50 protein-coding genes and 3 tRNA genes (2 of these 53 running past the window's edge) are annotated in these 57,671 nt (G+C 32.9%); 31 read left to right on the top strand and 22 right to left on the bottom strand.

Features of this window, described 5'->3' with window-relative positions:
• The 4 genes from QGM60_RS07355 to bshA all read left to right on the top strand — a co-directional run.
• Positions 1-126 carry the 3' portion of a DUF4266 domain-containing protein gene (locus tag QGM60_RS07355; RefSeq protein WP_281139593.1) on the top strand. It extends 84 nt beyond the left edge of the window, so the window shows 126 of its 210 coding nt (coding positions 85-210); its start codon lies off the left edge, out of view; the stop codon is at positions 124-126.
• Positions 89-1,537 carry a DUF3570 domain-containing protein gene (locus QGM60_RS07350; RefSeq protein WP_281139592.1) on the top strand — a complete coding sequence of 483 codons (1,449 nt, stop codon included), beginning with the start codon at positions 89-91 and terminating at the stop codon, positions 1,535-1,537. Before QGM60_RS07355 ends, QGM60_RS07350 begins: the two co-directional genes overlap by 38 nt.
• Before the next feature lie 102 nt (positions 1,538-1,639).
• On the top strand, positions 1,640-4,597 hold the full coding sequence (locus QGM60_RS07345) for a glycoside hydrolase family 3 N-terminal domain-containing protein (protein ID WP_281139591.1): 2,958 nt from the start codon (positions 1,640-1,642) through the stop codon (positions 4,595-4,597).
• A gap of 136 nt (positions 4,598-4,733) precedes the next feature.
• A complete protein-coding gene (bshA, locus tag QGM60_RS07340) occupies positions 4,734-5,870 on the top strand; it encodes an N-acetyl-alpha-D-glucosaminyl L-malate synthase BshA (protein WP_281139590.1) in 1,137 nt (378 codons plus the stop codon).
• Here bshA and QGM60_RS07335 read toward each other — a convergent pair.
• The 6 genes from QGM60_RS07335 to thrA all read right to left on the bottom strand — a co-directional run bounded on the left by QGM60_RS07335 (position 5,867) and on the right by thrA (position 12,176).
• Positions 5,867-6,217, bottom strand: coding sequence for a ribose-5-phosphate isomerase (locus tag QGM60_RS07335; protein WP_281139589.1), 351 nt, complete (start codon positions 6,215-6,217; stop codon positions 5,867-5,869). The genes bshA and QGM60_RS07335 overlap by 4 nt on opposite strands.
• Positions 6,218-6,610 (bottom strand): DUF1801 domain-containing protein, encoded by a 393-nt coding sequence (locus QGM60_RS07330; RefSeq protein ID WP_281139588.1) that lies wholly within the window; start codon positions 6,608-6,610, stop codon positions 6,218-6,220.
• 48 nt (positions 6,611-6,658) lie between these two features.
• The gene (locus tag QGM60_RS07325) at positions 6,659-7,381 is read right to left on the bottom strand and encodes a phosphatase PAP2 family protein (protein WP_281139587.1); all 723 of its coding nucleotides are present in this window, start codon (positions 7,379-7,381) and stop codon (positions 6,659-6,661) included.
• Positions 7,382-7,479: 98 nt separating this feature from the next.
• Positions 7,480-8,769, bottom strand: coding sequence for a threonine synthase (gene thrC / locus QGM60_RS07320; protein WP_281139586.1), 1,290 nt, complete (start codon positions 8,767-8,769; stop codon positions 7,480-7,482).
• Positions 8,766-9,695, bottom strand: coding sequence for a homoserine kinase (locus QGM60_RS07315; protein ID WP_281139585.1), 930 nt, complete (start codon positions 9,693-9,695; stop codon positions 8,766-8,768). The genes thrC and QGM60_RS07315 overlap by 4 nt, the downstream gene beginning before the upstream one ends.
• A gap of 15 nt (positions 9,696-9,710) precedes the next feature.
• Complete coding sequence (gene thrA, locus QGM60_RS07310; protein WP_281139584.1) at positions 9,711-12,176, bottom strand: bifunctional aspartate kinase/homoserine dehydrogenase I; 2,466 nt, start codon at positions 12,174-12,176, stop codon at positions 9,711-9,713.
• 306 nt (positions 12,177-12,482) lie between these two features.
• Here thrA and QGM60_RS07305 point away from each other — a divergent pair, with 306 nt between their 5' ends.
• On the top strand, positions 12,483-14,036 hold the full coding sequence (locus tag QGM60_RS07305) for an NAD(P)H-hydrate dehydratase (RefSeq protein WP_281139583.1): 1,554 nt from the start codon (positions 12,483-12,485) through the stop codon (positions 14,034-14,036).
• Between the two features lie 60 nt (positions 14,037-14,096).
• On the opposite strand, the gene QGM60_RS07300 is transcribed toward QGM60_RS07305, so the two are convergent.
• Complete coding sequence (locus tag QGM60_RS07300) at positions 14,097-15,137, bottom strand: TlpA disulfide reductase family protein (protein WP_281139582.1); 1,041 nt, start codon at positions 15,135-15,137, stop codon at positions 14,097-14,099.
• Between the two features lie 128 nt (positions 15,138-15,265).
• Between QGM60_RS07300 and hutH the strand changes: the two genes are divergently transcribed.
• Entirely contained in the window at positions 15,266-16,795 is a 1,530-nt protein-coding gene (hutH, locus tag QGM60_RS07295) for a histidine ammonia-lyase (RefSeq protein ID WP_281139581.1), read from the top strand.
• A 6-nt stretch (positions 16,796-16,801) separates the two neighbouring features.
• On the opposite strand, the gene QGM60_RS07290 is transcribed toward hutH, so the two are convergent.
• Together QGM60_RS07290 and QGM60_RS07285 are read right to left on the bottom strand one after the other, a co-directional pair.
• The gene (locus QGM60_RS07290; RefSeq protein WP_281139580.1) at positions 16,802-17,173 is read right to left on the bottom strand and encodes a hypothetical protein; all 372 of its coding nucleotides are present in this window, start codon (positions 17,171-17,173) and stop codon (positions 16,802-16,804) included.
• An 82-nt stretch (positions 17,174-17,255) separates the two neighbouring features.
• On the bottom strand, positions 17,256-19,808 hold the full coding sequence (locus QGM60_RS07285) for an ATP-dependent Clp protease ATP-binding subunit (protein ID WP_281139579.1): 2,553 nt from the start codon (positions 19,806-19,808) through the stop codon (positions 17,256-17,258).
• A gap of 281 nt (positions 19,809-20,089) precedes the next feature.
• Here QGM60_RS07285 and QGM60_RS07280 point away from each other — a divergent pair, with 281 nt between their 5' ends.
• From QGM60_RS07280 to QGM60_RS07270, 3 genes are all read left to right on the top strand, one after another.
• Positions 20,090-20,620: a DUF4352 domain-containing protein gene (locus QGM60_RS07280; protein ID WP_281139578.1), complete on the top strand. Its 531-nt coding sequence runs from the start codon at positions 20,090-20,092 to the stop codon at positions 20,618-20,620.
• A gap of 74 nt (positions 20,621-20,694) precedes the next feature.
• Positions 20,695-23,211: a DNA gyrase subunit A gene (gene gyrA, locus QGM60_RS07275; RefSeq protein ID WP_281139577.1), complete on the top strand. Its 2,517-nt coding sequence runs from the start codon at positions 20,695-20,697 to the stop codon at positions 23,209-23,211.
• A 28-nt stretch (positions 23,212-23,239) separates the two neighbouring features.
• Complete coding sequence (locus QGM60_RS07270; protein WP_281139576.1) at positions 23,240-24,526, top strand: tetratricopeptide repeat protein; 1,287 nt, start codon at positions 23,240-23,242, stop codon at positions 24,524-24,526.
• A 55-nt stretch (positions 24,527-24,581) separates the two neighbouring features.
• Here QGM60_RS07270 and QGM60_RS07265 read toward each other — a convergent pair whose 3' ends face one another.
• Positions 24,582-25,334: a C40 family peptidase gene (locus QGM60_RS07265; protein ID WP_281139575.1), complete on the bottom strand. Its 753-nt coding sequence runs from the start codon at positions 25,332-25,334 to the stop codon at positions 24,582-24,584.
• 9 nt (positions 25,335-25,343) lie between these two features.
• On the bottom strand, positions 25,344-26,522 hold the full coding sequence (locus tag QGM60_RS07260; RefSeq protein ID WP_281139574.1) for an acetyl-CoA C-acyltransferase: 1,179 nt from the start codon (positions 26,520-26,522) through the stop codon (positions 25,344-25,346).
• Positions 26,523-26,635: 113 nt separating this feature from the next.
• Here QGM60_RS07260 and QGM60_RS07255 point away from each other — a divergent pair, with 113 nt between their 5' ends.
• The 11 genes from QGM60_RS07255 to QGM60_RS07205 all read left to right on the top strand — a co-directional run bounded on the left by QGM60_RS07255 (position 26,636) and on the right by QGM60_RS07205 (position 36,724).
• The gene (locus tag QGM60_RS07255; protein WP_281139573.1) at positions 26,636-28,687 is read left to right on the top strand and encodes an HDIG domain-containing metalloprotein; all 2,052 of its coding nucleotides are present in this window, start codon (positions 26,636-26,638) and stop codon (positions 28,685-28,687) included.
• A 129-nt stretch (positions 28,688-28,816) separates the two neighbouring features.
• A tRNA-Ser gene (locus tag QGM60_RS07250) sits at positions 28,817-28,900 on the top strand.
• Positions 28,901-28,917: 17 nt separating this feature from the next.
• Positions 28,918-28,992 (top strand) — tRNA-Pro (locus QGM60_RS07245).
• 34 nt (positions 28,993-29,026) lie between these two features.
• Positions 29,027-29,100 (top strand) — tRNA-Arg (locus QGM60_RS07240).
• A 137-nt stretch (positions 29,101-29,237) separates the two neighbouring features.
• A complete protein-coding gene (locus QGM60_RS07235) occupies positions 29,238-29,684 on the top strand; it encodes a hypothetical protein (RefSeq protein WP_281139572.1) in 447 nt (148 codons plus the stop codon).
• A gap of 119 nt (positions 29,685-29,803) precedes the next feature.
• Complete coding sequence (locus tag QGM60_RS07230) at positions 29,804-30,397, top strand: hypothetical protein (protein ID WP_281139571.1); 594 nt, start codon at positions 29,804-29,806, stop codon at positions 30,395-30,397.
• Positions 30,398-30,472: 75 nt separating this feature from the next.
• On the top strand, positions 30,473-31,498 hold the full coding sequence (locus QGM60_RS07225) for a ligase-associated DNA damage response exonuclease (protein WP_281139570.1): 1,026 nt from the start codon (positions 30,473-30,475) through the stop codon (positions 31,496-31,498).
• On the top strand, positions 31,495-33,084 hold the full coding sequence (locus QGM60_RS07220) for an ATP-dependent DNA ligase (protein WP_281139569.1): 1,590 nt from the start codon (positions 31,495-31,497) through the stop codon (positions 33,082-33,084). The genes QGM60_RS07225 and QGM60_RS07220 overlap by 4 nt, the downstream gene beginning before the upstream one ends.
• Complete coding sequence (locus QGM60_RS07215; protein ID WP_348634892.1) at positions 33,012-35,534, top strand: ligase-associated DNA damage response DEXH box helicase; 2,523 nt, start codon at positions 33,012-33,014, stop codon at positions 35,532-35,534. The genes QGM60_RS07220 and QGM60_RS07215 overlap by 73 nt, the downstream gene beginning before the upstream one ends.
• On the top strand, positions 35,535-36,173 hold the full coding sequence (gene pdeM, locus QGM60_RS07210) for a ligase-associated DNA damage response endonuclease PdeM (protein WP_281139568.1): 639 nt from the start codon (positions 35,535-35,537) through the stop codon (positions 36,171-36,173). It begins immediately after the preceding gene.
• 137 nt (positions 36,174-36,310) lie between these two features.
• Entirely contained in the window at positions 36,311-36,724 is a 414-nt protein-coding gene (locus QGM60_RS07205; RefSeq protein ID WP_281139567.1) for a hypothetical protein, read from the top strand.
• On the opposite strand, the gene QGM60_RS07200 is transcribed toward QGM60_RS07205, so the two are convergent.
• From QGM60_RS07200 to tsaD, 8 genes are all read right to left on the bottom strand, one after another.
• On the bottom strand, positions 36,711-37,892 hold the full coding sequence (locus QGM60_RS07200) for a class I SAM-dependent methyltransferase (RefSeq protein WP_281139566.1): 1,182 nt from the start codon (positions 37,890-37,892) through the stop codon (positions 36,711-36,713). The genes QGM60_RS07205 and QGM60_RS07200 overlap by 14 nt on opposite strands.
• Before the next feature lie 7 nt (positions 37,893-37,899).
• Complete coding sequence (locus QGM60_RS07195) at positions 37,900-38,988, bottom strand: AI-2E family transporter (protein ID WP_281139565.1); 1,089 nt, start codon at positions 38,986-38,988, stop codon at positions 37,900-37,902.
• A 61-nt stretch (positions 38,989-39,049) separates the two neighbouring features.
• Entirely contained in the window at positions 39,050-39,556 is a 507-nt protein-coding gene (locus QGM60_RS07190) for a TrmH family RNA methyltransferase (protein ID WP_281139564.1), read from the bottom strand.
• Positions 39,557-39,558: 2 nt separating this feature from the next.
• The gene (locus tag QGM60_RS07185) at positions 39,559-39,891 is read right to left on the bottom strand and encodes a hypothetical protein (protein WP_281139563.1); all 333 of its coding nucleotides are present in this window, start codon (positions 39,889-39,891) and stop codon (positions 39,559-39,561) included.
• 15 nt (positions 39,892-39,906) lie between these two features.
• On the bottom strand, positions 39,907-40,548 hold the full coding sequence (locus QGM60_RS07180) for a DUF4159 domain-containing protein (protein ID WP_281139562.1): 642 nt from the start codon (positions 40,546-40,548) through the stop codon (positions 39,907-39,909).
• Positions 40,549-40,551: 3 nt separating this feature from the next.
• Positions 40,552-41,256, bottom strand: a complete 705-nt coding sequence (locus QGM60_RS07175; RefSeq protein WP_281139561.1) for a 16S rRNA (uracil(1498)-N(3))-methyltransferase — start codon at positions 41,254-41,256, stop codon at positions 40,552-40,554.
• A 6-nt stretch (positions 41,257-41,262) separates the two neighbouring features.
• The gene (locus QGM60_RS07170; RefSeq protein WP_281139560.1) at positions 41,263-41,892 is read right to left on the bottom strand and encodes a peptidylprolyl isomerase; all 630 of its coding nucleotides are present in this window, start codon (positions 41,890-41,892) and stop codon (positions 41,263-41,265) included.
• Between the two features lie 97 nt (positions 41,893-41,989).
• Positions 41,990-43,012: a tRNA (adenosine(37)-N6)-threonylcarbamoyltransferase complex transferase subunit TsaD gene (tsaD, locus tag QGM60_RS07165; RefSeq protein WP_281139559.1), complete on the bottom strand. Its 1,023-nt coding sequence runs from the start codon at positions 43,010-43,012 to the stop codon at positions 41,990-41,992.
• A gap of 180 nt (positions 43,013-43,192) precedes the next feature.
• Here tsaD and QGM60_RS07160 point away from each other — a divergent pair, with 180 nt between their 5' ends.
• The 6 genes from QGM60_RS07160 (at position 43,193) to QGM60_RS07135 (ending at position 51,328) form a co-directional block, all read left to right on the top strand.
• A complete protein-coding gene (locus QGM60_RS07160; protein WP_281139558.1) occupies positions 43,193-47,584 on the top strand; it encodes a translocation/assembly module TamB in 4,392 nt (1,463 codons plus the stop codon).
• A gap of 133 nt (positions 47,585-47,717) precedes the next feature.
• On the top strand, positions 47,718-48,704 hold the full coding sequence (pfkA, locus tag QGM60_RS07155) for a 6-phosphofructokinase (protein WP_281139557.1): 987 nt from the start codon (positions 47,718-47,720) through the stop codon (positions 48,702-48,704).
• Positions 48,705-48,736: 32 nt separating this feature from the next.
• Complete coding sequence (gene gap, locus QGM60_RS07150) at positions 48,737-49,738, top strand: type I glyceraldehyde-3-phosphate dehydrogenase (RefSeq protein ID WP_281139556.1); 1,002 nt, start codon at positions 48,737-48,739, stop codon at positions 49,736-49,738.
• A gap of 81 nt (positions 49,739-49,819) precedes the next feature.
• Positions 49,820-50,680, top strand: coding sequence for an N-acetylglucosamine kinase (locus QGM60_RS07145; RefSeq protein ID WP_281139555.1), 861 nt, complete (start codon positions 49,820-49,822; stop codon positions 50,678-50,680).
• A 1-nt stretch (position 50,681) separates the two neighbouring features.
• Positions 50,682-51,044, top strand: a complete 363-nt coding sequence (locus tag QGM60_RS07140) for a methylglyoxal synthase (protein ID WP_281139554.1) — start codon at positions 50,682-50,684, stop codon at positions 51,042-51,044.
• 101 nt (positions 51,045-51,145) lie between these two features.
• The gene (locus QGM60_RS07135) at positions 51,146-51,328 is read left to right on the top strand and encodes a hypothetical protein (RefSeq protein ID WP_281139553.1); all 183 of its coding nucleotides are present in this window, start codon (positions 51,146-51,148) and stop codon (positions 51,326-51,328) included.
• A 71-nt stretch (positions 51,329-51,399) separates the two neighbouring features.
• Here the strand turns inward: QGM60_RS07135 and QGM60_RS07130 are convergent, their stop codons facing one another.
• Positions 51,400-53,043, bottom strand: a complete 1,644-nt coding sequence (locus QGM60_RS07130; RefSeq protein WP_281139552.1) for a carboxyl transferase domain-containing protein — start codon at positions 53,041-53,043, stop codon at positions 51,400-51,402.
• Between the two features lie 153 nt (positions 53,044-53,196).
• On the opposite strand from QGM60_RS07130, the gene QGM60_RS07125 reads away from it, so the two are divergent.
• The 5 genes from QGM60_RS07125 (at position 53,197) to ettA (ending at position 56,957) form a co-directional block, all read left to right on the top strand.
• Positions 53,197-53,730, top strand: a complete 534-nt coding sequence (locus tag QGM60_RS07125) for an NAD(P)H-dependent oxidoreductase (protein WP_281139551.1) — start codon at positions 53,197-53,199, stop codon at positions 53,728-53,730.
• A gap of 1 nt (position 53,731) precedes the next feature.
• Positions 53,732-54,169, top strand: coding sequence for a MarR family transcriptional regulator (locus QGM60_RS07120; protein ID WP_281139550.1), 438 nt, complete (start codon positions 53,732-53,734; stop codon positions 54,167-54,169).
• Positions 54,170-54,187: 18 nt separating this feature from the next.
• Entirely contained in the window at positions 54,188-54,913 is a 726-nt protein-coding gene (locus tag QGM60_RS07115) for a pirin family protein (protein WP_281139549.1), read from the top strand.
• A gap of 126 nt (positions 54,914-55,039) precedes the next feature.
• Positions 55,040-55,216 carry a CAL67264 family membrane protein gene (locus QGM60_RS07110; protein ID WP_281139854.1) on the top strand — a complete coding sequence of 59 codons (177 nt, stop codon included), beginning with the start codon at positions 55,040-55,042 and terminating at the stop codon, positions 55,214-55,216.
• Positions 55,217-55,265: 49 nt separating this feature from the next.
• The gene (gene ettA, locus QGM60_RS07105; protein WP_281139548.1) at positions 55,266-56,957 is read left to right on the top strand and encodes an energy-dependent translational throttle protein EttA; all 1,692 of its coding nucleotides are present in this window, start codon (positions 55,266-55,268) and stop codon (positions 56,955-56,957) included.
• Between the two features lie 66 nt (positions 56,958-57,023).
• On the opposite strand, the gene QGM60_RS07100 is transcribed toward ettA, so the two are convergent.
• Both QGM60_RS07100 and QGM60_RS07095 read right to left on the bottom strand, forming a co-directional pair.
• On the bottom strand, positions 57,024-57,248 hold the full coding sequence (locus QGM60_RS07100; RefSeq protein WP_281139547.1) for a hypothetical protein: 225 nt from the start codon (positions 57,246-57,248) through the stop codon (positions 57,024-57,026).
• A gap of 196 nt (positions 57,249-57,444) precedes the next feature.
• A protein-coding gene (locus QGM60_RS07095; RefSeq protein WP_281139546.1) for an MBL fold metallo-hydrolase crosses the window boundary here: on the bottom strand, positions 57,445-57,671 show its end. Its footprint extends 556 nt past the window's final position; 227 of the gene's 783 nt are visible here — the last part of the coding sequence; its start codon lies off the right edge, out of view; the stop codon is at positions 57,445-57,447.

Below are 57,671 nucleotides of genomic sequence, written 5' to 3'. Positions count from 1 at the left end.
AATGATCCTGATATGACTTTAGCTCAAAAAAAATTGAAGCGTTTTTCTACAAGCTATCAAGTTTATAGAGAAGGAGCCTCAGGAGCTAATGGAGGAAAGTCTGGTGGTGGATGTGGTTGTAATTAATAAGTTATTACAGGTGAAAAAGCTCTCTTTAATACTATTGTTTTTTGTTGTGGCAATTACCAATGCGCAACAAGATTCTACTAAAGTCTATAAAAAGAAAGTGTTAGAAACTACTGAGGTAGATTTTCTAAGTACGTATTATTCTCAAGATGGTAATAATGCCTCGGTTACTGGAGGTGTAGGGACTGAAGAACTAACGGATTTAACAGGAACCATAGTAGTAAGCATACCTTTGAATGCAGATGATGTGTTAACTGTAGATGCTGGTTTTTCTGCGTATACCTCTGCGTCTTCTAGCAATACTAATCCTTTTGATTTATCTAATGGAAATAATTCTGGTAATAAAATAGGAAGTCCTTGGGTAGCTTCTTCCGGAGCTTCAGGTTCAGATGTTTGGTCTAATATTAATATAGATTATTCGCATAGTTCAGATGATAGAAATACTATTTGGAATGCTGACGCTTCCTTTGCTAATGAGTATGACTATAGTTCAATTGGTTTTGGTGGAGGTTTAACAAAATTATATAATGACAAAAATACCACTTTGGGCTTAAGTGCTAATGTATATTTAGATACCTGGAACCCTGTTTACCCAATAGAATTAAGATCGTATAGAGATACAAACGGAAATCTCAATCAGGGATTTTTTCAAGGTATAACTATTATGGATGAATCTGGTAACACATCAACAAATTGGAGTCCTCTTAATGGTTTCGAATCAATAGATAATAAATCCAGAAATTCTTATTCCGTATCGTTTAGTTTCTCACAAATTTTAAGCAAGAATTCACAATTCTCAATCTTTTTAGATGTAGTACAGCAACAAGGTTGGCTAGCTAACCCTTTACAAAGAGTTTATTTCTCTGACATTGACAACTATTATGTAGGAAATGCAGCAAGTATTCCTAATTATATGTCTGCGTCTAATAAAGATGTATTCATGTTGGCTGACGATATAGAAAGACTTCCTGATAGTAGATTAAAGTTACCATTTGGTTTTCGCTTCAATTATTACTTGAATGAAATGTTTGTCATTAGAACATATTACAGATACTATTTTGATGATTGGGGAATAAAATCCAACACATTTAATATTGAAGTTCCTATCAAAATTTCAGAGAAATTTACATTGTATCCTTCATATCGATTTTATAATCAAACAGCAGCAGACTATTTTGCACCATTTGATTCACACTTGTCAACGGAAGATTATTACACTTCTGACTATGACTTATCTAAATTTAACGCCAACCAATTTGGTTTTGGAATCAATTACACAGACATATTTACAAAAGCACATGTTTGGAAGTTTGGTTTGAAGAGTATAGATTTTCAATACAATAATTACAAGAGAAATACAGGCTTGTCCGCTAATTACTTTGGTATAGGGTTTAAATTCATAAAAGACTAGTTTTAGCTTCTATATAAATCTGTCTTAAAGCTTTTCTATTTTCTATTAAATATGCTATTTTGGCATAATATTCGTTGACCTATAAACGATAAAAGATTATACATGCGATATTTTGCCCTCATTCTTATATGTTCATTTTTTCAATTTAATTTCTCTCAAGAAATTATCAATAACCCTTTGCTTTCTGAAGATCCAATTCAACAGAAAAAATGGGTAGATAGCCTATATGGTTCAATGACCATTGAAGAGAAAATAGGTCAGTTGTTCATGGTTCAAGTGTTTTCTAATAAAGACAAAGCACATGAAGCTGAAATAGCAAAACTTATACAAAATCAACATATTGGTGGTTTAATTTACTCTAATGGTGGACCTGTAAGACAGGCTAAATTGAATAACGAATTGCAAGCAGCTTCAAAAATCCCACTTTTAATAGGTATGGATGCAGAATGGGGTTTAAGTATGCGCTTAGATTCTACCTATGCTTTTCCATGGAATATGACTTTAGGCGCAATTTCCAACGACAGTCTTGTGGAAGAAACAGGGCGTTTTATTGGTGAGCACTGTAAGCGATTAGGTGTGCATTTTAATTTTGCACCAGTTGTGGATATTAACACCAATCCTAAAAACCCAATTATTGGAAATCGCTCTTTTGGTGAAGATAGAGACAATGTTACAGCTAAAGCTTTAGCGTTTATGAAAGGTATGCAAAGTGCTGGTGTACTTGCCAATGCTAAGCATTTTCCAGGTCATGGAGATACAGAACAAGATTCTCATAAAACATTACCATCTGTATCTTTTAGTGAAAGTAGAATTGATTCTGTAGAACTTTATCCATACAGAGAACTTATAAAACAAGGCTTGTCTAGTGTAATGGTAGCACATCTTAGTGTACCAAGTTTAGAGTCGCGCAGAGATTTTCCATCGTCACTTTCTAAGCATATCGTCACTGATATTTTAAAAAACAGATTACAATTTAATGGTTTGATTTTTACTGATGCGCTCACAATGAAAGGAGCTGCAGATTATGTGGCAAAAGATGTTGATGGCTTAAGTAAAAAGACCTTGTCTGAAGGTGGTGAGATAGATTTAATGGCCTTTTTGGCAGGAAACGATGTGATGCTCATGTCTGAAGATCCTGAAAAAGGAGTTGCTAAATTTATAGAAGCATACAACAACGGTGTCATTACAGAAGAACGTTTGTCACATTCAGTGAAGAAAATTTTAATGGCAAAATATAAGGTAGGCTTAAATGATTATTCACCTGTTGGAATTTATAATTTAGAAAGCGATTTAAATCGTTTAAAAGATGATTTGCTTTACGAAAACCTAATGGAAAATGCCATTACTGTAGTTAAAAACAATGAAACATTACTTCCGCTAAGGGATTTAGAAACCAAGAAGATTGCCTATGTTACACTTGGTGACGATGACGGATCTGTGTTTTTAGAAGAATTAAAAAAGTACACTAAAGTTCACGAAATAAAGGCTGAGAAATTAGATGATTTAATCGAAAAATTACAAAACTATAATACTGTAGTTGTAGGCTTTCATAAGTCTAATGTCAATCCTTGGAAGTCTTATGAATTTTCACAAAAAGAAATGGCTTGGTTGTACGAGATTGCACGAACTAATACAGTTGTTTTAGATGTTTTTGCAAGACCTTATGCTTTAAATGATTTATTGACTATAGAAAATATAGAAAGTATTGTTGTTAGCTATCAGAATAGTAAAATATCTCAAGAAAAATCGGCTCAAATCATTTTTGGAGCCGTTGGTTCAAAAGGACATTTACCTGTAAGTGCTGGTCAATTTTTTCCTGTAGGTACAGGTGAAACATTTAATTCAATTTTGAATTTAAGTTACGGACTGCCTGAGCGTGTTGGTATGGATTCCGAATTACTTAAAAAGTTAGATTCTATTTCCAACTATGCCATCGATAATAAAATGACACCAGGTATTCAATTGTTGGTTGCCAGAAAGGGTAAAGTCATTTACAATAAAAATTTTGGTTATCATACTTATGAAAAAAAGAATAAAGTTGATTTTGATGATCTCTATGACGTAGCATCCTTAACTAAAATATTAGCAACATTACCTGTGGTAATGGAATTAGAGCAACAAGGATCTATTTCTTTAGATTCTAAGTTGGGTGACTTAATACCTGAGTATAAGAATTCTAACAAACGAAATGTTACTCTAAAAAAAATGTTGTCGCATTATGCGCAGTTAAAACCATGGATACCGTTTTATTATGCAACTTTAGATTCGGTTACAAAAAAACCTGATCCTAAATATTATAGGTCTAAAAAATCAAAAGAGTTTAGTGTAGAAGTAACTAACACACTTTTTATGAGAAATGATTATGTAGATTCTATCCAAAAAATAATTCGTGATACAGATTTGCTACCGTCATTACGTTACCGTTATAGTGATTTACCGTATTACATTCTTAAAAGTTATTTAGAGGGTTTTTATGATAAATCGTTGCAAGAAATTACTCAAGATAGGTTTTACAGATCATTGGGTGCCAACAACACAACCTACAATCCAAGAAAGAAATTCAGTTTAAAAGATATTGTTCCAACAGAAGAGGATGACTATTATCGTTACAAAAAAGTTCACGGTTATGTTCATGATATGGGAGCGGCTATGCAAGGTGGAATTGGTGGACATGCAGGTATTTTTAGCAATGCCAATGATGTTGCCAAGATTATGCAGATGTATTTACAAAGAGGGTTTTATGGTGGCAAACGTTATTTTAAAAGTGAAACCATAGACAAATTTAACACTTGTTACTTCTGTGAAAGTGATAACAGAAGAGGTATAGGTTTTGATAAGCCACAATTAGGTGAAGAAGGCCCAACTTGTGGTTGCATTTCTATGACAAGTTTTGGACATTCTGGATTTACAGGAACCTATGCTTGGGCAGATCCTGAAGAAGAAATAGTCTACGTCTTTTTAGCAAATAGAACTTATCCTCAAGCAGGAAAAAATCTTTTGTTACGCGAAAATATCAGAACTGAAATACAACGATTGATATACGAAGCTATAATAGAATAAACTTTTAAACTGTAAGGATTCTAAATTTCTACAGACTACTCTTGTCATACGTTAAAAAGTACTTAAAATTTTGAAGTGAGCTTAGTAGAAGCAGTAACTTTAAAATCTCAAAAAAGTAAGACACTTATATTTTATAATGAAAATAGGAATTGTTTGTTACCCAACATTTGGTGGTAGTGGAGTAGTAGCTACGGAATTAGGCTTAGAGTTATCAAAACGAGGTCATGAGATTCATTTTATAACCTATAAACAGCCAGTAAGATTAGAGTTGTTGAGTAACAATGTTCATTTTCATGAGGTTCACGTTCCAGAGTATCCTTTATTTCACTATCAACCCTATGAGCTTGCTTTGTCTAGTAAATTAGTAGATATGGTGAAGCTTCATGGCATTCAACTTTTACATGTACATTATGCTATTCCCCATGCTTATGCCGCTTATATGGCGCAGCAAATGTTGAAAGATGAAGGTATTCTTGTGCCTATAGTTACAACACTTCACGGAACGGATATTACTCTTGTGGGTAGTCACCCTTTTTATAAACCAGCGGTAACATTTAGTATCAATAAATCAGATGCAGTAACTTCGGTTTCAGAGAGTTTGAAATACGATACCAATCGTCTTTTCAATATTAAAAAAGATATTTACGTTGTGCCAAATTTTATTGATTTAGAAAAGCACAGAAATAATTTTACAGATTGCCAAAGAGGTATGATGGCAAGCGACCATGAGCGTATTGTGACGCACATTAGTAACTTTAGAAAGGTAAAACAAATTCCAGATGTTATAAAAATCTTTAATAACATTCAGAAGGAAGTGCCAGCTAAACTGATGATGGTTGGTGAAGGACCAGAAAGGGAAGCTGCAGAAAACCTAGTTGAAGAATTGGGGATTGAGGATAAGGTCATTTTCTTAGGAAATAGTAACGAGATTGATCGTATTCTGTGTTTTAGTGATTTGTTTTTATTACCATCTCAAACCGAAAGTTTTGGTTTAGCAGCTTTAGAGGCTATGGCAAGTGGTGTTCCTGTAATATCTACAAATACTGGTGGTTTACCAGAAGTTAATATAGATGGTTTTTCAGGTTATACTAGCGATGTTAGCGATGTTGAAGAAATGAGTGCCAATGCTATAAAGATTCTTTCAGATTTGAATGTTTTAGAAGCCTTTAAAGCGAATGCTAAAGAGCAGTCTAATAAGTTTGATCTTCATAACATAGTACCAATGTATGAAGCCATTTATGAGAAAACCTTGAATAAGTTTTTAGTGTCTTAATTATACCAAACAGCATAACGCTGTCTTCTCAATTCTAATGCGAGTTTTTCTTCAGCTTTTAGGGCTTCGGCTCTAGATGATATAGGTAAAATATGATTGTAAAGACTTGGGCGTAAATATGAACCATATTTTTCTACAATGTTAGAAGAAATTTTATAGCCTTTTTTGTTTCTGCGACCTGTTTTGTGTTGTAAAAATCGTTCTTTGGGAGTTTTACTGGTCATGCCTACATACAAACATTCTAAAACACCATTAAACTGAGGGTTGGCTGCTCTAAACTTTCCATTTTCTGTAAACACACGTTTTGAAAGTTCAACTACATATATGCGATATTCAACTTTAGGCATTTATTTTAGTCTTTCCAGTTTTCCTTTTCGCTTAACGATGTTTTTGTAATCCCATTGTATGATAATGGATTGTTCTAACCAATGTTTTAGTTTATTCTCATCAATCTCATTAACTGAATTGTAAAAGATAGAAGCATCCTTAAACTTTTCTCCTCTGACATTTAAATCATCGGCTCCAAAATCAGATCCACTCCAAAACATGAGTCTAATTCCTGCTTTTTGTTTGCTATAACCAACAATAGGATTGCCATCTAAAAACCAAACAGGATGCGCATGCCATATTTTAGATTCAGCATTTTTAAGAACATTATTGATAGAAAGCGCTAACAAATCACAAATAGTCTTATCACTTTGGGAAAGTTCGTTATAGTAATCTTGAATACTCTTAGACATTTATTTTACTAATTAATGGATCAAAATTTTGATATATTTATAACAATTTTAAAACGTCATAGACATACCTAAGCCAAAATTTTCGCCATTGTAATAAGGCATAACTACACCGTTGAGTTTTTCTTTCTCATTAAAGATAGTCTTTTTCAAAATGGGGTGTAACCAATAAGCAATTTTAGTGCTCAAAATACCTATACCAGCACCAGCAGCTACATCAGTTAACCAATGACGATCATTATACATTCTGAAAAAACCTGTTCCTGTGGCTATTAAATATCCAGAAATGCCATACCAAACAGAAACATCTCTATATTCTTGATAAAGAAATTCTGCTCCCATAAATGCTGTTGCTGTATGACCTGAAGGAAAAGAATTGGTAGATGAACCATCTGGTCTTTCTACATTACCAGTTGATTTTAAAATATTTACTGTAGAACCCATAATTAAATATGCTGTTCCAAGAATTATAGTTCTGTCTTTAAAATTATTTTTGCCTTTTATTCCGAAAGCATTGAGGCCATAAACCGTTAAAAATGGTGTGTATTGTGAAATATCATCAATTGTAAATTGATTGTCTATGTGCTCTCTTAATTCACTACTTGTACTATTATTTATGTTTTTTAAGGTATGACTTTCAAGTCCGATTACTCCATAACCGATTAATACGGTTGGTATTATTAACGATTTAGGTTTAAACTGTATCTGCTTTTTTTGTGTAGCTAATGTATCTTGTTCTTTTTTTTGTGCAGCAAGGTTTAAGCTTAAAAGCAATGTAAGGATTAAGAGAGCGAGATTCCTGATAAATGATTTCAAAATAAGCTTGAATGTATAGAAATAATAAGTGATGCTAACTTACAAAATTTGAAAAATTAAGAAAGCAAAAAGTTTTTTAATTCTTCATAATCACTAATAGATATAGCCTTCTTTTTCTTGTCCATAACAGCTTCAATTTGAGGTGGTAAATCAATGTTTTCTCTAATAGTATCCTCAACGATGTCTAAAAATTTGGTAGGATGAGCCGTTTCCAAAAACACCACATGTGCTTTATTGTTTTTTAAATAATCCTTTGCCCCTAAATAACCAACAGCTCCATGAGGGTCTGCAACGTAACTGTACTCATTGTAAAGCTCTAGCAATGCTTCTTTGGTCTCATCGTCGGTGTAACTATATGACGATAAATTGGATTTTAAACGTTCAAAATCATTATGATGTAACTCTTGAATTCTAATAAAATTGCTTGGATTACCCACATCCATGGCATTACTTATGGTTTGTACCGAAGCTTTAGGTGTATATGATTGGGTGTTCATGTAATTAACAACTGTATCGTTAGCGTTGTTAGAAGCTATAAAATGTTTTACTGGAAGTCCTAATTTCTGAGCAACCATACCAGCGCAAACATTCCCAAAATTGCCACTTGGTACTGAAAAAGCAATGTCTTTATATTTTGATTTTAACTGCTTATAAGCAAACATATAATAGAATAATTGCGGTAACCAGCGTGCTACGTTAATAGAGTTTGCTGATGTTAACTGCATTTTACTTGTCAATTCTTCATCTAAGAAAGCACGTTTTACCATGTCTTGGCAATCATCAAAAACACCATTTACTTCTAAAGCCGTTATATTTTTGCCTAGAGTAGTTAATTGCTTCTCTTGAATATCGCTTACTTTTCCACTTGGATAAAGAATAACAACATTAACGCCTTTTACTTTTAAAAAACCATTAGCTACAGCTCCACCAGTATCTCCAGAAGTTGCCACCAAAACGGTTACATCATTAGTGTTAGATGTATTAAAATAACCTAAACACCTTGCCATAAAACGGGCACCAACGTCTTTAAACGCCATGGTTGGTCCATGAAAAAGCTCTAATGTAGATATGTTTTCATTAATTTCTACTACAGGAAAATCAAAACTCAGCGTTTCTTCTATAATTTGTTTTAATTCTTCTTCAGGAATTTCTGGAAGGATAAATTGTTTAATAGCTTCAAAAGCAATCTCAGTATTGGATTTACTTTCAATAGTCTCAAAAAATGAAGACTCTAAAGGTATTATAGACTCAGGAAAATATAAACCTTTATCAGGAGCAAGACTTCTCACAACAGCGTCTGCAAATGTTGTGTTAGGGGCTTTTTTATTTAAAGAATAGTAGTTCATTTACTTAGCGTTTTTATGCCTTGAGTATTGATTTTTGAAACATAGGTTTCGAATTTTATAGCTGTTTTAGAGTAAATAGCTTTCATAGCATTTTCGACAGTTTTAGCTGTGGCTTCATTTTTACTCAAAGCGAAAATAGATGGTCCAGAGCCAGAAATAGCACAACCCAAAGCTCCAGCCTCTAAAACGGAATTCTTTACAGCGTCAAAATGAGGAATAAGTTGTTTTCTATAAGGTTCTATAACCACATCATTTAGTGCATTTTTGATTAGTTCATAATCAGAAGTGTGAAGCGCATGTACCAAACTACCAACATTAGCCCATTGCGTTATAGCATTTGCTAACGGCACTTCTTTTGGTAGAATGGCTCTCGCCTCAGAGGTTTTTATTTCGATTTGCGGATGAATTAGCGTTGCATATAAATCTGATGGAGTAGGGAGCTCTAAAATTTGAATGGGATTTACGCTTTTTACTAAAGTAAAACCACCAAAGATAGCTGGAGCCAAATTATCTGCATGTTCACACTGGCTTGCTAAAGCTTCCCCTTTCATAGCATAATAGGTAAGTTTAGCTTTATCTAAAGGTTGCCCGAGAAGTTCATTCATTCCGAAAACACTTCCAGCTGCACTAGCCGAACTACTACCAATACCACTTCCTGGTTTTATGTTTTTATAAATTTCAATTTCAAATCCGCAGTCTGGTTGTAGGTCGTTATACATGGCTAAAGCAGATACTCCAGCGACGTTCTTTTCGGCTTCAAAGGGTAAATCGTAACCCTCAATTTTTGTGATTTTAATACCTTTTTCATCTGTTTTTCTAATGACCATTTCGTCACCAATAGTATCGAGACAAAACCCTAGTACATCAAATCCACAGGCTACATTGGCTACAGTTGCAGGTGAGAAAATTTTAATTTCGTTGTTCATTTTCTATTCTGACCTTTAATTATTGGCAACTCTAATGATATCTGCAAATAAACCAGAAGCTGTAACATCAGCACCAGCACCAGCTCCTTTAATAATCATTGGTTGTTCCGGATAACGTTGTGTGTAAAACATTACAATATTGTCCTTTCCTTTAAGGTTATAAAATGGATGACCTTCAGGAATTTCCTTTAAGCCAACTTTAGCTTTGCCATTATCAAATTCGGCAACAAATTTTAGCTGACAATTTTTATCATTTGCTGATTTATATAAGTTTTGGTAGTAGGCTTCGTCATCCTTCAACGTATTGAAAAAATCATCTACAGTCTTAGCTTTCATAGCATTTTCTGTTAGGAAATTATCACTTTCTAAATCAGATAATTCAATAGAATGGCCACTTTCCCTAGCAAGAATCAGAACTTTTCTTGCAACATCAATACCACTTAAATCTATTCTTGGATCTGGTTCTGTGTAGCCTTCTTCTTGTGCTTGTTTTACAACATCATAGAAGGTTGTTTTGTCATTGAAATTATTGAAGATAAAATTCAAACTACCAGAAAGCACCGCCTGTATGGTATTGATTTTGTCACCAGAGGCAACTAAATGATTTAAAGTATCAATAACTGGTAAACCTGCACCAACATTGGTTTCAAATAAGAATGATGAGTTATATTTTCTTGACAATTCTTTCAACTCATTGTAATAGGCAATATCACCAGAACAAGCAATTTTGTTACAAGCTACAACAGAAATACTTTCTCTTAAATAGCCACCATAAACCTTTGCTACATCTTCATTTGCTGTGATATCTACAAAAACAGAATTCCTAAGATTGAGTCGTTTGGCATATTGAAAAAAGGTATACAAACTAGCTTCTTCTCCTTTTGCTAAATCCTCTTTCCAGTTTTTTAAGTTAATACCATCATCATTGATAAGCATAGTTCTAGAGTTAGAAAGCCCTATAATTCTAAGGTTTATTTTAAGGTTTTCTTTAACGTAGGATTTTTGCTGTTTTATCTGTTCGATAAGGCGTTCTCCAACATTTCCTACACCAGTAATAAATAAATTAACTTGTTTGGTTTTAATTTCAAAGAACTGTTCGTGTAAGCTGTTCAGTGCTTTTTTTACATCATTTTTATGAATAACTGCAGATATATTTCGTTCAGAAGCACCTTGCGCTATAGCTCTAATATTCACATTATTTTTACCAAGTGTACTGAACATTTTTCCACTAATACCTTGGTGACTCTTCATTTTGTCACCTATAACCGCGATAATAGATAAATCAGTTTCTACAACTATAGGATCTAATTTTTGAAGTGCAATTTCATATTCAAAAACAGTATCAATAACTTCTTTAGCGCGTTTGGCATCAACATCTGAAATACCAAAACAAATAGAATGTTCTGAAGACGATTGCGTGATAAGAATAATGTTTATTTTCTCCTGAGCTAAGGTTTCGAATAGTCGTTTGCTAAAGCCTGGAACACCGACCATTCCATTGCCTTGCAACGTAAGTAAGGCAATGTTGTCTATATTACTAATACCTTTTACAGGTGAGCCATTGGCTTTGATGTCTTCTGTAATTGTTGTTCCAGAAGCATCAGGATCCATAGTGTTTTTTATAACTATTGGAATTTTCCTTTTAAGTACAGGCATTACAGTTGGTGGATATAAAACTTTCGCCCCAAAATGAGATAATTCTACAGCTTCCTGATAAGAAAGTTCAACAATAGGCGCAGCTTGTTTTACAATTTTTGGATTGGTGGTAAACATACCACTAACATCGGTCCATATTTGTAATTCTTTCGCATTGATAGCAGCGGCAACTATTGCTGCCGTGTAATCTGAGCCACCACGACCTAAAGTCGTAATCTCATCGGTTATAGATTTTGAAATAAAACCTGGTAATAAAACAATGGAGTTGGTATTGTGACTGAAAAACGATTTGATGTTTGAATTGGTAATTTCAAAATTTACCGTAGCATTGTTGAAATTATTATCTGTAATAATTAATTCTTGAGAATTTTTTAAGAAAACATCAGAATTTCTAGATTTCAGTGTGTGAAATATTATAGAGGAAGATAAAGATTCACCAAAGCTCAGAAGTTTGTCTTTAGTTTTTGGAGATAACTCATTGATAAGATAAACACCATCTAAAAGGTTTCTAAGGTTATTAAGTTTTTCAGTGATGAGTTCTTGTAATTCCTCTTGCGCTTCTTTTAATTCTTTAGAAGTATTTAAAAAAAGACCTTCAATAACCTTATTGTGAATAGACCAGATTTTATTGTATTTCTCAATGTAATCTTTATTACTGCTACAGGCTAAATTTGCAGCTTCTAATAATTTATCTGTTACAACACCAACAGCAGAAACTACCACGGCAATGTTTGAGTCTTTAGATTGTTGATCTAAAATTGAAATAACTTTATTTATATTTTCGGCTGAACCTACAGATGTTCCACCAAATTTGAGAACTTTCATGTTTTTTGAATATGTAAATTAACTTAGGATAAAATGTCAATGCAGACAAATGGGAACGGAAGAATATATTATAAATTACCCCAAGGGGTAATCATCGTAGAAAAAATAGACATAGAAATAGCAGCACACATAATGCACATTGTATTTTCTGATATGTTGATTTTTTTCTTCATTACTATTCAAATGTATTATTTTTACAACAATAAAAAAACAATTCATTCCTTTTTAGGGAATTAGTAAAATAGAGCTATTTATTTTATTGAAAATTAAACAGAAATAGCCATTTACAAAAATTTTAAGAGTTAAATGAAATTATTTTCAAAAGAACAAATTTACGAAGGTGATAAACTCACCACAGAGCGTCAAAATATATCCTCGACCGACTTGATGGAACGTGCAGGAACGCAAATTTTTAATTGGATTCATATGCGTATGCAGGGAGCTCAAGTTCCGGTTCATGTGTTCTGTGGTATTGGTAATAATGGTGGAGATGGCTTGGTTTTAGCCAGACACTTAATTCAGCATGGTTATAATGTGTTTACATACATTGTAAATTATAGTGATAAGCGCTCAAAGGATTTTCTCATAAATTACGACCGTATCAAAGAGGTTACAAAGGAATGGCCAGTAATGCTTACAAGTGATAACGATTTTCCTGAAATTCATCCAGATGATATTATTGTTGATGCTGTATTTGGTATTGGTTTAAACAGACCTCCTGCAGATTGGGTACAAGGAATTTTTCAAAAATTTAAAGCTTCTAAAGCGTTTACGTTAGCCATAGATATTCCTTCTGGACTTTATACTGATAAACCTGTTGAAAATGAGGGTGCTGTTGTGTATGCAGGTTTTACTTTGAGTTTTCAATCACCAAAATTGGTTTTCTTTTTACCAGAGACTGCAAAATATACAATTCAGTGGGAAGTTTTAGATATTGGGATTGACAGAGAATATTTAGCTAAAACAGAAACAGAAGCAGAATTAATTTCAAAGTTTGAAGTATTACCACTATATAAGCCAAGAGACAAATTTGCGCATAAAGGAGATTTTGGACATGCTCTAATTTTAGGTGGTAGTTATGGAAAGATAGGTGCTGTAAACTTAGCGAGTAGGGCAGCTTTATCGTCTGGATCAGGTTTGGTAACAGCTTACATTCCAAAATGTGGTTACCATAGTATTCAAGCTTCAATTCCAGAAGTTATGGTGATAACGGATGCTGAGGAAGAAAACATCTCAAAAATAGAATTTGATATTACACCTACCGTTATAGGAATTGGCGTTGGATTAGGTACAACGAAAACTACTGCAACTGCTTTTGAAGCTTTCCTAAAGACAAACAAAACACCTTTAGTAATAGATGCTGATGGCATAAATTTATTATCTAAAAATAAAGATTTATTGAGTTTATTACCAGAGATGACAGTATTGACACCGCATCCTAAGGAATTGGAACGATTAATAGGAGAATGGTCAGACGATTTTGACAAGTTGAATAAAGTAAAAGCTTTTTCTAAGCAATATAATCTTATCGTTTTAATAAAAGGTGCTAATTCAATTACTGTTTTTCAAGATAAATTATATATCAACACAACAGGAAACCCAGGAATGGCGACTGCTGGAAGCGGTGATGTGCTCACTGGAATTATTACAGGTTTAATATCGCAAGGTTACGAGGCCTTGACTGCTACTATCTTTGGTGTTTATCTTCATGGGAAATCTGCAGATATTTCTTTAGAAGATTATGGGTATCAAAGTCTAATAGCAAGTCATATTATCGAAACTATTGGTGAAGCTTATATAGACTTATTTAAAAAGCCTGAGCAACCAAGTGAACAATCCCAAGATGAGGGAAATAAGTAAATAAAGACAATAAAAAAGCCTTCAAATGAAGGCTTTTTTATTTCTATGTGTTTCGAAATCTTAAATTCCTAATTCATCAAATAACTTAACTAATGCAGGACTTGATGGTCTTGGTGCATCAGAGCTCACGATATTTCCATCCGGATCTATTAAAATAAATCTTGGTATACCATTGATTTTATAATCTTGAACAAATTGAGATTGAAAGCCATTATCCGCATAAAGTTGAATACCACCTAAATCTTTGTCTACAACCATTTTTTTCCAGCCTTCATGAGCTGCTTCAGGATCATTTTTATAACCTCTACCGTTATCTACAGAAATACTTACAAATGCAATGTTTTTGTCATGATATTGCTCTTCAACTTTTTTAAGTGAAGGAATTTCTCTTATACAAGGTCCACACCAAGTTGCCCAAACATCAATGTATACATATTTTCCTTTAAAATCTGACAGAGACATATTTCCACCTGCATGATTTTCGTAGTTAACAAAATCAGGCGATTTAGCCCCTTTCGGAAGCGCAGCTTTAGTAGCTAACCTTCTAGACATATAGCTTTGTACTTGGCCTTCTGTTCTTTTTACGTTTTGATCTATAATAGCAACATGTGTTGAATCGACATCACTATATTTATTTTTTAAATCACTGTAAGCATCTTGATAATTCTTTATAGCAGAATCTAAATCTTCCTTAGTTCCACTTGTCATAAGGTCTCTAGTGAAATAATCGTTAGCAATTAAAAACGACTGAACAGAAAAGTTATTAGTGTCAGAATCATCACCTTTGAATTCAATAGTCTTTACTAGAGAATCATATTCAGCAGTGAAAGACGACTCATTATCATTCTTTAAGTATATTTGACCGTATTGATTACCTACTTGAAAAGTATAATCTCCTTCTTCAACTTTTAAGGTATCTTTAAAAGTGCCATCATCATTTATAGTAATGGTTTTCTCATATTTACTTTGTCTATTAAAGACTTTTAAAGTTTTATTCTCCTTAATATTTTCAATTTTCCCAGAAAGGGTAGCGTAGTCTTTAGGTTCACCTTTACATGCTAGTAAAGTTCCAGCAATGCAAAGCGTTAGTAATCGTTTCATAAATAGTTTTTTGTTCATCTTCAAAAATAAAAATTTAATAGGAAATTTAAAGCTTTAATGAATTATTAACAAAATATTGTCAACTCCATAATAATTCGCAATTTTGGGCAACAACAAATCTATATATAATGAGTCAATACCATATAATTTCTTCTGAACCGTTAGATATCGTTACGATTTATAATATTTTTCATGAAGATAAAAAACTAAAATTATCAGAGGATGCCATAACAAAAATTACAAACTGTAAAGCTTATCTAGATGCTAAGCTAGCGGATAATAAAAATCCAATGTATGGTATTAACACAGGTTTTGGTTCATTATATAATGTGAAAATTTCGGATGAGGATTTAACTAAGCTTCAGGAAAATTTAGTGATGTCTCATGCTTGTGGAACAGGTGAACGTGTACCGGAATCTGTTGTAAAAGTGATGCTACTGCTAAAAATACAGTCATTAAGTTATGGCCATAGTGGTGTGCAACTTCAAACTGTAAACCGACTTATAGAGTTTTTTAATCATGATATTTTTCCATTTGTATATACTCAAGGTTCACTGGGTGCTTCGGGTGATTTGGCTCCATTAGCCCATTTGGCTTTACCATTATTGGGTGAAGGAAAAGTGGTGCATGAAGGTAAAGAGTTTGAGGCGTCAGAGCTTTTAGAAAAATTCAATTGGGAACCTATAAAGCTAGAAGCTAAAGAAGGTTTGGCTTTGCTTAACGGAACACAGTTTATGAGCGCTTATGGTGTTTATTTGCTTTTAATGTCTCATAAAACTTCTTATCTAGCAGATATTATAGCAAGTATTTCTTTGGATGCTTTTGATGGAAGGTTGGATCCTTTTCACGATTTGGTACATGCTGTAAGACCTCATCCAGGACAGCGAAAAGTAGCAAGACGTTTTAATGAACTTCTTAAAGGAAGTGAACTTATAGAGCGACACAAAGAGCATGTTCAAGATCCTTATTCTTTTCGTTGTATTCCGCAAGTTCATGGAGCTACGAAGGACACTTTAGATTTTGTTGAAAAAGTCATATTAACGGAAATAAACTCAGTTACCGATAATCCAAATATTTTTTCAGAAGAAGATCTGATTATTTCGGGTGGAAATTTCCATGGACAACCTTTAGCCTTAGCTTTAGATTATTTAAAAATCGCCATGGCGGAAATAGGTAATATTTCTGAACGGCGCATCTTTCAATTGGTTTCTGGTTTACGAGGATTACCAGCCTTTTTGGTGGATAATCCAGGTTTAAATTCTGGATTTATGATACCTCAATATACAGCAGCAAGTATTGTAAGTGCTAATAAGCAAATGGCGACTCCAGCGAGTATAGACAGTATTGTGTCTAGTAATGGGCAAGAAGATCATGTGAGTATGGGAGCAAATGCGGCAACTCAGGCTTATACTTTAATTAAGAACGTAGAACGTGTTATAGCGATAGAATTAATGAACGCCTCTCAGGCATTAGAATTTAGAAGACCAGCAAAAACTTCACCTTTATTAGAATCTTTTCTAGAACACTATAGAAGTGTTGTACCATTCATTAAAGAGGATAAAGTTTTACATTATGATATTGAAAACTCTATTCAATTTTTGAAGGATGTAGAAATAGAAGTAGAGGAGCTGTTTTTAAATCACTATGGATTGAAATAGTTCAAATTAGTTTTTTTCGAATAATTGATCTTTCCACTCGATAGCATCTTCTAATGTTGTAAATATTTCGAAGGGTTTTCCGAAAAACATTTTCTCAATCTGAGCATTGATTTTTGTTTTATACTCTTTGGAAACGACAGCAAAACCAGCTAAGTTTTGAACTTCAGAAGCTCTATGATATATGTTTGGGTCTACAGAGTAGGAGTTGATTCTATTAGTTATATAAACATATGGCTTTTTAAAATGAAGCTCAATGTTTTCAATAAGGATTTCGTTAAGTTTATGGTCTACATGCTCCCCTTCATTGATAACTGCAATAACATAATTATCAAAGAAAGTAAGCGTGCAAAATTTTAATCTTATTATTGTTTCTTCCAATTTTTTGATTGTTTCTTAGACCATTAAGGTAAAAAAAAACTCCTCAATTTTGAGGAGTTTTTTCAATAAATTTATCAAAAGCCTAAGACTCAGTAGCTTTTCCTGAAGTTTTTATTTTGATTTTTAAAGCATCATTTTTTTCATCTAAATCCATAGAGATGGTATCTCCTTCGTGGATTTTTGAATTTATGATTTCCTCTGCTAAAGCATCTTCAACATATTTCTGAATAGCTCTATTTAGAGGTCTAGCGCCATACTGCTTATCAAAACCTTTCTCAGCAATATAGTCTTTTGCTTTATCTGTAAGCTCTAGTTCGTAACCCAAATCTTTGATACGCTTAATAAGCTTCACTAACTCGATATCAATGATTTTATTGATATCTTCTTTTTCTAAAGCATTGAATACAATAACATCATCAATTCTGTTTAAGAACTCTGGCGCGAATGCTTTTTTAAGAGCATTTTCTATAACACCTTTGGCATATTCAGTTTCTTGAGATTCTTTTGCAGAAGTTCCAAAGCCTACACCTGTACCAAAATCTTTAAGTTTACGAGCACCAATATTAGACGTCATAATGATTATAGTATTTCTAAAATCGATTTTTCTTCCAAGACTATCAGTTAAATAACCGTCATCTAGTACTTGCAACAACATGTTGAATACATCTGGATGAGCTTTTTCAATCTCATCTAAAAGTACTACGGCATAAGGCTTACGTCTAATCTTTTCAGTAAGTTGTCCACCTTCTTCATAACCTACATATCCTGGAGGCGCACCAATAAGTCTAGATACAGCGAATTTTTCCATATACTCACTCATGTCTATACGTACAAGTGCATCTGTACTGTCAAACAACTCGTTAGCTAAGACCTTAGCTAATTGTGTTTTACCAACACCTGTTTGTCCCAAAAAGATAAACGAACCAATAGGCTTGTTAGGATCTTTAAGACCAGCTCTATTACGTTGAATAGCCTTTACAACCTTTGCGACAGCATTATCTTGTCCTATAACTCTACCTTTAATAAGTTCTGGTAATTTTGCTAATTTGTTGAGTTCTGTTTGCGCTATTTTGTTTACAGGAATACCTGTCATCATAGAAATAACGTCAGCAACATTATCTTCTGTAACAATTTCTCTATGTTGTTTGGTTTCTTCTTCCCATTTTTCTTGCGCTGTAGCTAATTCTTTTTCAAGACGTTTTTCATCATCTCTAAGTTTTGCTGCTTCCTCATACTTTTGTTTTTTAACAACACTGTTCTTAGTTTCCTTAACCTCTTCAAGTTGTTTCTCTAATTCTATGATTTGCTTAGGAACATCAATATTTGTGATATGCACGCGAGATCCAGCTTCATCTAAAGCATCGATAGCTTTGTCTGGTAAGAAACGTTCTGTCATGTAACGGTTAGTTAACTTCACACACGCTTCAATAGCTTCGTCGGTATAATCAACGTTGTGGTGTTCTTCGTATTTAGCTTTTATGTTATTCAATATCTCTATCGTTTCCTCAACAGAAGTAGGTTCAACAATAACCTTTTGGAAACGACGCTCTAAAGCACCATCTTTTTCAATATATTGTCTGTACTCATCTAATGTTGTTGCTCCAATACATTGAATTTCGCCTCTTGCTAATGCAGGTTTAAACATGTTAGAAGCATCTAAACTTCCTGTAGCTCCACCAGCACCAACAATGGTATGGATTTCATCTATAAATAGAATAATGTCATCATTCTTTTCAAGCTCGTTCATTACGGCTTTCATGCGCTCTTCAAACTGACCTCTGTATTTTGTGCCAGCAACTAAGCTTGCTAAATCTAAGGTAACCACACGTTTGTTAAAAAGTGTTCTTGACACCTTTCGTTTTACAATACGTAGTGCTAAGCCTTCAGCAATAGCAGATTTACCAACACCAGGTTCTCCTATTAGAAGAGGGTTATTCTTTTTACGTCTACTTAATATCTGAGAAACACGTTGTATTTCTTTTTCTCGACCTACTACAGGGTCTAATTTGCCTTCTTCGGCAAGTACTGTTAGATCTCTACCAAAGTTATCTAAAACAGGTGTTTTAGACTTTTTATTTGTTTTACCAGACTGGCTACCTCCAAAAGGATTTTGCTTTGCATCCTCTTCTTCATTCATTTCATCATCAGAATATGATTCGGCTTTAGGCTCGTCTAGATAATCGTCTTCACTTGTAATCATAGATTTAAATTCGTCTTTTACATTATCATAACCAACTTTAAGTTTGTTTAATAACTTAGTAGTTGGGTCATTTTCATTTCTTAATATACACAATAATAAATGTGCTGTATTTATTGAGGTGCTTTGAAACAACTTAGCTTCTAAAAATGTTGTTTTTAAAGCACGTTCAGCTTGCCTTGTTAAGTGCAAGTTTTTCTTTTCGTTAGATGTTGATATAATATTAGGATTAGCCGGACTTAAAATCTCTACTTTGCGTCTTAAGTGATTTAAATCAACGTCTAATGCGCTTAATATATCTATAGCTTTTCCGTTGCCATCTCTTAATAAGCCAAGCATTAAATGCTCTGTACCTATAAAATCATGGCCTAAGCGTAAAGCTTCTTCTTTGCTAAATGCTATAACATCCTTAACTCTTGGGGAAAAATTATCATCCATAGTAAACTCCTTTCTGCATTAAAAATAGTAAAAACATATTATCTACAAGGCAAAAACCATACCTTAAATAAAATGGTTTAACGAATAGACTAAAAAAGCATTTTAAATCAAAGCAAATTCAATGATACTTATTAACGAAAAAGATATTAAAAATTGTTAATAAAAACTCCTAAATTAGACTTTTAAAAGTGCTTTAAACACTACTAAATTGGTTATATTAGCACGTTTTGAAAACTTATAGGAAATTAGCGTTTATTAAGTAATAAAATTTATTCAATAACTTGAATCAATTAACTATTTCTGTCAGTTTAATTTTAAAAAAAATTAATAAAGAATTAATGAAGAAAACATTTTTAATATTACTAATTGTGCCTCTATTATCGTTTTCGCAAAAAAACATTGGAATAGAAGATAAATTTAAAATAACTGAATCTATAGAAGCTTTTTCTACAGGTATATTATTCAGCAAAAGAGTTGAAATAAGTACAACACCTACAGGGACTAATGTGGAAAAGGCAGAAAAAGGTTATAAATTTTTGGAGATGATGATTAGGATGAAAAATATCACTAAAATTACACAGAGTTTAGATTTAGCAAAGTTTCAGCTAGTAGATGAGAAATCAACTGTTTACACCCCAAATTTATGTCAGGCTAATAACCTGAACAAAATTTATTGTGATAAATTTGACTTCAAGCTAAAAAAGAATAAAAAAAAGTTTATTCTAATTACTTTTTCACCTTTAATTCCTGATGATATTTCTATTAAAACTATTCGATATGATGGGGTTGATATCTATGATTTTAAAGAATAAAAAATATTAATAACAATACAGTATACAAGTATTTAGTCTTGTATATATACAAAAAAATCTAATAAATTTTATATATGGCAGAAGGAGAAAAACTCATTCCGATTAACATTGAAGATGAAATGAAATCAGCCTACATTGATTATTCAATGTCGGTCATTGTGTCACGTGCGTTACCAGATGTAAGAGATGGCCTAAAACCTGTTCACAGACGTGTACTTTACGGTATGCACGAACTAGGTGTTAGAGCAAATTCAGCACACAAGAAATCAGCAAGAATCGTAGGTGAGGTTTTGGGTAAGTACCACCCTCACGGAGATACTTCGGTTTATGATACTATGGTACGTATGGCTCAGGAATGGAGTTTACGATATATGTTAGTAGATGGTCAGGGTAACTTTGGTTCTGTAGATGGAGATAGTCCTGCTGCAATGCGTTATACAGAGGCTAGAATGCAGAAGATTTCTGAAGAAATGTTAGCAGATATTGATAAAGAAACTGTAGACCATAAACTTAATTTTGATGATACCTTAGAAGAACCAACAGTTTTACCTACACGTATTCCAGGTTTATTAGTTAATGGTGCTTCTGGTATAGCCGTTGGTATGGCAACCAATATGCCACCTCACAACCTTACTGAAGTTGTTAATGGAACCATTGCTTATATCGACAACAATGATATTGAAGTTGATGAGTTAATGCAGCACATTAAAGCGCCAGATTTTCCAACAGGAGGAACAATCTATGGCTACGATGGTGTTAAAGAAGCATTTCATACTGGTCGTGGTAGAATTGTAATGCGTGGTAAAGCCAATATTGAAGAAGTAAACGGACGTGAGTGTATTATTGTAAATGAAATTCCTTACCAAGTTAATAAAGCAGATATGATTAAAAAGACTGCTGACTTGGTTAATGATAAAAAGCTTGAAGGTATATCTACCATTAGAGATGAGTCTGATAGAAAAGGGATGCGTATTGTGTACGTTTTAAAGCGTGATGCCATTCCTAACATCGTACTTAATAAATTATATAAGTATACGGCTTTACAGTCTTCTTTTAGTGTAAATAACATTGCATTAGTAAATGGTCGTCCACAACTTTTAAATCTTAAGGATTTAATTCACTATTTCGTAGAACACAGACACGAAGTGGTTGTAAGACGTACAAAATACGAATTACGCAAGGCAGAAGAAAGAGCTCATATATTAGAAGGATTAATCATCGCTTCTGATAATATTGATGAAGTAATTGCTTTAATCAGAGCATCTGCAAATGCAGAAGAAGCTAGAGAAAAATTAATAGAACGCTTTAAACTTACTGAAATACAAGCTAAGGCTATCGTAGAAATGCGATTACGTCAGTTAACAGGTCTAGAACAAGACAAGTTAAGAGCAGAGTATGAAGAGTTAATGAAAACCATTGAAGACCTTAAAGATATTTTAGACAAAAAAGAACGTCGTATGGATATCATTAAGGAAGAGCTTGAGGTTATCCGTGATAAATATGGTGATGAGCGTCGTTCTGTAATTGAATATGCTGGTGGAGATTTAAGCATTGAAGATATGATTCCAGATGAAAAAGTAGTGATTACTATTTCTCACGCTGGTTATATTAAACGTACCTCTTTAACAGAATACAAAACTCAAAATAGAGGAGGTGTTGGGCAAAAAGCTTCAACAACTCGTAATGAAGATTTCTTAGAGCATCTATTTGTTGGTACAAACCACCAGTATATGTTGTTCTTTACTCAAAAAGGAAAATGTTTCTGGATGCGAGTTTATGAAATTCCGGAAGGTTCTAAGACTTCAAAAGGTAGAGCTATTCAAAACCTTATTAATATAGAACAAGATGATAAGGTAATGGCATTTATCTGTACACAAGATCTTAAGGATGAAGATTACATCAACAGTCATTATGTCATAATGGCAACGAAAAAAGGTCAGGTTAAGAAAACATCATTAGAACAATATTCTAGACCTCGTACTAATGGTATTAACGCAATTACTATTCGTGAAGATGATGAATTGTTAGAAGCAAAATTAACAACTGGCGAAAGTCAGGTAATGTTAGCACTTAGGTCAGGTAAAGCAATTCGTTTCGAAGAAGCTAAAACCAGACCAATGGGAAGAAACGCTTCAGGTGTTAGAGGTATAACTTTAGCAAATGATAACGATGAGGTAATAGGAATGGTTGCTGTTGATGACTTTGAAAGCAATATCTTAGTGGTTTCTGAAAATGGATATGGTAAACGCTCTAGTTTGGATGATTACAGAATCACAAACAGAGGTGGAAAAGGTGTAAAGACCATATCTATTACAGAAAAGACAGGTAACTTAGTATCTATAAAGAACGTTACGGATGATGATGATTTAATGATTATTAACAAATCAGGAATCGCTATTCGTATGGAGGTGGCAGATCTTAGAGTTATGGGAAGAGCTACTCAAGGAGTTAGATTAATTAATCTAAAAGGTAACGATTCTATCGCTGCGGTTGCTAAGGTTATGAAGGATGACGAAGAGTCTGAAGAGCTTGAAAAGGGTGAACTTAATGAGGATGGCACGGCTATTGATAATAATGAAACTGAAAACTAAAATTAACAATAAAATTATTTAATACGAGATGAAAAAATTAATGACATTAATGCTATTATTAGCAGTAACATCAATGTCCTTTGCACAGAAAAATGAAATTAAGGATATAGAAAAAGCGCTTAAGAAATCGAATTTCGCTGACGCTAAGTCTGCAGTTGCTGCAGCAGAAGCTTTGGAAGGCAATATGGACGATAAGTCAAAAGCAAAATTCTATTTCCTAAAAGCACAAGCATTATATGCTAACGGTGCAGGATCTGATGCTGACATTGATAAAGCAATAACAAGCTTAGATAAGCTTAAGGATTTAGAATCTTCAATGGGTAAGTTAAAGTATACTGATGAAGCTAATGAAATGAAAAACAATATGGTTAATTCTTTTCTAACAAAAGCTAATAAAGATTTTGAAAATAAGAATTATAAATCTGCTGCAACTAAATTCGAAAAAGTGTATAAGATGTCTCCTAAAGATACGCTTTATTTGTATTATGCTGCATCTTCAGCTGTTACCGATCAAGACTATGATAGAGCTTTAGATTATTATATTCAGCTTAAAAACTTAGGCTTTAAAGGGGAAAGAACAGATTATTATGCAACAAATACATCAACTGGCGAGGAGGAATTATTTAGTAGTAAATCAATGAGAGATATAGCAGCTAAAGGTAGTAGCTATAGTACACCAAGAGATGCTAAAAGTGAATCTAAGACAGCGGAAATAGTTAAGAATATAGCTCTGATTTACGTTCAGAAAGGAGAAAATGAAAAAGCACTAGGGGCAATGGCTGATGCTAGAGCTGAAAATCCTGATGATTTAGGTCTTTTATTGTCTGAAGCGAATGTATATCTTAAAATGGGCAATAAAGAAAAGTTCAAAGCTTTAATGGAAGAGGCAACAAAAAAAGATCCTAATAATGCAGAGTTACAATATAATTTGGGTGTTTTAGCAGCCGAAGGTGGAAATTTAGAGGCTTCAAAAAAATATTATAATAAAGCTTTAGAAATTGACCCTAATTATATTGATGCATATAATAATTTAGCTGTAGCTATATTACAAGGTGAAGCAGCTATAGTTGAAGAGATGAATAATCTTGGTACTAGTTCTGCTGATAACAAAAGATATGATGAATTAAAAGAAAAACGTTCTGAACTTTATCATGAGGCCATTCCTTACTTAAAAAAAGCTTTAGAATTGAAAAAAACCAATATTAATGCAGCTAGAACATTAATGAACATATATAGTGCATTAGGAGAAACTGAAAAATTTAAAGAAATGAAAACTAAAGTTGCAGAAATGGAAGCTTCGGCTGCTGGTAACTAATTAGAAATTTCAATTATATAATAAAAAAGCGACTTAAAACTAAGTCGCTTTTTTATTATATAATTTTCTTAATGACCCGCAACTTATGAGTATGGGTATTTTTGTCTACGTTATAAATACCACTATGATCTAATCGGTCAATACGAACTTTACCATGTGCATGAATGATGTAATTATCTTCCATAATAATACCAACATGAATAATATTACCTTCGGCATTATCAAAAAAGGCTAAATCCCCAGGTTCGCTTTCTTCTATAAAACTCAAAGCTTCACCTTGAGTTGCTTGTTGAGAAGCATCTCTTAAGAGTTTATGACCATTAAGCTTGTAAACCATTTGAGTAAAACCAGAGCAATCAATACCGAAAGGTGTTTTTCCTCCCCACAGATATGGGGAGTTTAAAAATAAAAATGAGGTTTTAATAATTTCAGATTTATCTTTTTTACCTGTAATTGCTGTACCATCAAATTCATGACCCAATAAGGCTAATCCTCGTAAGTTTGAACCAATAGGAATTGGGTATAATTGATTATTACTAGGATTTGAAACAAACTCTATTAAGTCTTTTGAAAGCTTTAATTCTGAATTTAATAATTCATCATAGTCGGATTCTTGGATTTCTAGATATTGTTTGTTATCAATCCAACCCTCATACTTATCAAAAGTAAATCGTATACGACTCCATTTTTTTCTTTGCTCCAATACTTTAAAAGCATCACCATATAGGGCTTGCGTTACCATTTCACTAGTATCGCTAGGCTCTAATCGAATAGGTACAATCCCGAGATTGCAGATGCCGTATTGCATAAAAGAAATTTAAGCGCGTTCTAATACCATTGCTGAAGCACCACCACCACCATTACAGATAGCTGCAGCACCATATTTGGCATCATTTTGTTGTAAAACATTAATTAGAGTAACAAGAATTCTTGCTCCTGAGCATCCAAGTGGATGACCCAAAGAAACAGCACCACCATTGACATTAACATTGCTATCTTCTAATCCTAATATTTTCATATTTGCTAATCCAACAACTGAAAAAGCTTCGTTGAATTCAAAATAGTCAACATCTTTAATATCTACATTAGCTTTAGCTAAAGCTTTTGGTAATGCTTTTGCAGGAGCTGTTGTAAACCATTCTGGTTCATGAGCAGCATCAGCATAACTTTTAATAGTCGCTAAAGGTTTAAGTCCAAGACTTTCAGCTTTTTCTTTACTCATTAACACTAGTGCAGCAGCACCATCATTTATTGTAGAAGCATTAGCTGCTGTTACGGTACCATCTTTTGTAAATGCAGGACGTAAAGCAGGAATTTTATCCATTTTTACATTAGTGTACTCTTCGTCTTTGTTAAATATAATAGGCTCTCCACGTCTTTGAGGAACTTCAACAGAAATAACTTCATCTTTAAATTTTCCATTATCCCAAGCAGCTTTAGATCTCTCATAAGATTGAACAGCAAAAGCATCTTGATCTTCTCTAGAGAAATTATATTCAACAGCACAAGCATCAGCACAAACACCCATAGCGTTATTGTCGTATGCATCTACTAAACCGTCTTTCTGCATACCATCCTCAAGAGTAGCGGGACCGAATTTTGTAGCACTACGTGCATGGTAATAATGAGGTATTAAACTCATGTTTTCCATTCCGCCAGCAACAATCACTTCAGCATCACCTAGTTGTATGGCTTGGGCAGCTTGCATAACAGCTTTCATTCCAGAAGAACAAACTTTATTAATAGTTGTACAAGGTACTGTATTAGGTATGCCAGCATAAATAGCAGCTTGTCTTGCTGGTGCTTGACCTGTTCCAGCTTGGACAACGTTACCCATTAAAACTTCTTCTACCATTTCTGGTTTTAAGTTTATTTTTTCTAGTGCAGCTTTTATTGCTACTGCTCCTAATTTTGGTGCAGGCACGCTAGATAAACTTCCCAAAAAACTTCCTATTGGTGTTCTAACGGCAGAAACTATTACAACCTCCTTGTTCATTATGTTTGTGTTTATATTAGTAGCTGCGAAATTAATCATTTTTTAAGAGAATTCGGAATGTATTACATATTATAGCGTTCTAAAATTTTATTATTTATTACATTTGATTGTATATGAATACACTTCTAAATAAATGGTATAAAAATCATGCCTTAATATACAAGGTTTTGTTGTTTGTAGTTACCACGTTTTTTATTGTTTACCTTTTTCCAAAAACAGGAAAATTTAGGTATTCTTTTGAAAAAGGAAAGCCATGGCAATCTGAAAATTTATATGCACCATTCAATTTTGCTATTAAAAAATCACAGCAAGAAATTGATAAAGAAAAGGTTGAAGTAGAAAGAAATAGTCCTGTTTATTTCGATGCAGATCTTGAAGTAAAAAAGGAAGTGGTATCTGATTATGTTCAGTATTTTAATCAGACATTTAAAGACTCTAGTTATTTGAAAATTCAAGATGCTGAATTATATGTTAAGGGAAAAGAGTTCATTAATAAGCTTTACAACAATGGAGTTTTAGATTTTGAATATAGTTATCCGGATAAAAAACAGGTAATTCTAGCGTCTTCTAATACAGTGCAAAAAGAGTTGCTATATGGTGATCTTTATGAATTAAATAGCTTAAGAAAGCTTATAGATCAAGAGTTTAGTAAAAATATTTCAGATGACAGAAAGAAAAAAATGATATCTGTTTTTTTTGATGTCGTTAAGCCTAATGTTACACTCAACGAGAATCTTACCAAACAGGTTTTAGATGAAGAATTATCAAAAATTTCCCTGACTAGAGGAAGTATAGAGAAAGATCAGCTCATTGTTTCAAAAGGACAAGTTGTAGAAGATGACCAATTCGATATTCTTGATTCTTTAAAGTCCGAATACGAATCACAAACATGGAATACCGCTAATTATAATTGGGTTTTGGTCGCTTACACCTTACTGGTGGCTTTAACACTTCTTATGCTTCTGTTATTCCTAAGGAAATACAGGATTGAAGTATTTCAAAACAATACCAAAGTAACATTCATATTCTTCAATATTGCGTTAATGATAACCTTAACAACTGTGGTTATCAATTACAATTCGCAATATATCTATGTTGTACCACTATGTATATTACCTTTGGTTTTAAAGGCCTTTTTTGATGCGAGACTTGGTCTGTTTTCTCACGTACTTACAGTGTTGCTTTTAGGTTTTATAGTACCGAATAGTTACGAATATATGTTCTTACAGATTATTGCTGGAATCGTAACTATACTCACCGTATCAGAGCTGTACAAAAGAGCAAATCTCTTTATTTCTGTAGGACAAATTACTTTTATTTATATTATAGCTTATTTTGCATTCTTTGTTATTCACGAAGGACAACTAACAGGTATGAAATGGGAAACATTTGGCTTGTTTGTACTTTGTGGTTTAGCAACGCTTTTTGTTCAGCCGCTAATATATATGTATGAAAAGATTTTTGGATTAGTATCTGATGTATCTCTTTTAGAACTTTCTGATACAAATACCAAATTACTAAAGGAACTTTCAAACAGAGCACCAGGAACATTTCACCATTCATTAAATGTAGCTAATTTAGCAGAAGCTTCTGCAAATGAAATTGGAGCTAATGCAATGCTTGTAAGGGTAGGAGCTTTGTATCATGATATTGGTAAAATGAAAAATCCAACGTACTTCACCGAAAATCAAAGTACCGGAATCAATCCACATAATGAATTATCGAATTTAGAAAGTGCTAAGATTATTATTGGTCATACTATAAAGGGTATAGAAATAGCTAAAAAAAATAACTTACCAGATAGAGTAATTGACTTTATAAGAACACATCACGGCACAAGTTTGGTTTATTATTTCTATATGAAAGAAAAATCTGTGAATGAGAATGTAAATGTTGAAGATTTTAAATATCCTGGACCAAAACCATTTAGTAAAGAGACAGCAATTTTAATGATGTGCGATAGTTTAGAGGCTGCATCGAAAAGCTTGAAGGAGCCAACAACCACAAAACTCAATGAATTTGTAGAAAACATAATTGATAAGCAGATGGAAAGTGGACAATTTTTGAATGCTAATATTACTTTTAAGGAAATTCAATCCATAAAAAAAGTATTAAAACATAAGTTAGCAAACATCTATCACCTTAGAATTGAGTACCCTGAATAGCAAGATTAAATATATATTGACAAGTCATAATATTTAATCCAAAAAAACTCAGAAAAATTGTTGCGAACTTTAATATGAAAGTTTACATTTGCATCCGCAATTTCAGGATAAGTTCTTTAAATATTGCAAGGAGAGGTGCCAGAGTGGTAATGGAGCAGATTGCTAATCTGTCAGCGCGTAAGTGCTGCCCGGGTTCGAGTCCCGGTCTCTCCGCAACAGATAACCAATTTCGGGGTGTAGCGTAGCCCGGTTATCGCGCCGCGTTTGGGACGCGGAGGTCGCAGGTTCGAATCCTGCCACCCCGACTTTTATGAGTTTTCATCACTTTTGTGATTGAATGGTCGCGTAGCTCAGCTGGATAGAGCATCTGCCTTCTAAGCAGACGGTCACAGGTTCGAATCCTGTCGCGATCACAAAAAGCCTTACTAATTACAGTAAGGCTTTTTTTTTGATTACACTCTCAATATTTAAATCATTATTTATCAATGTTTTTTGTTTGTTAATTCTTGATAATGTAAGTTTACAATATATTAACCAAAACTTATTCACTATGAGGAAATTACTCTTCTTTATGTCAATTTCATTTTTTTTCCAAATTTGTGTAGGGCAAACTACAATGACGGAATATAATTATCTTACTAAAGGATATAAATTAGATTTAGAAACAGGAAGAGATATTAAGAATGGTTATCGTATTTCATTAGCTTGTCCAACGATAACTCAAAAATTAAATGGAGCTGAAAGATCAATTACAATATATAAATTTATCCTATTAGAAGAAGAAAGGACGGTTGCCTTACTTGTTAAATTGGGAAGAACAGATACAAATTATATAGGTTATTATTGCTTGCCTGATAATAAAAGTGATATTGAAGTTTTAGAAAAAGCTACCAAAGATTTTTTCGATGATAATCAAAAATTAAATGATTTGGAATTTGCCAAAACACACTACTTATGGTTATCATTAAATTCTTTAAAATATGCCTTTTTAAAATAAATTTTGCTATTTGAAAAACAAGAGTAATAAAATCTTTACGTTCGATCACAAAAAGCCTTACTAATTCTAGTAAGGCTTTTTTGTTTTTATAACTTAAATAGCTTTACTTTAAGAGCTAGATGTCTAAGTATAAAAACGATAGAGCTTTTACAGATTATGTGCACCAAAAATTAGCACTGCCACTTATTTATAAACCTATAGATTGGCAAAAAGTTCAACTTAGAAGAGATTATGCTAAATATATTGATATGACAGACGGTATCGATTATATTTTTAGAAAGGATAATCAAATCAAAACAGTTCAAGAACGTTTTAGAGAAAGTAAGTACCAAGAGTTTTCAGATTTTACAATTCGATACCGACGCGATGAAAACAAAATTGAAGACCGTCAAGAATCGGAATATTACAAAATGAAAGCCCATTATTTCACTTATGGAATAATTGACGCTTCTAAATCTGAAGTGAAATCGGCTTCAGACTTTCTGAAATTTGCTATTATAGATCTTCAAAAAGTATATCAAAAGTTGGACTCTGAGGATATTATCATTTCGGATAATAACCAGAACAAATGTAGAATTATTGATAATGCTAGGATTGAATGTCCAGTAAAATATAATCCTGATGGCTCTTCATCCTTCTTTCCAATAGACATATCATTCCTTGTAAAACTTTGGGGTGATGATATGCTCATCGCTCAAAAAGGCTTTCTGTAAATGAATTAAACTTTAACTCTAATTTACTAATTACTATTAGCCATTTTTTATAGCTTGTAGCTTCTAATTGTTATTATGAATTTAGTAAAATTCACACAGAAAGGTATCTATTGTCCAAAAGGAAAATTTTATTTAGACCCTTGGCAACCGGTCAACTACGCTATAATTTCTCATGGACATGCAGATCATGCACGTTGGGGAATGAAGAACTATTTATGTACGTATGAATCTAAAGCCATTTTGAAACATCGTTTAGGCGGTGATATAAAAGTAGAAAGTCTGCCATACAACGAGTCTATAACTATCAATGGTGTTAAAGTAAGTTTTCATTCTGCAGGACATGTTATCGGTTCTGCTCAAATCCGATTAGAGTATCAAGGTTATGTCGTGGTGTTTTCTGGTGATTATAAAACACAGCCAGATTTTATTACCATACCATTTCAGCCAATAAAATGCAATACTTTTATAACGGAAAGCACTTTTGGATTGCCTATTTATAATTGGAAATCAGAAACACAGCTACGAGAAGAATTACACAGCTGGATATTGAATAATCAAGCCAATAATAGAACTTCAGTCTTGTTTGGATATTCTTTAGGTAAGGCTCAGCGTTTATTATCGCTTGTTGATGGAGTGGATGAGATATTTGTTCATAGGTCTATACATAATCTTAATGAAGCTATAAAAAGTTCAGGAATAGATTTGCCTGAAACTAAATTATGGTCAGCTGATTTAGACAAAAAAGTTTTGCAAAATAAGATAATCATTGCTCCTCCGGCTTTGTTGGGTTCTCGTATGTTAAAACGTGTACCTAGTGCAGCTACAGCAAGCTGTTCTGGTTGGATGCAAATACGAGGTAATAAGCGCTGGCAGTCTGTAGATGCAGGTTTCGCTATTAGTGATCATGCAGACTGGAACGGACTGATTTCTGCTGTTAAAGCTACCGAGGCAGAACAGGTTTATGTCACACATGGTTCTCAGGCTGTTTTTTCAAAATATTTAAACGAAATAGGAATTAAAGCCAATGAACTAAAGACTGAATATGGAGATGAAGCGCTAAATGATGCTGTTTTAGAATCTGAAAACTCTAATCCAGAATGAAACAGTTTTCTAATCTCATAAGTTCAATTGAAATCACAAACAAGACCAATGCAAAAATTGATGCATTGGTGGAGTATTTTAAGGTTGCACCAGATAAAGATAAGCTTTGGGTCATTGCGTTGTTCTCAGGAAAACGTCCTTCAAGACCAGTAAAAACATCCTTAATGAAACAGTGGTGCATGGAAATAACGGAATTGCCAGAATGGTTATTTCTTGAGAGTTATAGTACTGTTGGTGATTTGGGAGAGACTATTGCTTTGCTTTTACCAGAACCTACTCATAAGTTAAACTTATCATTATACGAATGGATGAAAGAGCTCAAAGCTTTAAAACCTAAATCTGAAGAAGAAAAGAAAGCTTTTGTTTTAGAGGCTTGGTCTGGTTTGAATCAACAAGAACGATTGATTTTTAATAAGTTAATCGGAGGAAGTTTTAGAATTGGAGTTTCAAAAAAAACATTGGTTAATGCTTTGGCGAAGCTCACTAATATAGAACCCAACCGGTTGATGCATAGTATTATTGGCCAATGGCAGGTGGAGGATATTTCATTTGAAGAGTTAATTCATGGTTCACATATAAATTATGATAATTCTAAACCTTACCCTTTCTGTCTTGCTTATGCTTTAGAAAAAGAGCCAAATGAATTAGGAAATCCAGAGGATTGGATTGTTGAACAAAAATGGGATGGTATTCGAGGGCAAATTGTGAATAGAAATAACGAAATTTTTATTTGGTCTCGAGGTGAAGAGTTGGTCACTAAACAATTTCCTGAATTGGTTGAGGCTTTTTCAAATTTTAAAGACGACTTTGTAATCGATGGAGAAATTTTGGCTACAAAGGATAACGATGTTTTATTATTTAATGATTTACAAAAGCGTTTGAATCGAAAAAACGTCACTAAGAAACTTTTAGAAGAAGTGCCTATTGGTTTTTATGCTTATGATATACTTGAATACAATGAAGAAGATATTCGAAGTGAAGCTTTCGTAAAAAGACGTCATATTTTAGAACAAATATTTCAGTTAGTTGCACTTCCGAATTCAGTGAAATTATCGTTTTTGGTGAAATTTTATAAATGGGAAGATTTACATGATATCAGAAACAATTCTAGACAAATCAACAGTGAAGGATTAATGCTAAAACAAAAAGCATCTCCATATCATACAGGAAGAAAAAAGGGAGATTGGTGGAAATGGAAGGTAGATCCACTAACTATTGATGCTGTTATGATTTATGCCCAAAAGGGTAGTGGTAGACGCAGTTCAAAATATACAGATTATACTTTTGCGGTTAAAAACGATGATGGTTTAGTTACTGTGGCAAAAGCCTATTCAGGATTGACAGATAAAGAAATTACCGAAATTTCTCGTTGGGTTAATAAAAATGCAATTGAAAAATTTGGACCAGTAAGAACTGTAAAACCAGAACTGGTTTTTGAAATTGCTTTTGAAGGTATCGCTTTAAGCAATCGACATAAATCTGGTGTCGCTTTACGTTTTCCAAGAATTTCTAGATGGAGAAAAGACAAGCCTGTAGAAGAGATAGATACTATAGAAACAGTAAAACAATTAATCACGGCATCTTGAGTAATTTTAAGGAAAGTACAGGTCTGCAAATTATAAACAAGTGGATGGTAGAACAAAGCCAAACACCATTTCCTTTCCAGTTAAAAACTTGGGAGCGCTATGCTAATGGTTATAGTGGTATGGTTGTAGCGCCTACTGGTTTTGGTAAAACGTTTTCCGTTTTTTTAGCTGTTGTAATAGATTACCTAAATCACCCTGAAAAATATGAAAAAGGCTTAAAATTATTATGGATAAGTCCATTGAGGTCTTTAGCTAAAGATTTAGCAAAAGCCATGACAAAGGCTGTTGAGGATATTGGTTTAGATTGGTCTGTTGAAGTTAGAAATGGAGATACTCCAACTAAAATTAGGCGACAACAAGAACGTTTAATGCCAGACGTATTACTTACCACTCCAGAAACCATGCATTTGCTTTTTTCTCAGAAAAAAAATTCAAGATGGTTCAAAAATGTAAAGTGTGTCGCTATTGATGAATGGCATGAATTGCTAGGAAACAAGCGAGGGGGTTTAACCGAGTTAGCGATTTCTCAATTAAGACAATATTCACCAAAACTCAAGATTTGGGGAATTACAGCAACCATAGGGAATTTAGAGGAAGCTAAAAACGTTCTGTTACCTTATTCTAATCTTAAAACAACACAAATTGTAGCTAAGCAAAAAAAGAAATTAGATGTTATTTCGGTATTACCGGATGAAATAGAAGTTTTGCCTTGGGCTGGACATTTAGGAGCCAAAATGGTAAATAAAATTCTACCAATTATAGAGACTAATACCACAACATTAATTTTTACCAATACTAGAGGACAAGCCGAATTATGGTACCAATTATTATTAAATGCTCAACCAGATTTAGCGGGTTTATTGGCTATACATCATGGATCGATTGATAAAAAATTACGAAACTGGATTGAAGATAGTATTTCTTCAGGATATCTAAAGGCAGTTGTTTGTACATCTTCACTAGATCTTGGTGTAGATTTTAAACCCGTTGATTGTGTTATTCAAATTGGTTCTGCAAAAGGTATCGCTAGATTTATACAGCGCGCAGGTCGTAGTGGTCATTCGCCTTACGAACGCTCAAAAATATACTTTGTACCAACACATTCTTTAGAACTGGTTGAAGTTTCTGCATTAAAAACAGCTATAAAAGAGCAACAAGTGGAAACTAGAGATCCCATGGTCTTAACTTTTGATGTTTTGGTTCAATTTATGGTAACGCTTGCCGTTGGTGAGGGATTTGATAAAGACTTACTATTTCAGAGAATTAAAGAGACACATGCGTTTCAATATTTGACAGAAGAGGAATGGCTTTGGTGCCTTCATTTTATAACTAAAGGAGGTAAAACCTTATCGTCTTACGAAGAGTTTCATAAAGTTATTCGAGAAGAAAACGGTAGGTATAAAGTAAAAAGTAGACGAATTAGCATGCTCCATCGGATGAATATAGGTGCCATTGTGAGTGAAGTTAATCTTAAAGTGAAATACTTTTCTGGTGGTTATGTTGGTATGATTGAGGAGTTTTTTGTTTCTAAGCTAAAACCAGGCGATAGCTTTGTCTTGGCTGGCCGAATTCTTGAATTGGTTACCATTAAGGATATGACGGTTTTGGTTAGAAAAAGTAAAGCGAAAAAGGCTGTGTCTCCAAGCTGGCTTGGTGGACGTTTACCGTTAACATCTAATTTGAGTCATTACTTGAGATTAAAGTTATCAGATGCACTTCAACCTGGAAGATTAGAGAAAGAATTACGATTTCTCAATCCCTTAGTCGCTAGACAGGAAAATCATTCGCACATACCTAAAAATGATGAATTTTTAGTAGAAATGATAGAAACTAAGGATGGATATCATTTGTTTATGTATCCATTTGAAGGTCGGTTGGTTCATGAGGTCTTTTCGGCTTTAATGGCTTATAGAATTAGCAAAATAAAACCAATGACTTTCACTATTGCTATGAATGATTATGGTTTTGAATTGCTGAGCGATCAGCCTATTCCTGTTTCAAAAGAAAATATAGAGATGCTTTTAAGCAAAGAAAATCTTATGGATGATGTTATAGCAAGTATCAATGCTTCAGAAATGGCATCACGAAAGTTTAGAGATATTGCTGTAATTGCAGGACTTGTGGTACAATCGCAACCTGGAACACGAAAAAAAAATAAGAGTTTACAGTCTTCTTCGGGTTTGATTTTTAGAGTTTTAGAAGATTACGAGCCAGATAATTTACTTTTAAAACAAGCCTATACAGAAGTATTCAATCAACAATTGGAAGAGGTTAGACTGCAAGCGGCTTTTGAGCGCATATCAAAAAGTAAAATAATTATAGAATTTGCTAAATCTTTTACACCTTTGAGCTTTCCTTTAAAAGTCGATAGTTTGAGAGGAACGATGAGTAATGAAAGTTTAGAAAAACGTATAGAGCGTATTAAAGCCCAAGCGTTGAAAATAGATTAAATGATTGTTTGTAAGGATATTTTAGTCAGGAATGAGACGCTAACGTTAACAACACAGCGAGCCATCTTTTGGAAACGTGAAAATGTACTTATACTATCTGATCTTCATATTGGTAAAACAGCTCACTTTAGAAAACATGGTATTCCAATTCCAGATGATATCTTAAAAAAAGATTTAGAAAGATTGGATGCGCTTCTGATGAAATTTAAGCCAGAGAAAATGATTGTTGTGGGTGATTTATTTCATGCTGAAGCTAATGTTGACTTAAAATCATTTAAAAGATGGTTGCTAAAACATCAAAATCTTGAAATCATTTTGGTAAAAGGAAACCATGATAGATTACCAGATGTTTTGATGGATGATTTCAGCATTAAATTTGTGAATGAATTAGAGTCTACACCATTTACTTTTTTGCACGACCCTTCTCATAAAAGAGATGAAACTATTAAAATATCCGGTCATCTGCACCCTGGAGTGCTAATTAAGGGTAAGGGCAAACAAAAGATAAAATTACCATCTTATATTGTTACAAATGAATTAATTATTCTACCTGCTTTTAGTCTTTTTACAGGTCTAAATACCCGCTTGAATTTTACCGAAAATGAATATTTCGCATTTTCAGACGCTCATTTTTATTGATTTCACTATAAAAAAAGTGCATTTCGTCGAAAAAATACTTCTTTTTATCGGTAGTTTAATTTTTGATTTATATGTTTGTCATCCCAAATTGAAATAAATAGGTTGTTGCAACTTATTTGTTATTAAACTTTTAACCAATGAAAAACCTACTTAGGCTAATGCCTTTTTTAGGGCTTACAGCTATGTTCCTTACCTGCACTTCTCCAATGGAAGATGAAGAGGTAATAGATTTCGAAGTTCAAAACTCTACATTAGTTCCTTGTGTAGATGATGACCCAATTACCAGAGTTGTTAATAACGGTACGGCTACGTTCGATTTGAATGTATTAGATAGTGACGGTGTAGTTTTGGTATCAATACCAAACATTCCACCAAGCTCTACCACATCATGGGCTAGTTTTCCGCAGGGAGAAGTTCTTTTTGAACTTGCAAGTCAGACTACATTGGTTAGTGATGACAAAGTGATAATACAGATGGATAACTGCATGGCTTTTGATATAGAAGTGAACAGTAGTAATCAAATCGTGTCTTATATACCTACGTCACTTTAGAACAGATAATTACAATTTTTGAGTTATTAAGATCGGTGGTGAAAAAAATATAGTTTTCACCACCATCTTTAATTTTGAATTTTTTTCGAATATCATTTACTGATATAGGGAAATTTCTGGTAGTGATATTAGCTTTCTTAATACCTTCTTTTAAGATTGCTTTTTTATTGAAATCTATACATTTTTCTATTTTGAAAGATCTACCAGGAAACTCAAATAAATCTACAGAGGTGTAAAGATGTGAGTGCTTATGTAGTTTTTTCAGCTTCAGTTTGTCACTAATTGAATTGAAAGCGCCCGATTTTAAGATTGCTGAATTAGGCTCATACAGATAATTTAGCGGTTTTGAATATTCAGCTATAGCAAAACTTTCTTCCTCAATTTTGAAGTCAAATACTTGATTTGATTCTTTTTGTAAATTGATGGTTTTTACAAGAATATCTTTGGTGTAATCTTTCTCTAAGATCCATAAAAGCTCTTTAACTTCATTATTTACTGCAACAACGTGTATCTCTTTAATGTAATCTAAAACATCAATAGTTGCAGAAAAATCCAATAAAGGTGATGTTTTTATCATCACATTTTTAGCATTTTGAAAAAATAAATTTTGAAGTTTCTCTACATCAGGTGTGCAATCACTTAATAGAAAAACTTTTTGTTTACTATTATCTCGTCTTGAAGGGTCTATATAAATCCAGTCAAATACTTTGTCAGTGTTTTCTAAAAAGTCTATTCCACTGTCTTTAATACATGAAATATTTGTAACTCCAAGTTGTTTATAGTTGTGTTTTGCAATAGAGGAAAGTTCTTCATTTATTTCACAATGCGTAAGCTCGTCAACTTTTTTAGAAAAGAAATAACAGTCAATTCCCAACCCTCCTGTAATATCAATAAGTGATTTTCCAAAAATTAAATTTGCTTTATAAGAAGCTGTAATTTCTGATGAAGTTTGCTCAATATTAAGCTTGTTAGGATAATAGATATTGTTAGTATTAAACCAAGTTGGTAGCTTTTTTTGAGAGCGCTTTTTAGCTTCAATTTGTTCTATAACAGCTTTAGGGTCAACATCATTAAAAGGAACACCTTTCAATAATAATTCAGAAATATTTGAATTTATATTTGAATTTATAAACTCTTGAATTTTAGTATTTAAGATGGTTTTATCCAAACTAAATTTATAAGTCTTTAGTAAGTCGTTTTACCACTCTATATTCACTGAAAAATTCTTTAGCAATCACTTTAATTGAGGTATAAAGTGGGATTGCAATTATTAATCCGGTCATTCCAAAAAGTAAACCGAAAATAATAATAATTAAGAAAATTTCTAATGGATGTGATTTTACACTCGTTGAAAATATAAATGGTTGACTGAAGAAATTATCGATTAGCTGGGCGATAATAAAACCAATCATTACATACATGGTTTTTGGTAAAATAACATTACTGAAATCTTGACCTAAATTACTACTAATAGTCAGTAAGATTATTAAGACAGCGCTTATTAGTGGCCCAACATAAGGGATAATATTTAACAGCGCACAAAGTGTAGCAATTACGATGGCATTTTCAATACCAAATATAAAAAGCGTAATAGAGTAGATGGTAAATAAAATCAAAATCTGAAGTAATAATCCACCAAAATATCTAGATAGTAAATCTCTAATTTTTGAAAATGTATTTTTTAGTCTTGTATCTTCTTTCTTAGGAAATAAGGTTAAAATAGCATTAGTAAAGAGTTTGCTATCTTTTAGAAAGAAAAAGAGAATAAATAAAACTGAAAAAAGACCAATACTAAAACTGCCAAATCCGGTTATAATTGAATTCAAAAAATTAGGAACAAAGCTAAAATTCATTTTGGAAAGAAATTGAGAGTCTTCAATCGTAGATTCTACGTCCTGTTCGTTCATACCAAAATGTTCTATCCAACTAACATAAATATCTTCTACACTGCTTTGAAGGTCGTCTACATCTAATAAGGACAAATTTTGTCCTTGCTCAATGACTAAAGGAATAAACATGCCAATTATTCCAGTAATTATTAGTAAAAAGAATACCATAGTAACAATGACAGCTACTGTGTTGTTAAATTTAAGTTTTCGTTCTAAAAAAATCACAACGGGTCTTCCTAATAACGATAAGACTCCAGCGATGGCCAAATAGACTATAACAGTCTGAATTTTATATAAAAAGATAAGAGTTAAAGCTATAACGACAATAACGCCTAAAGCTCTTAAAATGCCGTTTGCAATAGTTTTTGAGTTCATAAAACTTAAATATACCCAAAGATGCTAAAATATTTTGATAGTATAACGACGTAATAAAAAATTATGAGTTGAGCTGTTTGGTTAACTCATATAAGGTAATGCCTGTAGCCTGTACAACATTCATACTACTATTATTACCATACATGTTAATATGAAGTACAAAATCAGCATTGTTTAGAATTGTTTCTGAAACTCCAAAGTTTTCATCACCAAGAATTAGAGCAATAGGATGTTTAGAAGTCAATTTAAAATCGGTTAATTCAATACTGTTTTCTGTAATTTCTAATGCAATTAACTGATAGTCTTGTTTTTTTAGATGGTTTATAGCCTCTGAGATGTTATTTTCAATTCTATAAGACACATATTTTTCTGTAGAACGTGATGTTTTAGTCATGCGTTTACCTAGAGGAATATCATTACCACAAAAAACTATTTCTTCGATACCAAAAGCATCTGCAACTCTAAATAAACTACCAATATTTGGTGCGTTAGTAATATTATCGCAGACCAATGTTATTGGGTGTTTTTGTTTTTTAAAATTTGAATTATAGTGGGTGAGTTGACTCAAAATTATTTTACCATTGTTCGGTTAAAGCTACTAGATTTTTTCTTCATTTCTATCCAAAACCAAATAGGAACACTAAAGGTTATACTAGAAATAAAGCCTAAATCCCATAAAAGAATAGTTGCAATTGCAGCGGCTACGAAACCTATTAAAACTAAGGAGTAATTGTCCTCAGCATAAAGTCTATTGATGTGTTTCTTCGTGAAATTACCACAGTGTTTACATCTTTCATGGAATTCGTTTTTTCCTAACTCCATAAGTAATTCATGTCTATTTTTAGCTTTCGTTTTTAAAGTATTATCTTTTTTACAAGAGCTACAGCGGTAGGATAATTTCATATAAGTGAAGTATTATTAATTCTCAAAAGCATATTTAATAATATTAGCGCCCATTTTTAAGGCTTTTTCACGAACATCTTCCGGGTCGTTATGTACCTCTTCATCTTCCCAGCCATCACCTAAATCACTTTCAAAAGTAAAAAGTAAGACTAATCTGCTTTCCTGAAATATACCAAATGCCTGAGGTGCTTTACCATCATGCTCATGAATTTTGGGTAATCCATTTGGGAACTCAAATGCTGTGTTGAAAATTTCATGATTTTTTGGAATTTCAACCAATTCACTATTAGGAAACACCTTTTTTAGTTCTTTGGTTATATATGGCTCCATACCGTAATTATCATCAATATGAAGAAAACCTCCTGAGACTAAATAGTTTCTGAGGTTTATAGCATCGTCTTCATTAAAAAACACATTACCATGCCCTGTCATATGTAAAAAAGGAAACTGAAAAATATCGGTACTTCCTACTTCTACAGTTTGAACATTTTCATCTATAGAAGTATTGATATTCTTATTGCAATATTTTACCAAATTTGGCAAAGCAGTAGGATTACTGTACCAATCTCCACCACCATTATATTTTAAAACAGCGACTTCTTGTGAAAAAAGTAACAAAGCGAAAAGTGATAAAAAAGCAGAGAACAATAGTTTCATATGTTATTCATTTAAAAATGCCACGGAATGACAGGCAGCAATAGCAGCAGTTTCAGTTCGTAATCGTGTGTCTCCCAAAGTTACAGGAATGTAATTCTGCTGCAAAGCAATTTCAATTTCTTTAACGCTAAAGTCACCTTCCGGTCCAATTAATATGGTATAGTTGCCGTTTTCTTGTAATTGTGATTTTAGGGATTTTTTATCTGTTTCTTCACAATGCGCTATAAATTTTTGACCTTCAAGTTCATTTAAAATGAAATCTTGAAATGCAATAGCTTCATTAAGAATTGGCTTGTAACATTGCAATGACTGCTTCATTGCCGATTGAATAATCTTTTCGAATCGTTCTGTCTTTATAACTTTACGTTCGCTATGATCACAAATAATTGGTGTAATAGTTTCTATGCCTATTTCAGTTGCTTTTTCTAAAAACCACTCATAACGATCGTTCATTTTTGTGGGAGCAACAGCAAGATGTAGGCTGTAAGGTCGTTTTTCTTGAACTGATTTTGAGGTGATATTAACAATGCAGTTCTTCTGATCAGCAGTTGTTAACTCTCCTTCAAACAACCAACCTTTACCATTGGTAATATGAAGTTTATCTCCAATTCTTTTGCGGAGTACTTTTACAATATGTCGACTTTCTTCTTTATCGAAGCTAAAATTGGTTTCATTTTCTGAAATATCGGAATTGTAAAATAGTTGCATGAATTTTTAAATCTCTTCTGTAAATCTTAACACCGTAATTTCCTCAATAGGTTTTTTATCTGCCGTACGCATTACAAGATAAAACTTTTTATTTTCAACATCATCAACTTTAAATACATCATTTAGAGTATGAGTTTTTATGAAAGCTTCTTTGTCAAAAGCTTCCGATATTTCCCCTTGTTTTATCCAACCAGCATCACCGTCAGTTTTTGCAGTGTTACCAGAGGAATGGTGTTTTGCCAAATCACTAAATTTTTTGCCATTGTTGTATTCTGCTAGAATCTTATCACGTATAATTTTCGCAGATCTGTTTGATGATGTTTTGCCATCAATTAAGATAAAACTGAACTTATAATGGTCAACAATATCTTTGTTGATGACTTTATAGAAGGTTTTTTTTAGGCCAGTTTTAACAACTTTTTTCCCACCTTTAGAAAGTCTAAAAAGGTCATTTGCTAATTGAGTTTTGTGCTTTTCTTTATTGTAAGTGTACAATTTGCCATCTTCGGGCTTATGAGCTTTCAAAAAAGTTTTGGCGTCTTCTGAACTTGCAATTGAATCTAAATTTTTTTCAAGTGAATTTTGAGAAAAGCCATAAAGTGAAATAAATAGTAAAAGCGGTAAACAATATTTCATTTTAGTAGGACTTGTTACGTTAGGGTAACTACAAAAAAACTAAAATTTAAGAGAATTAAAAAATAAACTTTCTATATGAGATTTAAATATCAGATAATCAAATTTTTAATCGTGCAGTTGCCATTACATCAAAATCAGAAAAATCTTTCTTTAGGTATTTTAGGTAGCCAACTATAGCAATCATAGCAGCGTTATCTGTAGTATATTCAAATTTAGGGATGTAGGTTATCCAGCCAAACTTTTGTTCCCCATCTTTAAGTGCTTTTCTAATTCCAGAATTTGCAGACACTCCACCACCAATAGCAATATACTTTATTTCAGTTTGTTTTACGGCGAGTTTCAGTTTATCCATTAAAATTCCGATAATGGTATACTGAATTGAAGCACAGATATCATTGAGATTTTCTTCAATGAAATTTGGATTAGCTTTAACTTCACGTTGTACAAAGTAAAGAATAGCTGTTTTAAGACCAGAGAAACTAAAATTTAGTCCATCAACTTTTGGTTTGGTGAATTTGTAAGCTTTAGGATTTCCTAGTTGAGCTCTTCTATCTATTTCTGGACCTGCAGGATAACCAAGTCCTAATATTTTCCCACTTTTATCGTAAGCTTCTCCAACGGCATCATCTATAGTTTCACCAAGAACCTCCATATTAAAATAGTCATTCACTTTTACAATTTGTGTGTGACCACCAGAAATAGTCATGGCTAAAAACGGAAAAGGCGGTTTGTTGTGATCTTCTTCATCAATAAAATGAGCTAAAATATGAGCTTGCATATGATTCACATCTATCAAAGGAATATCCAAACCATACGCTAAGGACTTTGCAAAAGACGTACCTACTAAGAGTGATCCCATCAATCCTGGACCACGAGTAAAGGCAATTGCACTGAGTTGCTCTTTTTCAATATTGGCCTTTTTTAAAGCTTGATGTACGACAGGAACAATATTTTGCTGATGTGCTCTAGAGGCTAGTTCTGGTACAACTCCTCCATATTCTGAATGTATTTTTTGATCTGCTACAACATTGCTTAAAATACTATCGTTACATAATACAGCAGCCGAAGTATCATCACATGAGGACTCTATACCTAGAATATAAATATTTTCTTTTTCCATAGTCGATATTAGGCACAATAATTGTTAATTTTGACAGATATAGTCCATTACAACAATTACAACGTATTGTAAGAACAAAGGTAATGAAGATTTCAGACAATAAAACTTATAAATTCTATCAAAAAAGTACTTAAAATAATAGGTAAAATAGTAGCAATATTTTTGCTGCTGTTTATCATTTTGTTTTTAATTCTTTCAATTCCAGCGGTTCAGACTAGGTTAGGGAAATATGCTACAGATAGAATAAATGAAGATTTCAAAACAGACATAAATATTGGTAAGATAGGACTTCAACTCAATGGCGATATTGAGTTAAAGGAAATATTGATTAGAGATTACAAAAAAGATACACTTTTTAGTATCGGTGAGTTGAACAGCTCTATTATAAGTTTTAGAAATTTATTCAATACGAAGCTTAATTTCGGAGATATAGATATTCAAGATTTGGTTTTTAACCTCAAAACTTATGAAGGGGAAAAAGACACTAATCTCGATGTTTTTGTAGCTAAGTTTGATGACGATAACCCAAGGAAAGAAAGAAGTGATTTTCTGTTTTCATCGAGCGATTTATCTATTGAAAATGGAATTTTTAAGCTCATTGATGAAAATAGAGAAACACCAAATGTTTTCAATTTTGAAGGTATCAACGCCAATACTACCAACTTTTTAATTAACGGTCCGGACGTTAGTTGTAGGATTAACAAATTCAGTTTTACAGATAGTAGAGGTGTAGAGGTTAAAAATCTTATGACCAATTTTGAATACACTTTGGATCATATGAATTTTGGTGACCTTAACATTAAAACAGAGCGATCTGAACTTAAGGGTAACTTACGATTTAACTATAACAGAGAAGACTTTAAGGATTTTGTTGATAAGGTAAATCTTGAAGCCAGTTTTAAAGATTCAGAGATTTCATTAACAGAACTTAATGTTTTTTTTGATGAATTTGGAGTTAATCAACGTACGAGCTTTAATGCCGAACTTTCAGGAACACTTAATAATTTAAAAGCCGAAAATCTAGATTTAAGTACCACTAGAGACACACGAATTTTAGGAGATATCACTTTTAAAAATTTGTTTAGTGATGATGAAGAGGGCTTTGCTATTAATGGCCGTTTCGATAATATAGCGTCAAACTATAAGGATTTAACAGATTTACTACCACGACTTTTAGGTAATTCCATACCAACAATACTCTCTGAAGTAGGTAATTTTAGAATAAAAGGAACTTCATATATAACAGAAAAAACAGTAGATGCAGATATTGTCATTAATACTGATATTGGTTTAATAGATACGGATTTAAAACTAACCAACATTGATGATATTGATAATGCCAACTATGTTGGAAATGTTGTTTTTGACGAGTTCAATTTAGGTGAAATGTTGAATGATCCGCTATTGAAAACTGTATCATTAAATTTAGATGTTGATGGAAAAGGTTTTACAATTGATAACCTAAGAACAGGTGTAGAAGGTCAGGTTTTTGTACTAGACTACAATGGTTACGTTTATGAAGATATTACACTTTCTGGTGATTTAGGGAATAATATATTTAATGGAGTTTTAAAAGCAGATGATCCTAATCTACAATTAGACTTTAATGGTTTAATAGATTTTTCCCAAGAACTTAAAAAGTTTGATTTTAAAGCAGATGTAGCTTATGCAAATCTTAAAGTGCTAAACTTTGTAACAAGAGATAGTATTTCCGAATTTAATGGGTTGGTGACCATGAGAGGGAGTGCAACCACCTACGATACTGCAAGTGGTGAGATTAACATTACAAATACAACATATAAAAATCAGGATAGTAATTATAATTTTCAGGATTTTGATATAGTATCCTCTTTTAATGGTGATGTTAGAACGATTTCCATTAACTCACCAGATATCATAAATGGCCGTGTAGTTGGTGAATTCAAGATTATGGATGTTTTAAAATTGGTTGAAAACTCCGTAGGAAGTATCTATACAAATTATAGTCCTCACGATATAGAACAAGGGCAATACCTTAATTTTCATTTCAACATTTACTCTAAAATAGCTGCTGTATTTTTTAAGGATTTAACCCTTGGAAAAAATACATTTATTGAAGGACGAGTAGAATCTGACGAGAAAGGTTTCGATTTAAAATTTAGTTCTCCAGAAATAAAATACAAAGAGTATTTTGCTAATAATATCAATTTAAATGTAGATAACAGCAACCCTTTGTTTAATACTTTCATTGAAGTCGATAGTGTAAATGCTGGTGCTTATAGAGCGTCACAATTCAGCTTGATAAATGTGACAAAGCGAGACACCTTATTGATTAAAACAGAGTTTAAAGGAGGTGAAAATAATAAAGATAATTACGATTTAAACTTATTCTACACCATAGATCAATCTAATAAATCTGTGGTTGGATTTAAAAAGTCCGATATCAAATTCAAAGGTTATGATTGGTCTGTAAATTCAGGAAAGGATACGCTTAATAAAATTAGTTTTGATAGAGATTTTAAAACCTTTGATATTTCACCAATAAGGATAGATCATGGCAATGAGGAAATTCTATTGTCAGGTAGAATAGAAGATACGCTAAATAAAAGCTTCAAAGCAGATTTTAAGAATGTAGAATTAGTGAAAATTACACCTAGAATAGACAGTTTAGATCTAAAAGGTGTGGTTGATGGAAAGTTGGATTTAATTCAAAGTGATGGAGTGTATTTGCCAAAATCAGACGTGGTTATTAGTAATCTTTTTGTCAATGATTTCGATTTAGGAAACCTTACTGCTCGTGTAGTTGGTAATAATTCAATTACAAATTACCGTGTTAACGTTTCTTTAATTAATGATAATTTAAAATCGCTTGAAGCTAACGGAACTATTGATTTTAATGAAAGCGACCCAAGTATCAATTTAGATGTAGGTTTTGAAGAATTTCTCTTAGATCCTTTAAATCCTTTGGGAGAAGGAGTTATTAGTAATATTAGAGGTTTGGTTTCTGGAAATGCAAGGGTCACGGGAAGTCTTCGGAAGCCTAGTATAGATGGCGAACTGTTGTTAGATAGGGCAGGTATGACCATTCCTTACCTTAATGTAGACTATGGTTTTGATTTCGACTCAAAAGTAATTTTAAGAGGACAACGCTTTAACTTTGGTGATGTCGCTATGACTGATTCTAAATATTTTTCTAAAGGAAGTTTGAACGGTTATATTGAGCATGATAACTTTTCTGATTGGAAACTAGGGCTAGAGCTAAGCACCAACCGCCTTTTAGTTTTAGATACAGAAGAGTCCGAAGATGAATTATATTACGGTACTGCTTTTGTGTCAGGAGATGCTACAATAAAAGGACCTACAGATCAACTAGTGGTTGATTTTGAAGGAAGTACAGCACAAGGTACAGTGTTTAATATTCCTTTAAACGATGCTGAAAGTTTTGGTGATAACTCATTTATTCATTTTTTAAGTCCAGAAGAAAAAGCAGCAAGAGTTAATGGTGAGGTAACAGAACAGATTGAAGTAAAAGGTTTAGAACTTAATTTTGGACTTGCCGTAAACCAAAATGCTTTAATAGAAATTGTAATTGATAAAGAAGCAGGTAGTACTATAAAAGGTAAAGGAGATGGTAACCTTGGATTTTATATAAATACCAATGGTACTTTTAATATGTGGGGAGATTTTTTAGTTAATGAAGGTACTTATAACTTTAAATATGGAGGTCTTGTAGAGAAAAAATTTAAAGTGCAACAAGGCGGAACAATTGTTTGGGAAGGTGATCCAATGAAAGCTCAAATAAATCTTAAAGCTATATATTCAACTAAAGCTAATCCATCTGTATTGTTAGATAATCCAATTAGTCAAAGAATTGATGTTGAAGTAGAAATTCAACTAACAGGTCAATTGGAGCAGCCTGAACCAGATTTTAAACTGAATTTTCCAGGTGTAAGTTCAACCGTAAAATCAGAGTTAGACTATAGACTATCTTCTAAAGATGAACGCGATTATCAAGCTTTAGCACTTTTAGGAACAGGTGGATTCACTACAACTTCTGGTGGCTTAGATATTACAGGTACACTTTCTGAACGTTTATCAGGTATTGTAAATAATATTCTAGGAGGTGATAATGAAAACTTAGATATTGGTATCGTTGCTGAAATAGGGCAAGACACACCAGATGTTCAGACTAACAGTACTGTTGGGTTAACACTTCAAACAAGAATCAATGATAGATTACTGGTTAATGGTCAGGTTGGTGTTCCTTTTGGTGCGGCACAGCAAACGACCATTACTGGAGATGTTCAAATAGATTGGTTGTTAAATGAAGATGGTTCATTACGTGCTAAAGTTTTTAATAGAGAAAATACCATTAGAAACTTCGGTGAAGAAATTGGTTATACACAAGGTGTTGGTCTTTCTTATAATGTAGAATTTGATACTTTTCAAGAGTTAATTCAGATTATCTTTTCAGGAAAAAACAAGAAAGATAAAGATGAAAAGAAGGAAGAAAAGAAAGAGGAACAAAACTCAGATGCCATGCTTCCAGATTACATGAGAATGAAAAAAGAGGACTCTAAATCCAAGTCCTAGTATTATTTCTTTCATTTTTTTTAAATACTTATTAACGAAAACGTTTGAATTCATTTCGCTATCATTATTTTATGATAATAGTCACTTTTTTATGTTCATAATTAAGTAATTTTACTGAAAATAGATTACAATAATGCTACATACAATTAAGAAAATAGGTGTTATGACTTCTGGGGGAGATTCTCCAGGAATGAATGCTGCAATAAGATCTGTAGTAAGAGCATGTGCGTTTCATAATATAGAATGCTATGGTATTTACAGAGGTTATGAAGGCATGATTGATGGCGATTTTGAAAAAATGGATGCACGTAGTGTAAAAGGTATCATTAACAAAGGTGGTACAATATTAAAATCGGCACGTTCACAAGAGTTCAGAACTAAAGAAGGTAGAGCAAAAGCTCATGAGCAATTATTAAAAGCAGGTATAGATGCTTTTGTTGTTATTGGTGGTGACGGTAGTTTTACAGGTGCGATGATATTTAATCAAGAATATGGTTTTCCTGTAATGGGAATCCCAGGAACTATTGATAATGATATTTACGGTACAACACATACTTTAGGTTACGATACAGCTTTAAACACCGTTGTAGAAGTTATAGATAAAATTAGAGATACAGCAAGTTCTCATAACCGTTTATTCTTTGTTGAAGTTATGGGACGCGATGTTGGTCATATAGCTTTAAATGTAGGAGTAGGAGCTGGTGCTGAAGAAATTTTAATTCCAGAGGAAGATTTAGGTTTAGATAGACTTCTAGAGTCTCTAAGACGAAGTAAACAATCAGGTAAATCTTCAAGTATCGTTGTTGTTGCTGAAGGTGATAAAATTGGTAAAAGTGTTTTTGAACTAAAGGATTATGTTGAAGAAAATATGACAGAATACGAAGTTCGAGTTTCTGTTTTAGGACACATGCAGCGTGGTGGTTCACCATCTTGTTTCGATAGAGTTTTAGCAAGTAGAATGGGAGTTAAGGCTGTTGAAAGCTTAATTACAGGAAAGAGCAACTTTATGGTTGGTCTTAAAAATGATCAAATGGATCTAACTCCATTTGACCAAGCAGTAAAAGGAAAATCAAAAATTGATATGGAGCTTCTTAGAGTTTCAGATATCATGACTATATAAAATAACTAAGTAGAATTAAATCAAAATTAGAAATGTCAAAATTAAAATTAGGAATAAACGGATTTGGAAGAATAGGAAGAATTGTTTTTAGAGCAACCGTTAAACGTGACGATGTAGATGTTGTTGCTATCAACGATTTATTAGATGTAGAGCATTTAGCCTATTTATTAAAATATGATTCTGTACACGGTCGCTTTGATGGTACAGTTGAAGTTAAAGATGGTCATTTAGTAGTAGATGGTAAAACGGTTAGAGTAACTGCGGAACGCGATCCTAAAAACTTAAAATGGGATGAAGTTGGTGCTGATATCGTTGCTGAATGTACAGGTATTTTTACAACATTAGAAACAGCAAACTATCATATAGAAGGTGGTGCTAAAAAAGTTGTAATCTCTGCTCCAAGTAAAGATGCACCTATGTTTGTAATGGGTGTTAATGATCATGAATTAACTGCAGATCATAAAATTGTTTCAAACGCATCTTGTACAACAAACTGTTTAGCTCCTTTAGCAAAAGTTGTTGATGATAATTTTGGTATTGAAGAAGCTTTAATGACTACTGTACATGCTACAACAGCAACACAATTAACTGTTGATGGTCCTTCAAGAAAAGATTACAGAGGTGGTCGTAGTGCTTTAATGAATATTATCCCAGCTTCTACAGGTGCAGCAAAAGCTGTAGGTAAAGTGATTCCTAAATTAGATGGAAAACTTACAGGTATGGCATTTAGAGTACCAACAGCAGATGTATCTGTGGTAGATTTAACTGTTAAGACTCAAAAAGAAACATCTCTAGAAGAAATCAAAGCAGCTTTTAAAGCGGCTTCTGAAGGTCCTATGAACGGAGTTTTAGGTTACACAGATGAGTTAGTGGTTTCTCAAGATTTTGTTAGCGATGCACGTACAAGTATCTTTGATGCTGATGCTGCGATTGAGTTAAACTCAACATTCTTTAAATTAGTATCTTGGTACGATAATGAGTTTGGATATTCAAATAAATTAGTAGATTTAGCTCAAAAAGTTAATTCCCTATAATTAATAGTAACATAAATTCTAAAATTCCGTAGGATTATGTTTAAGGCATAGGCTACGGAATTTTTGTATAAAGGTATTATCATGATTTTAATTACAGATAGCGGTTCTACAAAATGCGATTGGATTGCAATTGATGACACAGGTAAGATGTTGTCAGAAAAAATTAGAACTAAAGGTTTAAATCCAGCGATTCTTCCAGAGAAAAAGCTTAGAAAAATAATCAGTAAGAGTGATGAGCTAATGCAGTTTAAGGCACAAGCAACTCACGTATTTTTCTATGGTGCTGGTTGTGGTACAGAAAATCCTAGATTAGCATTAAAAAAAGTACTTGAAGATATTTTTCCTAATGCAGCAGTAGATGTGCAGGAAGATACCATGGCTGCTGTAAGAGCATCATTAAATCACAATGATGAAGCTGCAGTGGTTTGTATTATGGGTACAGGATCTAACTGTAGTTATTATGATGGTGATAAATTACATCAGCGTGTAAAAAGTTTAGGCTATTCACTTATGGATGACGCTAGTGGTAATCACTATGGTAAATTGCTTATTAGAGATTATTATTTCAACAAGATGCCACAAACCATAAAGTTAGCATTTGAACACAAGTACAATTTAGATGCCGACTTTATAAAGTATAATTTATACAAAAAGCCAAACCCAAATGCTTATTTAGCAAATTTTGCTGAATTTATGTTTTTAAATAAAGATTCTGATTATATACAAGACGTTATAAAACGAGGTTTCAGAATTTTTGCTGAAAATATGATCATGCAATACAAAGAAGAGCTGAAAACAGCTCCTGTTCATTTTGCAGGATCAATAGCTTTTTTCTCTAAAAAAGAAATAAAGCAAGTTGCAGAAGAGTTAGGTTTTAAGGTTGGCAATTTTGTGAGACGACCAATTGACGGTTTAGTAGATTATCATATTAAAAATCTCTAAGATGGAAATTGCAATTATTGCTCATGACGGAAAAAAAGCCGAAATGGTTCAGTTTCTAAATGAGCATAAAGATGTTTTACTTCAAAAAAACATTTCTCTAATTTCAACAGGAACAACGGGAGATAAAGCTATTAAAGCAGGTTTTGAAGTTAATGCTTTACTTTCTGGCCCAGTTGGTGGAGATGCCCAGATAGCTGCTAGAGTAGCTGAAGGTAAGTGTAATATGGTTTTGTTTTTTAGAGATCCTTTGGATCGTCACCCTCATGAACCAGATATTCTGATGTTAATGAGACTTTGTGATGTGCACAATGTACCCTTAGCAACAAACCCAGCAACTGCAGAATTATTAATCAAGGCTATATAGCAATTGTTTATTTCCTGTTAATAAATCTCATTTTACCTATTGTAAAACTTATAATTTGGTTATATCTTTGCAAGAACTAAAACGTAAATAAAATAAATAGCATGTTTGATTTTGATCAATATTTAGGATTTTTAGCATTCTTAACCATATTAACAATTGGATTTTGGTTAATGATTTTCCTTTTAACTTTTGTAGTTCCTTATTGGATTTTTGGATCAGCTATTGAACGTTTTAAAGAAATTAAAGAAGAAAAGAAAGCAAAACGTGAAGCTGCAATTCACTAGTCTTTCTTAAAAGTATAAAAATAAAAGAGCGCAATTAGCGCTCTTTTTTTATGTCTCATATTAAATCCTTTTTAAACTTGCAAAACACCTAAATTAAAAGGTTTTTCAATAGGTGAGTGGTTTGCAGCTTCTATTCCCATACTGATCCAAGTTCTTGTATCCAAAGGATCAATCACACCATCTGTCCAAAGTCTAGCAGCAGCATAGTAAGGTGATACCTGATTATCGTATCGTGATTTTATCTTATTGAATAGCTCTTCTTCTTTTTCTTTTGTAATCGTTTCACCTTTCTTTTTTAATGAAGCAGTTTCAATTTGAAGTAGAACTTTAGCAGCAGAATTTCCACTCATCACAGCGAGTTCAGCACTTGGCCATGCAGCGATTAATCTAGGATCGTAAGCTTTACCACACATGGCATAATTTCCGGCACCATAACTATTTCCTACTACGATTGTAAATTTAGGAACAACAGAATTACTCACGGCATTAACCATTTTGGCACCATCTTTTATAATACCTGAGTGTTCAGACTTGCTTCCTACCATAAACCCTGTAACATCTTGTAAAAATATAAGAGGTATTTTCTTTTGGTTACAATTTGCTATAAAACGAGTTGCTTTATCTGCTGAGTCGTTATAAATAACACCTCCAAACTGCATTTCGCTAGGTTTGGTTTTTGCAGCTGTAGTCTTAACTAATTGACGTTGATTAGCAACAATACCAACAGCCCAACCATCAATACGTGCATAAGCAGTTATAATAGTTTTACCATAGCCTTCTTTATATTCTTCAAATTCAGAATTGTCAACCAAACGTTTAATGATTTCCTTCATATCGTATTGGTCAGCTCTACTTTTTGGTAAAATACCGTAGATATCGTCAGGATTTTCTTTTGGCTTTTTAGAAGCAACACGATTGTAGCCCGCTTTATCAAAATCACCAATCTTATCAACTATGTTTTTTATTTTATCTAAAGCATCTTTGTCGTCCTTAGCTTTGTAATCTGTTACGCCAGAAATTTCACTATGCGTAGTAGCTCCTCCTAAGGTTTCATTATCTATAGATTCTCCAATAGCAGCTTTTACCAAATAGCTTCCAGCAAGGAAAATACTTCCTGTTTTATCCACAATTAAAGCCTCATCACTCATAATAGGTAAGTAGGCACCACCAGCCACACAGCTTCCCATAACTGCAGCAATCTGAGTAATACCTATACTACTCATTACGGCATTGTTTCTGAATATGCGACCAAAATGTTCTTTATCAGGAAAAATTTCATCCTGCATTGGTAAAAACACACCTGCAGAATCCACTAAATAAATAATAGGTAATTTATTTTCTATGGCAATTTCTTGAGCTCTTAAGTTCTTTTTTCCAGTAATAGGAAACCAAGCACCAGCTTTTACTGTGGCATCATTTGCAACAACAATACATTGTTTGCCTTGTATATAACCCATTTTTACAACCACACCACCAGAAGGGCAACCGCCATAATCTTTATACATTTCATCACCTGCAAAAGCACCAATCTCTATAGATTTCGATTTAGAATCTAGGAGATAATCAATACGTTCCCTAGCGGTCATTTTACCTTTACTATGATGTTTTTCAATGCTTTTTTCGCCACCACCAAGCTTTACTTTGGCAAGTCTTTTCTTTAAATCAGATACAAGTAGTTTGTTATGATCTTCGTTTTTATTGAAGTTGATGTCCATATGATTATTAGTTTGCTACGAATTTACAAAAGATTAATGGCATTGGTGATGGTGATTTTTCTTAAAGCGAAGTTAAATATATTTACATGGAAATAGTTTCCTTGGAAAATAAATATTTTATCCATAACTTTGTACCATCAAAAAATAGAAATAATGAAAAAAATATTAGCCTTTGCAGGAACTAATAGTAGTAAATCGATTAACAAGCAATTAGCAGAGTATGCTGCATCTCTTTTGAAAGATGTAGAAGTTAACACCATTGATTTAAATGATTTTGATGCACCAATTTATGGTGTTGATTTAGAAAAAGAGTTGGGGGAAGCACCTGAAAGTGCTCATAGATTATTAAACCTTATTAAAAATGCTGATGGAATCGTTCTTTCTTTGGCAGAACACAACGGAGCTTATGCAACCGTATTTAAAAACCTTTTTGATTGGATGACAAGGATAGAAGGTAATTTTCTTTACAAAAAGCCGATGTTATTAATGGCAACATCTACAGGTGGTAGAGGAGGAAAAACTGTATTGACTATTGCTAAGGATAGATTTATATGGCACGACGGTAATATTGTAGGATTATTTTCATTACCTTTTTTCAACGATAATTTTGAAGCAGGAAAAATTTCCAACGAGGAGTTTAATGAAGAACTTTTAGCAGAAGTTGATAAACTACAAAAAGCATTATAAGATGGGAGATATAGCAAAAGATGTTCATTCAAAGTTTAAGGATAATAAAACTAAGGCCTTAATAAATATTTTATATACAGCCAATTGGATTTCGGCTAAACAGAATACATTTTTTGCAAGTTTTGGACTCTCACCACAACAGTATAATATTCTAAGGATTTTAAGAGGTGCTAATGAGCCTTTATCGATGCAAGTTGTTAAAGACAGAATGATAGAGCGCGCTCCTAATGCCACAAGGTTAACAGACAAATTATGTGCTAAAGATCTTATAGAGCGCATACCGTGTGAACATGATAGGCGTGTTGTTCATATTCAAATTACAAAGAAAGGTTTACAGCTTTTAGAAGATATTTCAGATGATTTTAATGATAATTGGTTAAATCGAATCACAGAAGAAGAAGCGGCACAATTAAGTGACTTGCTAGATAAATTGAGATAAATTAAAAGAAAGAGAGAAATGAAAACTATAATTCACAAAGCAGAAGATAGAGGATTTGCAAATCATGGGTGGTTGCAGGCCAATCATTCCTTTAGTTTTGCTAATTGGTATAACCCAGAAAAAGTTCATTTTGGAGCGTTAAGGGTGTTGAATGACGATATTATTGCACCAAATATGGGGTTTGGTACACATCCTCATGATAATATGGAGATTATTACCATTCCATTAAAAGGTGTGCTAAAACATCGAGATAATATGGGTGATGATTGGATACCAGTTATTCCAGGGGAAGTACAGGTAATGTCTGCAGGTACAGGTGTGCAACACTCTGAGATCAATGGTTCGGTTGATGAGTATTTAAGTTTGTTTCAAATTTGGATTATTCCTGAAGAAAGAAGCGTTAAGCCTCGTTACGATCAAAAAGCATTTAATCCAGAAGACCGACAAGGAAAACTTCAAACTCTAGTGACATCTTTTAAGGATGAGGATTCTGAAAGTTTAAAAATTCATCAAGATGCTAAATTGTCTCGTATAGATTTAAAAGAAGAAGAGTCATTTACATATGATTTAAAAAGTGAGAATCATGGAGTTTATATCATGACGATTTCAGGAAATATAAATGTAGATCAAAACACCTTAGAGACAAGAGATGCTATAGGGATTTCAGAAACCGATAGTTTTAATATTGACGCTAAAGAGGATTCTGAACTTTTATTTATTGAAGTCCCTATGCTGAAATTGTAACAAATACATTAATATAATGTTAGAAGCATCACAATTTGTGGTGCTTTTTTTATTTAAAATACGATATTTGTAACACTAACAAACTAACTAAAAGAATAATTTAATTTTAAGAAATAGGTTATGGCGATGAATAAAAATACGGTTTTAGCTTGGGCTACTACCATTATGATAATTGTAGGATTGGGATTAATTGCACTTGGGGCTTTTAGATATTACGAAGTAGCAGGCTATGGTTTTGCTGCTGTTGGTGTGGGTTTTTTAGCGGTAGCATGGGTGTTTAATGCCTTAAAAGGTAGAGTTTAATTTCCGTAAAAATAGTCTAATACATCAGAATTAAATTTTAAGAAAAAATATGAGCGACGATAAAAAAGTCATTTTCGCAATGTCAGGTCTTACAAAGACTTTTCAAGGTGCTAACACACCTGTATTAAAGAATATTTACCTCAGTTTCTTTTATGGTGCCAAAATAGGTATTTTGGGTCTTAATGGTTCAGGTAAGTCTACCTTACTAAAGATTATAGCAGGTGTAGATAAAAATTACCAAGGTGATGTTGTATTTCAACCAGGCTACACTGTGGGTTACTTGGAGCAAGAACCACAGTTGGATGATGAAAAAACAGTGTTGGAAGTTGTAAAAGAAGGAGCTGCCGAAACTGTGGCTATATTAGACGAGTACAACAGTATTAATGATCAATTTGGTTTAGAGGAAGTTTATAGCAATCCTGATAAAATGGAAAAACTAATGAACAGACAAGCTGAGCTACAAGATAAAATAGATGCCACCAATGCTTGGGAACTCGATACAAAGTTAGAAATAGCAATGGATGCTTTACGTACACCTGAAGGTGATAAAAAGATAGGTGTACTTTCTGGTGGTGAGCGTCGTAGAGTTGCTTTGTGTAGATTATTACTTCAAGAACCAGATGTTCTATTGTTAGATGAGCCTACCAACCACTTGGATGCAGAGTCTGTACATTGGTTAGAACACCATCTGGCTCAATACAAAGGAACTGTAATTGCTGTAACGCACGATAGATATTTCTTGGATAATGTTGCTGGTTGGATTTTAGAACTTGATAGAGGCGAGGGAATTCCTTGGAAAGGAAACTACTCATCTTGGTTAGATCAAAAGTCGAAGCGTATGGCACAAGAGAGTAAATCGGCTTCAAAACGTCAAAAGACTTTAGAACGAGAGTTGGAATGGGTGAGACAAGGAGCAAAAGGACGCCAAACAAAACAAAAAGCGCGTTTAAAGAATTACGATAAGTTAATGAGTCAAGATCAAAAACAGCTTGATGAAAAACTTGAAATATACATACCAAACGGTCCTCGTTTGGGTACAAATGTTATTGAAGCAGTTGGTGTAAGTAAAGCTTATGGAGATAAGTTGCTCTATGAAGATTTAAATTTTAATTTACCTCAAGCCGGAATAGTTGGCGTTATTGGTCCTAATGGGGCTGGTAAGACCACAATTTTTAGAATGATAATGGGAGAAGAAACTCCTGATAAAGGAGAATTCAAAGTAGGCGAAACAGCTAAAATTGCTTATGTAGATCAAAGCCATTCTAACATTGATCCAGAAAAAAGTATTTGGCAAAATTTTAGTGATGAACAAGAATTGGTTATGATGGGAGGAAGACAGGTAAATTCTAGAGCTTATCTAAGCCGATTTAACTTTTCCGGTAGTGAACAAAATAAAAAAGTAAAGTTACTCTCTGGTGGCGAAAGAAACCGTTTGCACCTAGCTATGACTTTAAAAGAGGAAGGTAATGTGTTACTTTTAGATGAGCCTACTAACGATTTAGATGTGAATACTTTAAGAGCATTGGAAGAAGGTTTAGAAAACTTTGCTGGATGTGCAGTGATAATTAGTCACGATAGATGGTTTTTAGATCGTATTTGTACTCATATTTTATCTTTCGAAGGTGATTCTCAAGTGTATTTCTTTGAAGGTAGTTTTAGTGATTACGAAGAGAATAAGAAGAAACGACTAGGCGGAGATTTAATGCCAAAACGAATTAAATATAAGAAGCTAGTTCGATAGAAAGAACTGAAATCATAAAAAAGCCAGCTAATTTTTAGCTGGCTTTTTTATTTTCAATATTATCGATTAATTGTCTCCGTATAGATGACCACCTGTAAAATCTTTATAGTTTTCATCAACGTCTTTAAAAGCATTAGTTTCCATTAATTTTTTATTCTCTGCCTTTAATTTGTACATCTTAATTATGGCCACAAGAATAAAAACAAGAAAAATCGAAGCTACAGCTATTAGAATCATGGTAAGCTGAGTAGTTGTTACCACTAAAGCCTTAGGAAGTAGATTGTTATACATGATTAATAGTTTAGATTTGGAATTGTGCCGCTAATATAGAAAAAAACTTAATTGTAAATGCTTAATTTTAAATTATTTATAATAAAAGTATTAAAATTTTATCGATTAAGTGATGTTAAAATGCGTTAAAACACACGTTTTTATTGACTTATTACAGCGTTTGAGAACTTATTAACAATAGTATGTTTATATAAAATTAATACCAATCTAATAGAATGACATTTATAGAGGACTCTTTTTCATTAACTAAATTTTTAAAATGATCAACGTCACTTAATCCTTCAGTTCCTCTATAATGATATGGATAAACAGTTTTAGGCTTAAAATCTAATACAGCATCTGCTGCACTTTCTACTGGCATCGTGTAAGGTAAATTCATACAAACAAATGCTTTATCAATATTTGTAAGATTTCGCATCTCTG

Origin of the sequence: Winogradskyella sp. SYSU M77433, from assembly GCF_029911945.1 — a bacterium.
In the GTDB taxonomy this organism is placed as follows: domain Bacteria; phylum Bacteroidota; class Bacteroidia; order Flavobacteriales; family Flavobacteriaceae; genus Winogradskyella.
Note: the sequence above shows the minus strand (reverse complement) of the source record. Positions and strands in the feature narration are given on the sequence as shown.

Coding starts and splice junctions, on each gene's coding strand:
- QGM60_RS07350 (WP_281139592.1), top strand. CDS start 89: ATGGAGGAAAGTCTGGTGGTGGATGTGGTTGTAATTAATAAGTTATTA.
- QGM60_RS07345 (WP_281139591.1), top strand. CDS start 1,640: ATGCGATATTTTGCCCTCATTCTTATATGTTCATTTTTTCAATTTAAT.
- bshA (WP_281139590.1), top strand. CDS start 4,734: ATGAAAATAGGAATTGTTTGTTACCCAACATTTGGTGGTAGTGGAGTA.
- QGM60_RS07335 (WP_281139589.1), bottom strand. CDS start 6,217: ATGCCTAAAGTTGAATATCGCATATATGTAGTTGAACTTTCAAAACGT.
- QGM60_RS07330 (WP_281139588.1), bottom strand. CDS start 6,610: ATGTCTAAGAGTATTCAAGATTACTATAACGAACTTTCCCAAAGTGAT.
- thrC (WP_281139586.1), bottom strand. CDS start 8,769: ATGAACTACTATTCTTTAAATAAAAAAGCCCCTAACACAACATTTGCA.
- QGM60_RS07315 (WP_281139585.1), bottom strand. CDS start 9,695: ATGAACAACGAAATTAAAATTTTCTCACCTGCAACTGTAGCCAATGTA.
- thrA (WP_281139584.1), bottom strand. CDS start 12,176: ATGAAAGTTCTCAAATTTGGTGGAACATCTGTAGGTTCAGCCGAAAAT.
- QGM60_RS07305 (WP_281139583.1), top strand. CDS start 12,483: ATGAAATTATTTTCAAAAGAACAAATTTACGAAGGTGATAAACTCACC.
- QGM60_RS07300 (WP_281139582.1), bottom strand. CDS start 15,137: ATGAAACGATTACTAACGCTTTGCATTGCTGGAACTTTACTAGCATGT.
- hutH (WP_281139581.1), top strand. CDS start 15,266: ATGAGTCAATACCATATAATTTCTTCTGAACCGTTAGATATCGTTACG.
- QGM60_RS07285 (WP_281139579.1), bottom strand. CDS start 19,808: ATGGATGATAATTTTTCCCCAAGAGTTAAGGATGTTATAGCATTTAGC.
- gyrA (WP_281139577.1), top strand. CDS start 20,695: ATGGCAGAAGGAGAAAAACTCATTCCGATTAACATTGAAGATGAAATG.
- QGM60_RS07270 (WP_281139576.1), top strand. CDS start 23,240: ATGAAAAAATTAATGACATTAATGCTATTATTAGCAGTAACATCAATG.
- QGM60_RS07265 (WP_281139575.1), bottom strand. CDS start 25,334: ATGCAATACGGCATCTGCAATCTCGGGATTGTACCTATTCGATTAGAG.
- QGM60_RS07260 (WP_281139574.1), bottom strand. CDS start 26,522: ATGAACAAGGAGGTTGTAATAGTTTCTGCCGTTAGAACACCAATAGGA.
- QGM60_RS07255 (WP_281139573.1), top strand. CDS start 26,636: ATGAATACACTTCTAAATAAATGGTATAAAAATCATGCCTTAATATAC.
- QGM60_RS07235 (WP_281139572.1), top strand. CDS start 29,238: ATGAGGAAATTACTCTTCTTTATGTCAATTTCATTTTTTTTCCAAATT.
- QGM60_RS07230 (WP_281139571.1), top strand. CDS start 29,804: ATGTCTAAGTATAAAAACGATAGAGCTTTTACAGATTATGTGCACCAA.
- QGM60_RS07225 (WP_281139570.1), top strand. CDS start 30,473: ATGAATTTAGTAAAATTCACACAGAAAGGTATCTATTGTCCAAAAGGA.
- QGM60_RS07220 (WP_281139569.1), top strand. CDS start 31,495: ATGAAACAGTTTTCTAATCTCATAAGTTCAATTGAAATCACAAACAAG.
- QGM60_RS07215 (WP_348634892.1), top strand. CDS start 33,012: ATGGAGAAAAGACAAGCCTGTAGAAGAGATAGATACTATAGAAACAGT.
- pdeM (WP_281139568.1), top strand. CDS start 35,535: ATGATTGTTTGTAAGGATATTTTAGTCAGGAATGAGACGCTAACGTTA.
- QGM60_RS07205 (WP_281139567.1), top strand. CDS start 36,311: ATGAAAAACCTACTTAGGCTAATGCCTTTTTTAGGGCTTACAGCTATG.
- QGM60_RS07195 (WP_281139565.1), bottom strand. CDS start 38,988: ATGAACTCAAAAACTATTGCAAACGGCATTTTAAGAGCTTTAGGCGTT.
- QGM60_RS07185 (WP_281139563.1), bottom strand. CDS start 39,891: ATGAAATTATCCTACCGCTGTAGCTCTTGTAAAAAAGATAATACTTTA.
- QGM60_RS07180 (WP_281139562.1), bottom strand. CDS start 40,548: ATGAAACTATTGTTCTCTGCTTTTTTATCACTTTTCGCTTTGTTACTT.
- QGM60_RS07175 (WP_281139561.1), bottom strand. CDS start 41,256: ATGCAACTATTTTACAATTCCGATATTTCAGAAAATGAAACCAATTTT.
- QGM60_RS07170 (WP_281139560.1), bottom strand. CDS start 41,892: ATGAAATATTGTTTACCGCTTTTACTATTTATTTCACTTTATGGCTTT.
- tsaD (WP_281139559.1), bottom strand. CDS start 43,012: ATGGAAAAAGAAAATATTTATATTCTAGGTATAGAGTCCTCATGTGAT.
- pfkA (WP_281139557.1), top strand. CDS start 47,718: ATGCTACATACAATTAAGAAAATAGGTGTTATGACTTCTGGGGGAGAT.
- gap (WP_281139556.1), top strand. CDS start 48,737: ATGTCAAAATTAAAATTAGGAATAAACGGATTTGGAAGAATAGGAAGA.
- QGM60_RS07145 (WP_281139555.1), top strand. CDS start 49,820: ATGATTTTAATTACAGATAGCGGTTCTACAAAATGCGATTGGATTGCA.
- QGM60_RS07140 (WP_281139554.1), top strand. CDS start 50,682: ATGGAAATTGCAATTATTGCTCATGACGGAAAAAAAGCCGAAATGGTT.
- QGM60_RS07135 (WP_281139553.1), top strand. CDS start 51,146: ATGTTTGATTTTGATCAATATTTAGGATTTTTAGCATTCTTAACCATA.
- QGM60_RS07130 (WP_281139552.1), bottom strand. CDS start 53,043: ATGGACATCAACTTCAATAAAAACGAAGATCATAACAAACTACTTGTA.
- QGM60_RS07125 (WP_281139551.1), top strand. CDS start 53,197: ATGAAAAAAATATTAGCCTTTGCAGGAACTAATAGTAGTAAATCGATT.
- QGM60_RS07120 (WP_281139550.1), top strand. CDS start 53,732: ATGGGAGATATAGCAAAAGATGTTCATTCAAAGTTTAAGGATAATAAA.
- QGM60_RS07115 (WP_281139549.1), top strand. CDS start 54,188: ATGAAAACTATAATTCACAAAGCAGAAGATAGAGGATTTGCAAATCAT.
- QGM60_RS07110 (WP_281139854.1), top strand. CDS start 55,040: ATGAATAAAAATACGGTTTTAGCTTGGGCTACTACCATTATGATAATT.
- ettA (WP_281139548.1), top strand. CDS start 55,266: ATGAGCGACGATAAAAAAGTCATTTTCGCAATGTCAGGTCTTACAAAG.
- QGM60_RS07100 (WP_281139547.1), bottom strand. CDS start 57,248: ATGTATAACAATCTACTTCCTAAGGCTTTAGTGGTAACAACTACTCAG.